This window comes from Roseateles chitinivorans (assembly GCF_050632235.1).
Classification (GTDB): Bacteria; Pseudomonadota; Gammaproteobacteria; order Burkholderiales; family Burkholderiaceae_C; genus Roseateles; species Roseateles chitinivorans_A.
The window spans coordinates 57672-115010 of sequence record NZ_CP192584.1 but is presented as its reverse complement, the minus strand read 5'-3'; the positions used below and the strand labels follow the sequence as shown (position 1 = coordinate 115010).

General features: G+C 69.4%; 45 protein-coding genes and 4 pseudogenes (2 of these 49 running past the window's edge). 23 read left to right on the top strand and 26 right to left on the bottom strand.

What is annotated here, in order from left to right:
* The 3 genes from ACQ859_RS00395 to rsmB all read right to left on the bottom strand — a co-directional run.
* A protein-coding gene (locus tag ACQ859_RS00395; protein WP_431264132.1) for an ATP-binding protein crosses the window boundary here: on the bottom strand, positions 1-404 show its beginning. 1849 nt of this gene lie to the left of the window's left edge; 404 of the gene's 2253 nt are visible here — the first part of the coding sequence; it begins with the start codon at positions 402-404; its stop codon lies beyond the left edge, outside the window.
* A gap of 104 nt (positions 405-508) precedes the next feature.
* Positions 509-1123: a DUF4390 domain-containing protein gene (locus ACQ859_RS00390; RefSeq protein WP_431264131.1), complete on the bottom strand. Its 615-nt coding sequence runs from the start codon at positions 1121-1123 to the stop codon at positions 509-511.
* A 29-nt stretch (positions 1124-1152) separates the two neighbouring features.
* The gene (gene rsmB, locus ACQ859_RS00385) at positions 1153-2544 is read right to left on the bottom strand and encodes a 16S rRNA (cytosine(967)-C(5))-methyltransferase RsmB (protein WP_431264130.1); all 1392 of its coding nucleotides are present in this window, start codon (positions 2542-2544) and stop codon (positions 1153-1155) included.
* 164 nt (positions 2545-2708) lie between these two features.
* Between rsmB and folE the strand changes: the two genes are divergently transcribed.
* Complete coding sequence (gene folE, locus ACQ859_RS00380; RefSeq protein WP_431264129.1) at positions 2709-3428, top strand: GTP cyclohydrolase I; 720 nt, start codon at positions 2709-2711, stop codon at positions 3426-3428.
* A gap of 54 nt (positions 3429-3482) precedes the next feature.
* Here the strand turns inward: folE and ACQ859_RS00375 are convergent, their stop codons facing one another.
* Together ACQ859_RS00375 and queC are read right to left on the bottom strand one after the other, a co-directional pair.
* The gene (locus ACQ859_RS00375) at positions 3483-4043 is read right to left on the bottom strand and encodes a LemA family protein (protein WP_431264128.1); all 561 of its coding nucleotides are present in this window, start codon (positions 4041-4043) and stop codon (positions 3483-3485) included.
* 22 nt (positions 4044-4065) lie between these two features.
* On the bottom strand, positions 4066-4830 hold the full coding sequence (gene queC, locus ACQ859_RS00370; protein WP_431264127.1) for a 7-cyano-7-deazaguanine synthase QueC: 765 nt from the start codon (positions 4828-4830) through the stop codon (positions 4066-4068).
* A gap of 101 nt (positions 4831-4931) precedes the next feature.
* Between queC and ACQ859_RS00365 the strand changes: the two genes are divergently transcribed.
* Positions 4932-6572, top strand: coding sequence for a DUF4139 domain-containing protein (locus tag ACQ859_RS00365; RefSeq protein WP_431264126.1), 1641 nt, complete (start codon positions 4932-4934; stop codon positions 6570-6572).
* A gap of 81 nt (positions 6573-6653) precedes the next feature.
* Here the strand turns inward: ACQ859_RS00365 and ACQ859_RS00360 are convergent, their stop codons facing one another.
* On the bottom strand, positions 6654-7928 hold the full coding sequence (locus ACQ859_RS00360) for a glutamate-5-semialdehyde dehydrogenase (RefSeq protein WP_431264125.1): 1275 nt from the start codon (positions 7926-7928) through the stop codon (positions 6654-6656).
* Between the two features lie 434 nt (positions 7929-8362).
* On the opposite strand from ACQ859_RS00360, the gene ACQ859_RS00355 reads away from it, so the two are divergent.
* The 3 genes from ACQ859_RS00355 to ACQ859_RS00345 are packed head-to-tail and all read left to right on the top strand — an operon-like array spanning position 8363 to position 10882.
* Positions 8363-8773: a BlaI/MecI/CopY family transcriptional regulator gene (locus ACQ859_RS00355; RefSeq protein ID WP_431264124.1), complete on the top strand. Its 411-nt coding sequence runs from the start codon at positions 8363-8365 to the stop codon at positions 8771-8773.
* Positions 8766-9155: a hypothetical protein gene (locus ACQ859_RS00350; RefSeq protein ID WP_431264123.1), complete on the top strand. Its 390-nt coding sequence runs from the start codon at positions 8766-8768 to the stop codon at positions 9153-9155. The genes ACQ859_RS00355 and ACQ859_RS00350 overlap by 8 nt, the downstream gene beginning before the upstream one ends.
* Positions 9155-10882, top strand: coding sequence for a M56 family metallopeptidase (locus ACQ859_RS00345; protein ID WP_431264122.1), 1728 nt, complete (start codon positions 9155-9157; stop codon positions 10880-10882). Before ACQ859_RS00350 ends, ACQ859_RS00345 begins: the two co-directional genes overlap by 1 nt.
* A 158-nt stretch (positions 10883-11040) precedes the next feature.
* Here ACQ859_RS00345 and ACQ859_RS00340 read toward each other — a convergent pair whose 3' ends face one another.
* From ACQ859_RS00340 to ACQ859_RS00315, 6 genes are all read right to left on the bottom strand, one after another.
* Complete coding sequence (locus ACQ859_RS00340; RefSeq protein WP_431264121.1) at positions 11041-13923, bottom strand: M16 family metallopeptidase; 2883 nt, start codon at positions 13921-13923, stop codon at positions 11041-11043.
* A 188-nt stretch (positions 13924-14111) separates the two neighbouring features.
* Positions 14112-14825: a GNAT family N-acetyltransferase gene (locus ACQ859_RS00335; RefSeq protein ID WP_431264120.1), complete on the bottom strand. Its 714-nt coding sequence runs from the start codon at positions 14823-14825 to the stop codon at positions 14112-14114.
* Positions 14826-15041: 216 nt separating this feature from the next.
* Entirely contained in the window at positions 15042-16013 is a 972-nt protein-coding gene (locus ACQ859_RS00330; protein WP_431264119.1) for an AEC family transporter, read from the bottom strand.
* Positions 16014-16190: 177 nt separating this feature from the next.
* Positions 16191-18020, bottom strand: coding sequence for an ATP-binding protein (locus tag ACQ859_RS00325; RefSeq protein WP_431264118.1), 1830 nt, complete (start codon positions 18018-18020; stop codon positions 16191-16193).
* 168 nt (positions 18021-18188) lie between these two features.
* A complete protein-coding gene (locus ACQ859_RS00320) occupies positions 18189-19133 on the bottom strand; it encodes a pyridoxamine 5'-phosphate oxidase family protein (protein ID WP_431264117.1) in 945 nt (314 codons plus the stop codon).
* A 9-nt stretch (positions 19134-19142) separates the two neighbouring features.
* Positions 19143-19772, bottom strand: a complete 630-nt coding sequence (locus ACQ859_RS00315) for a glutathione S-transferase family protein (protein ID WP_431264116.1) — start codon at positions 19770-19772, stop codon at positions 19143-19145.
* A gap of 142 nt (positions 19773-19914) precedes the next feature.
* Here ACQ859_RS00315 and ACQ859_RS00310 point away from each other — a divergent pair, with 142 nt between their 5' ends.
* Entirely contained in the window at positions 19915-20823 is a 909-nt protein-coding gene (locus tag ACQ859_RS00310) for a LysR family transcriptional regulator (protein WP_431264115.1), read from the top strand.
* Between the two features lie 93 nt (positions 20824-20916).
* Here the strand turns inward: ACQ859_RS00310 and ACQ859_RS00305 are convergent, their stop codons facing one another.
* The gene (locus ACQ859_RS00305) at positions 20917-23619 is read right to left on the bottom strand and encodes a DNA topoisomerase III (protein ID WP_431264114.1); all 2703 of its coding nucleotides are present in this window, start codon (positions 23617-23619) and stop codon (positions 20917-20919) included.
* 140 nt (positions 23620-23759) lie between these two features.
* On the opposite strand from ACQ859_RS00305, the gene ACQ859_RS00300 reads away from it, so the two are divergent.
* From ACQ859_RS00300 to ACQ859_RS00290, 3 genes are all read left to right on the top strand, one after another.
* The gene (locus tag ACQ859_RS00300) at positions 23760-24287 is read left to right on the top strand and encodes an SET domain-containing protein (RefSeq protein WP_431264113.1); all 528 of its coding nucleotides are present in this window, start codon (positions 23760-23762) and stop codon (positions 24285-24287) included.
* Positions 24288-24474: 187 nt separating this feature from the next.
* A complete protein-coding gene (locus ACQ859_RS00295) occupies positions 24475-25326 on the top strand; it encodes a biotin--[acetyl-CoA-carboxylase] ligase (RefSeq protein ID WP_431264112.1) in 852 nt (283 codons plus the stop codon).
* 6 nt (positions 25327-25332) lie between these two features.
* Complete coding sequence (locus ACQ859_RS00290) at positions 25333-26025, top strand: hypothetical protein (protein WP_431264111.1); 693 nt, start codon at positions 25333-25335, stop codon at positions 26023-26025.
* Positions 26026-26409: 384 nt separating this feature from the next.
* On the opposite strand, the gene ACQ859_RS00285 is transcribed toward ACQ859_RS00290, so the two are convergent.
* From ACQ859_RS00285 to tkt, 7 genes and pseudogenes are all read right to left on the bottom strand, one after another.
* Complete coding sequence (locus ACQ859_RS00285; RefSeq protein WP_431266697.1) at positions 26410-27021, bottom strand: S8 family serine peptidase; 612 nt, start codon at positions 27019-27021, stop codon at positions 26410-26412.
* A 79-nt stretch (positions 27022-27100) separates the two neighbouring features.
* Positions 27101-27892 (bottom strand): annotated as a pseudogene (locus ACQ859_RS00280) (S8 family serine peptidase); the annotation flags it as partial.
* A gap of 590 nt (positions 27893-28482) precedes the next feature.
* Positions 28483-29481 carry a type I glyceraldehyde-3-phosphate dehydrogenase gene (gap, locus tag ACQ859_RS00275; RefSeq protein WP_067281231.1) on the bottom strand — a complete coding sequence of 333 codons (999 nt, stop codon included), beginning with the start codon at positions 29479-29481 and terminating at the stop codon, positions 28483-28485.
* Positions 29482-29709: 228 nt separating this feature from the next.
* Positions 29710-30765, bottom strand: coding sequence for a hypothetical protein (locus tag ACQ859_RS00270; protein ID WP_431264110.1), 1056 nt, complete (start codon positions 30763-30765; stop codon positions 29710-29712).
* Between the two features lie 94 nt (positions 30766-30859).
* The gene (locus ACQ859_RS00265) at positions 30860-31057 is read right to left on the bottom strand and encodes a hypothetical protein (RefSeq protein ID WP_431264109.1); all 198 of its coding nucleotides are present in this window, start codon (positions 31055-31057) and stop codon (positions 30860-30862) included.
* 57 nt (positions 31058-31114) lie between these two features.
* A complete protein-coding gene (locus ACQ859_RS00260) occupies positions 31115-31579 on the bottom strand; it encodes a hypothetical protein (protein ID WP_431264108.1) in 465 nt (154 codons plus the stop codon).
* Between the two features lie 182 nt (positions 31580-31761).
* On the bottom strand, positions 31762-33819 hold the full coding sequence (tkt, locus tag ACQ859_RS00255) for a transketolase (RefSeq protein ID WP_431266696.1): 2058 nt from the start codon (positions 33817-33819) through the stop codon (positions 31762-31764).
* A gap of 153 nt (positions 33820-33972) precedes the next feature.
* On the opposite strand from tkt, the gene ACQ859_RS00250 reads away from it, so the two are divergent.
* Positions 33973-34665: a nucleotidyltransferase family protein gene (locus ACQ859_RS00250; RefSeq protein ID WP_431264107.1), complete on the top strand. Its 693-nt coding sequence runs from the start codon at positions 33973-33975 to the stop codon at positions 34663-34665.
* A 44-nt stretch (positions 34666-34709) separates the two neighbouring features.
* Here the strand turns inward: ACQ859_RS00250 and ACQ859_RS00245 are convergent, their stop codons facing one another.
* Positions 34710-35030, bottom strand: a complete 321-nt coding sequence (locus ACQ859_RS00245; RefSeq protein WP_431264106.1) for a hypothetical protein — start codon at positions 35028-35030, stop codon at positions 34710-34712.
* A 376-nt stretch (positions 35031-35406) separates the two neighbouring features.
* Here ACQ859_RS00245 and ACQ859_RS00240 point away from each other — a divergent pair, with 376 nt between their 5' ends.
* Positions 35407-36588 carry an ATP-binding protein gene (locus ACQ859_RS00240; protein ID WP_431264105.1) on the top strand — a complete coding sequence of 394 codons (1182 nt, stop codon included), beginning with the start codon at positions 35407-35409 and terminating at the stop codon, positions 36586-36588.
* A gap of 90 nt (positions 36589-36678) precedes the next feature.
* On the opposite strand, the gene ACQ859_RS00235 is transcribed toward ACQ859_RS00240, so the two are convergent.
* From ACQ859_RS00235 to ACQ859_RS00220, 4 genes are all read right to left on the bottom strand, one after another.
* Positions 36679-37815, bottom strand: coding sequence for a YbdK family carboxylate-amine ligase (locus ACQ859_RS00235; protein ID WP_431260279.1), 1137 nt, complete (start codon positions 37813-37815; stop codon positions 36679-36681).
* Positions 37812-39056, bottom strand: coding sequence for a cation:proton antiporter (locus ACQ859_RS00230; protein WP_431264104.1), 1245 nt, complete (start codon positions 39054-39056; stop codon positions 37812-37814). The genes ACQ859_RS00235 and ACQ859_RS00230 overlap by 4 nt, the downstream gene beginning before the upstream one ends.
* Before the next feature lie 262 nt (positions 39057-39318).
* Positions 39319-42810: a two-component regulator propeller domain-containing protein gene (locus ACQ859_RS00225; RefSeq protein WP_431264103.1), complete on the bottom strand. Its 3492-nt coding sequence runs from the start codon at positions 42808-42810 to the stop codon at positions 39319-39321.
* A 107-nt stretch (positions 42811-42917) separates the two neighbouring features.
* Positions 42918-43898, bottom strand: a complete 981-nt coding sequence (locus tag ACQ859_RS00220; protein WP_431264102.1) for a potassium channel beta subunit family protein — start codon at positions 43896-43898, stop codon at positions 42918-42920.
* A gap of 236 nt (positions 43899-44134) precedes the next feature.
* Here ACQ859_RS00220 and ACQ859_RS00215 point away from each other — a divergent pair, with 236 nt between their 5' ends.
* From ACQ859_RS00215 to ACQ859_RS00170, 10 genes and pseudogenes are all read left to right on the top strand, one after another.
* Positions 44135-45418: an FAD-dependent monooxygenase gene (locus tag ACQ859_RS00215; protein WP_431264101.1), complete on the top strand. Its 1284-nt coding sequence runs from the start codon at positions 44135-44137 to the stop codon at positions 45416-45418.
* 25 nt (positions 45419-45443) lie between these two features.
* Positions 45444-46688, top strand: a complete 1245-nt coding sequence (locus tag ACQ859_RS00210; RefSeq protein ID WP_431264100.1) for an MFS transporter — start codon at positions 45444-45446, stop codon at positions 46686-46688.
* Positions 46689-46760: 72 nt separating this feature from the next.
* A complete protein-coding gene (locus ACQ859_RS00205; RefSeq protein WP_431264099.1) occupies positions 46761-47753 on the top strand; it encodes a Fic family protein in 993 nt (330 codons plus the stop codon).
* A gap of 247 nt (positions 47754-48000) precedes the next feature.
* Positions 48001-49233 (top strand): ABC transporter substrate-binding protein, encoded by a 1233-nt coding sequence (locus ACQ859_RS00200; RefSeq protein WP_431264098.1) that lies wholly within the window; start codon positions 48001-48003, stop codon positions 49231-49233.
* Between the two features lie 119 nt (positions 49234-49352).
* Positions 49353-50228 (top strand): branched-chain amino acid ABC transporter permease, encoded by an 876-nt coding sequence (locus ACQ859_RS00195; RefSeq protein WP_297523856.1) that lies wholly within the window; start codon positions 49353-49355, stop codon positions 50226-50228.
* Between the two features lie 4 nt (positions 50229-50232).
* Positions 50233-51310: pseudogene (locus ACQ859_RS00190) on the top strand (branched-chain amino acid ABC transporter permease); the annotation flags it as partial.
* A 134-nt stretch (positions 51311-51444) separates the two neighbouring features.
* Positions 51445-51890: pseudogene (locus tag ACQ859_RS00185) on the top strand (ATP-binding cassette domain-containing protein); the annotation flags it as partial.
* Between the two features lie 93 nt (positions 51891-51983).
* The gene (locus ACQ859_RS00180) at positions 51984-52178 is read left to right on the top strand and encodes a hypothetical protein (RefSeq protein WP_431266695.1); all 195 of its coding nucleotides are present in this window, start codon (positions 51984-51986) and stop codon (positions 52176-52178) included.
* A gap of 27 nt (positions 52179-52205) precedes the next feature.
* Positions 52206-52922 (top strand): annotated as a pseudogene (locus ACQ859_RS00175) (ABC transporter ATP-binding protein); the annotation flags it as partial.
* 155 nt (positions 52923-53077) lie between these two features.
* Positions 53078-54142, top strand: coding sequence for a histidine kinase (locus tag ACQ859_RS00170; RefSeq protein WP_431264097.1), 1065 nt, complete (start codon positions 53078-53080; stop codon positions 54140-54142).
* Between the two features lie 56 nt (positions 54143-54198).
* Here ACQ859_RS00170 and ACQ859_RS00165 read toward each other — a convergent pair whose 3' ends face one another.
* Positions 54199-54945, bottom strand: coding sequence for an SDR family NAD(P)-dependent oxidoreductase (locus ACQ859_RS00165; RefSeq protein ID WP_431266694.1), 747 nt, complete (start codon positions 54943-54945; stop codon positions 54199-54201).
* Positions 54946-55074: 129 nt separating this feature from the next.
* On the opposite strand from ACQ859_RS00165, the gene ACQ859_RS00160 reads away from it, so the two are divergent.
* On the top strand, positions 55075-56163 hold the full coding sequence (locus ACQ859_RS00160; RefSeq protein WP_431264096.1) for a LysR family transcriptional regulator: 1089 nt from the start codon (positions 55075-55077) through the stop codon (positions 56161-56163).
* A gap of 32 nt (positions 56164-56195) precedes the next feature.
* Positions 56196-57339: the 5' portion of a GGDEF domain-containing protein gene (locus ACQ859_RS00155; protein ID WP_431264095.1), read on the top strand. It continues 470 nt past the right edge of the window; only the first 1144 of its 1614 coding nucleotides appear in the window; it begins with the start codon at positions 56196-56198; its stop codon lies beyond the right edge, outside the window.

Here is a 57339-nt window from a genome sequence, read left to right as displayed (position 1 = left end):
TCCAGCGTGTCCTGGCCCAGCGCCAGGCCGGCCTCCAGCGCGCTGGCGAGGCGCTGGTCGAACAGGCTCTCGATGCTCCGGTTCACGAACTGGAAGGACACCGTGTAGATCAGCAGGCCCGGCACCACGCCGACGATCGCGAAGATCCCGGCGAGCTTGAGCAGCAGCCGGCTGCCGAAGCGTCCGCGCTTCACCCGCAGCGCGAGCCGCGTCCCGGCGACGCCGATGACGATGATCAGCGCCGTGGCGACCGCCACGTTGACCCAGAACAGCCAGACGTAGTGGCGTTCCAGGAAGCCGCGCTGCGCGGTCGTGCTGATGGACAGCAGGAACACCAGCATGCCGATGGCGCCCGCGATCGCGGTCAGGGAGATCAACCACGCCAGGCGGGCCGACTTGGTCACGGGTCAGGGTCCTTGCTGGATCAGGGGGATGGGAGGAACGGCGGACAAGCGGCGGACGGGCGACGGAAGAGGGATGAAGGCCAGGTTCGCGAGTGTGCGCGTGTTCAAGGCTGCGGCCGGTTGGGAGGCGGCGTGGACGGCGCCTCCAGGGTCAGCGTCAGGTTGCGGTCGACGCCCAGGGTCCAGCCCTGGCTGCCGCCCAGGCCGATCTGCATCGGTCTCGGGAGTTGCGCGGTGTCCAGCTTGTAGCTGAACTCCAGGTAATAGCGGCCGTCGTCCTCGATGTCCTTGGTCTCGGCGACGCGCCATCCGGACACGCCGCGCAGTGAGGCGATCGCCTCGCCCAGCGTGTCGAAGCTCTGGTGCAGGCCGCCGGTGCTCACGCGGTACTGGCGCGTCAGCGGCTGCCAGGTCAGGCGCCAGGTCCGGCTGGCCTGCGCGACGCGGGCGTCGCGCCAGTACCAGCGGTTGCGCAAGACCTGGACCTCGGCGACGAAATAGACCGCCACGCCCTTGAGCAGGGCCTCCTCGGCCTGCCGGGGCAACTCGAAGCGGGTGCTGAAGCTGACGGCCAGTCCGTCCTCGACGCGCTCTGCGTTCAGGGCCTGCAGCGCCACGCCCTGGGCCAGCGCCCAGCCGTGCAGCGCCAGCAGCGCGCCGACCAGGGTCAGGCGCTGCCACCAGGAACGCAGCGGAACGGAACGGGACGGCGGGGACACGCGGGCGGATTCAGGGGGAAGTTCTCGGGTCAGGTCTTCTGCAGCAGCGCGTAATAGAAGCCGTCGGTGACGGCCGGCGCGCCGGATGCGGAGTCCTGCGGACCATTGTCCGCGAGCGGCAGCAGATGCCCGGCCCCCTGGTCGAACTGACGTGACCGCGCATCGCCATGGCGTTGCAAAAACGCGTCGATCTGGTCCTGGCCTTCCGCCTTGAAGACCGAGCAGGTCGCGTACAGCAGCCGGCCGCCGGGCTTGAGCAGCGGCCACAGGGCCTCCAGCAGCTCGGCCTGGATCCGTGCGAGCGACGGGATGTCGTCGGGCCGGCGCAGCCAGCGCACATCCGGATGCCGGCGCACGATCCCCGACGCGCTGCACGGCGCGTCCAGCAGGATGGCGTCGAAGGGACGGCCATCCCACCAGGCGGCGGTGTCGCGGGCGTCGGCGGCGCGCACGGCGCCCTCGAGCTTCAGCCGCTGCAGGTTCTGGCTCACCCGTTCCAGCCGCTTGGCATCGGCGTCCAATGCCAGCAGATCGAGGCGGTTGCCGGCAAGTTCCTGCAGGTGGGCGGTCTTCCCTCCGGGGGCGGCGCAGGCGTCGAGCACGCGCGCGCCCTCGCCGAGTTGCGGCCATGCCTCGCCCGGGGACAGATCTTGCGGCTGCCGGTGACCCAGCAGCAGCGGGGCGGCCAGCTGTGCCGACGCATCCTGGACCGACGCATGTCCGCCGTCGAAGCCGGGCAGGGCCTGGACCGGACGCGGCTCGTCGAGCACGACGGCCTGCGGGAACAGCGCGCCGGCCGGGTGCGCGGCGATGCCGGCCTCGCGCAGACGGGCGAGGTAGCCCGGCAGGTCGTCATGCGCCGGATTGACCCGCAGCGTCATCGGCGGCTTCTGCTGATTGGCTTGAAGCAGGCCTTGCCACTCGGCGGGCCAGTCGGTGCGCAGGCGGTCCTGCCACCAGCGCGGATGGTTGAAGCGGGCGACGGGATCCGCTTCGGCGGCGGCGACCAGCGCCTCCCGCTCACGCAGGAAGCGTCGCAGCACTGCGTTGACGAAGCCCGCGCTGTTGGGCGCGCGCTGGCGCACGGCATGCACGGCCTGATCGACCAAGGTGTGGTCGGTGTAGGCGGTCTCGCCCGGCCACAGCAGCGCCAGCGCGGTGATCAGCAGCGCGTCCACGCGGGGCGGCGGATTCTTGGGCGCGAGCGTGGCGCGCACCACCTGGGCGGCGCCGAGGCGGCGCAGCACGGTGAAGCTCAACGCCTGCACGCCGGGGCGGATATCGGCGGGGCTCCGTGCGAGCCACTCGGTCAGCGAGTGGCCGTCGCGCACGGCCTGGACCGCGTCGGCGGCACCGGTCAGGAGCCGATGAAGCGGCGGCGCACCGCCGGCGGAAGGATTCTTTGGGGAGGGGGCAGACACCGGTGGAGTTTAGTGGCGATGGCAGCGAGCGCTTGTGGGGCCGGAATGGTGCTGGGGGTTCGCGGACGCGATGCCCCCTGCACCGTGGAGTGCCCGCGCTTGGCAACTCGCACTGAAGCACCTAGCTTTCGCCATCCCATTCGGAAGCCGCGACAATCCTGCCCATGACGAGCACCCTGACCCTGAGCCCCGACGAGTTGGCCGCGCTGCCCACATCGGACCGCATCCGCTACCGGCTGGTGAAGGCTGGCAAGCGCCACCACGCCAACGACAACATCGCCGAGTTCATCGAGGCCGGCGAGCTGGACCAGCTGCAGGCCGAGGTGCAGGCGCGGATGCACGAGGTGCTGCAGTCGCTGGTGATCGACACCGTCAGCGATCACAACACGCAGGAGACGGCCAAGCGCGTCGCGAAGATGTTCGTGAAGGAGGTCTTCGCGGGCCGCTACGCGCCGCCGCCGCCGGTCACCGAGTTCCCCAACGCCGAGCGCCTGAACGAGCTGATGATCGTCGGCCCGATCACCGTGCGCAGCGCCTGCTCGCACCACCTGTGCCCGATCATCGGCAAGGTGTGGATCGGCCTGCTGCCGAGCGAGCATTCGAACCTGATCGGCCTGTCCAAGTACGTGCGCCTGACCGAGTGGATCATGAGCCGTCCGCAGATCCAGGAAGAGGCGGTCGTGATGCTGGCCAACGAGCTCCAGGACCGCGTCAAGCCGGATGGTCTCGCGATCGTGATGGATGCGGACCACTTCTGCATGCACTGGCGCGGCGTCAAGGACATGGACTCGACGATGACCAACAGCGTCATGCGCGGCTCCTTCCTGAAGGATGCGACGCTGCGCGCGGAGTTCCTGGCGCTGATGAAGAACAAGAAGGGCTGATCGCTCCCGCGACCGGTGGAAAGGGCCCGCCTGACGGGCCCTTGTCGTTGCCGCTCAGAGGCTGCGCGCTTCGCTGAAACCGACGAAGCTCATCAGCACGCGGGTCGGGAACTGCCGGATCGCCGCGTTGTAGGCGTCGACCGCCTGGTTGAAGACCTGACGCGAGAACGCGCGCTGGCGGTCGATCATCTTGAGTTCGTCGACGGCGCCGCCCAGGTCCGGATCGCTGCTCAGTTCCGCGTGGTGCTCGACCAGCGACACCATCCGCGTCAGCGCGGCGCCGTGCACGGCCGCGGCGATCGCCAGCTGCGCCACCGGATCGGCCGCGTACGGCCGGGTCCGCACCGCCTGCGTCGCGGCCTTCGCTTCCGCCTGCGCGGCGGCCAGCGCGTCGAGGCTGGCCTGCTCGCTCGGCAGCCGGTCGCGCAGGCGCTCCAGCAGCAGGTCACCGTGCGCGAAGCGGCGCGTCAGCGCGTCATCCAGCTGCGCGAAGGCCTTGCCGATCTCGTTGCGCAGCAGCATCACGCGGTTGTAGGCGCCGATGCTCCAGAACGCCAGCACGGCGGCCAGGCCCCACAGCCACCAGTTCAAGTGCCATCCGGTCACGTCGTTCATGGCGTCGTCCGCGGCACGGTGCTCAGGGCGCCACGACCGGGGTGGTCGACTGGCCGAGCTGGAACTCGTTCCAGCCCTTGGCGCGCAGCTCGCAGGCCGGGCAGTGGCCGCAGCCCCAGCCCCAGGCGTGCCGGGTCTTGCGCTCGCCGAGGTAGCAGGTGTGGGTGTGCTCGATGATCAGGTCGTTGAAGGCCTCGCCGCCGAGCGATGCCGTCAGCGCCCAGGTCTGCGCCTTGGTCAGGAACATCAGCGGCGTGTCCAGCGTCATCGGCGTGTCCAGCCCCAGGCTCAGCGCGACCTGCAGCGCCTTGAGCGTGTTGTCTCGGCAGTCCGGATAGCCGGAGAAGTCCGTCTCGCACATGCCGCCGACCAGCACCGAGGCCCCGCGCCGATAGGCCAGCGTCGCGGCGAAGGTCAGGAACAGCAGGTTGCGGCCGGGCACGAAGGTGTTCGGCAGGCCGTTGGCTTGCAGCTCGATCGCGCGCTCCTGCGTCAGCGCGGTGTCGGAGATCTGCCCGAGCAGGCTCAGGTCGAGCAGGTGGTCCTCGCCGAGCTTGGCCGCCCAGTGCGGGAACTGCGCGGCGATCTGCGCGCGCACGGTCTGGCGGCAGTCGAGCTCGATGCGGTGCCGCTGGCCGTAGTCGAAGCCCAGCGTCTCCACCTCCGCGAAGCGGTCCAGCGCCCAGGCCAGGCAGGCGGTGGAATCCTGGCCGCCGGAGAACAGCACCAGCGCCTTGCGGCGCGAGGCGTGGACGGCGGGGATCGGAGCGGTGGCGGCGTCGGACATGGGGAGATGGCGGGCAGGGGACCCGCGGTTGTCGGGGAAAGCGGCAGGCCGGAAGTGTGCCAGCACCGTGATAGCGTCACCGGCCTCAAGGAGGAAAAGCAATGCAACGAGTGTTCATGGCGGGCGCCATCGCCGCCGTCATCCCCGGCCTGGCCGCGTTCACCGCGCCGGCCGTCGCGGCGACAGGACCCGCCGCCGGATCGTCATCCCAGCCCGCGTCCGCGATCGCCCAGGTGCTGCTGTATCCGGGCGGCGCCCAGGTCGATCGCACGCTGCGCGTGCCGGCCGGGGCGACGCAGGCGCGCTTCGCCTGCCTGCCGGCCGGTCTGGAGCGCGATGCGCTGCAGGTGCAGGCACCGGCGGGCGTCAACCTCGGCGAACTCAAGATCGAGCGCGCCGCGCGCGACACGCTGCCCGAATGCCGCCAGCGCGATCCGCGCGTCCGCGAGATCGAACAGCAACGCACCGCCGTGGAGGCAGAGATCGCCGGCGTCGACCTCGCGCTCGGCTACCTGAAGGGCCTGTCGGACCGCGAGGCCCGGCCGGGACCCGCGCTGGCGGCGAGCCTCGACACGCTGCGCCGCAACGCGCAGGACCTGACGATGAGGAAGCAGGCGCTGAGGGAGCGCCTCGTCGACCTGGGCAACGAACTCACGGCTGCGAGGACGGAGGCGCCGACGGCCTCGGCGCAGGTGTCGGTCGTGACCTTGCGGCTGTCGACGGCACAGGGCGGCGACATCGGACTGTCCTACCGCGTGCCGAGCGCCGGCTGGCAGCCCCAGTACCGCGCGCGCCTGGACACGACGGCCACCGCCTTGTCGATCGAGCGCCTGGCGCAGATCGCGCAGACCAGCGGCGAGGACTGGATCGACGTGAAGCTGAAGCTGTCGACCGTGCCGCCGCGCCAGACCGTGTCGGTCGCGCCGCTCGACGCCTGGACGCTGGGCATGGCGGCGGAGCGCTATCAGGAGATGGCGGAGCGTGCCTCCCGGTCGCGCATCGTGATGGCGCCGAAGATGGCCATGGCACCCGTGCCGGCGCCCGTGGCGGATCTGAACACCGTCCAGATCACCGGGTCGTCGGTCGCGCCGCCGGTGCGCTTCGACCCGAGTGTCTTCGAGGGCGAGTTCGGCGCCGAGTACGAACTGCCGCAGCGCGTCACGCTGCGCGCCGACGGCGCGATGTCGACGGTCACGCTGGGCCGCATCGCGGCGGAGCCGCGGCTGCTGGCCCGCGTCCAGCCCAAGACCGTGGAAGCCGCCTACCTGATCGCCGAACTGCCGCGCCCGCAGGGCTCATGGCCGTCGGGGCCGGTGCAGCTCTTCCGCGACAACGCGTTGATCGGCGAGACGACGCTGCAGTTCGGCACCGAGACCACCTGGACGCTGCCCTTCGGTACCGATGAGCGCCTGCGCGTGCGCGTCGATCCGGACAAGCGCGACGGCGCCAACAGCGGCTTCATCGGCGCGCGCCGCGAGGTCGTGGTGACCCGGCAGTGGCAGGTCGAGAACCTGCGCGGCCGTCCGGTGACGCTCCAGGTCCTGGAGGCCGCGCCGGTGCCGGAGCACGAGGACATCCGCGTGCAGGCGCAGTTCACGCCGCCGGTGACGAAGGCCGGCTGGCGCGACCAGCCCGGCATCCAGATGTGGGAACTGCCGCTGGCGCCGAACCAGACGCAGCGTTTCCAGGCGGTCTACAAGATCAGCGTGCCGAAGGACGCCGCCGTCTCGGGCATGCCTTGAACGGTCACGGGCCCGCGAAGGGCCCGTGCAGCGTGCTGACGCTGGCGTTGGCGCGCAGCGACCTGGAAGGCTCGGGCGGGATCAGTGCCTGATCTCGCCCTGGCCGAGCACCACCCACTTCATCGACGTCAGTCCCTCCAGGCCCACCGGGCCGCGGGCGTGGAACTTGTCGGTGGAGATGCCGATCTCGGCGCCCAGGCCGTACTCGAAGCCGTCGGCGAAGCGCGTGCTCGCGTTGACCATCACGCTGGCCGAGTCGACCTCGCGCAGGAAGCGCATCGCGCTGACGTGGTTGGTCGTCAGGATCGCGTCGGTGTGGTGCGAACCATGCCGGTTGACGTGCGCGATGGCCTCGTCGAGCGAGTCCACCACCTTGATGCTGATGATGGGCGCGAGGTACTCGGTGTCCCAGTCCTCGGGCGTCGCGGGCCTGAGCAGGTCGCGCGGCACCGCTTCCAGCAGCGCCAGCGTGCGTTCGCAGCCGCGCATCTCCACGCCCTTGGCGGCGAACACCATGCCGATGCGGGGCAGGAAGTCCGCCGCCTGCTTCGCATGCACCAGCAGCGACTCGGTCGCGTTGCAGGGGCTGTACTTCTGCGTCTTCGCGTTGTCGACGACGGTCACCGCCAGGTCCAGGTCGACCTCGGCGTCGACATAGCTGTGGCAGTTCCCGTCCAGGTGCTTGATCACCGGCACGCGGGCCTCGCGGCTGATGCGCTCGATCAGGCCCTTGCCGCCGCGCGGGATGATGACGTCGACGTAGGCGGGCATCGCGATCAGCAGGCCCACCGCCGCGCGGTCGGTCGTGTTGATCAGCTGCACCGCGTCGCGCGGCAGCCCGGCTTCCTCGAGGCTGTCAGCCACCAGCGCCGCGAGCGCCAGGTTGCTGTGCAGCGCCTCGGAGCCGCCGCGCAGGATGCAGGCGTTGCCGCTCTTGATCGCCAGCGAGGCGGCCTCGATGGTGACGTTGGGGCGGCTCTCGTAGATCATGCCGAACACGCCCAGCGGCACGCGCATCTGGCCGACGCTGATGCCGGTCGGACGGCGCTTCATGCCGGTGATCTCGCCGATGGGGTCAGGCATGGCGGCGATCTGGTCGCAGCCTTCGGCGACCGTGGCCAGCACCTTCGCAGTGAGGCGCAGGCGGTCGACCATCGGCGCTTCCAGGCCGGCGGCGGTCGCGGCGGCGAGGTCACGTTCGTTTTCGGTCGCGAGCGCCGGGCCGGCCTCGCGCAGGCGGCGGGCGAGGGCCGTCAAGGCGAGGTTCCGGGCGGCGGTCGGGGCGGCGGCCATCAGCGTCGCGGCCGCGCGGGCCGCCTCGCCGACGCCGGTCATGTAGGCGCTGAGGTCGGTCATAGGTCTTGGATTCTGACCGATGCCCCGCCGCCGCCGCCGCGCCGGGGCCATCGAAAGCCGCAAGGACAGCCTTCGCGGTGTCACCCATCTCCTGGCACGGGTGTTACCCATGTCCTGGCACGCCCCTGTCACCCATGCTGTTCGTGGCAGAGGGAGCGGGTGGCGTACTGCCTCGGCTGCTGGCCCTCACCCCTCCCTCTCCCGCAAGCGGGAGAGGGTGAAAGAAGGGGGTTTCACGTGAGCGGGAGCAGCACAAGAAGGACGCCGGTCGGACTCCCTCTCCCGCTTGCGGGGAGGGCGGGGGTGAGGGCCAGCGGCCGAGGGAGTGCGGAAGCCCGGGTTCCGGGTTTGTCCCGAGAACCCGGCACTTGCGGCGTCCATGTCGGATCTTCTACAGTTGTAGTACGACAGGTGTAGAAATACAGGATCCGATGATGGACGAGTCGATCAACGACGACGGCAAGGGCGACGTGTCGCTCAGCGAGCTGCAGCTGGCGCTGATGCGCGTGCTGTGGGCGCGCGGGCAGGCCAGCACCGCCGAGGTGGCGGAAGCGCTGCGCGACCAGCAGCGCCCGCTCGCGCACACGACCGTGGCGACGCTGCTGTCGCGCCTGGAGAAGCGCGGCCTGATCGCCAGCGAGCGCGACGGCCGTGCGCTGGTCTACCGCGCCGCGGTCAGCGAGCCGGCGGTGCAGCGATCGATGGTGTCGGGGCTGCTGAGCACGCTCTTCGGCGGCCGGCCCGAGGCGTTGCTGAGCCATCTGGTCGAGGAGGGCGACCTCGGCGACGATGACCTCGCCAAGATGCGCGCCCTGCTGAAGAGCAAGGGAGGCCGCCATGATTGAAGCCCTCACCGGCTGGTTGTTGAACTACCTGCTGCACAGCACCGTGCTGCTCGGGGGTGTCTGGGCGCTGGAGCGCGCCGGCTGGCTGAAGCATCCCGCATGGCGCGAAGCCTTCTGGCGCGCGGCCTTCTTCGGCGCGGTGCTGACGGCGAGCGTGCAGCCGCTGACGCAGGCCACGCGGATTGCGCTCCCGGACGCGTGGATCTCGACGTCCGGCGCCGCCCTGGCGCCGGCAAGCGAGGCCCAGCCGCCGGCGGCCCTGTCCGCCGATGCGATGTCAGCCGATCCGATGCCCGCAGATGGGACGGCGGGCGACGCCGATCGTCCGCACGCGGTCGCCTCGGTCTCGGATCGCCCGGTGATCGTCGAGGACGACCCCTGATGCCGCGGCGCGCGGTGCTGCAGGACATGCTCGCGGCGCTGCTGCTCGCGTGGCCGCTCGTCGCGTTGCTGGGCCTGGGCCTCACCCTGGTCCGCTGGCTCGCGCTGCGGCGCGAGGTGCGCGCGTTGCCGCAGAGCGAGGACCACGAGCTCCGGCAGGCCGCCGCGGAACTGGCCCACCAGGCCGGCGTGCAGGTGCCGACGCTGCGTGTCAGCGCGACCTGGGCGAGCCCGCTGGTCGCGCCCGGCGGTCAGATCTGCCTGCCCGACGCGCTGATGCGCCGGCTGGAAGGTCAGCAGCGCGTGGCCGTGCTGGCCCATGAGATCGCGCACCTGCGCCGCCGCGATCTGGCCTGGCGACTGGCGGCGAGGTGGGTCTCGCAGCTGGGTTGGCTGCAACCGATGAACCGTCTCGCGATGCGCCGGCTGGACCTGCTGGCGGAACTCGCCTGCGACCGCTGGGCGGCCGTCGAGGCCGGCGCGATGCCGCTCGCCGAGAGTCTCTACGTCTGCGCGCGCGACAGTGCCCCGGCGGCCCGCGGGTCGCGTCCCATGCCGGTGCTGGCCAGCGCGATGGCCGCCACCCGATCCCCGCTGATGACGCGCATGCATGCGCTGCTGGAGGAGTCCCCGATGTCCGAATCCACCCCTGTCCGACGCCGGCTCGGTCGCCTGGCGCTGGCGTCCGGCCTGTGCGTGCTCGCCCTGGCGGTGCCCATGCTGGTCATCGGCAAGGCGCCGACCATCAACTTCGACCTGGGCAGCGTGGGAAGCGCCGTGTCGTCCGTGCTCGGCACCGGCAAGGTCACGCGCATCGTCAGCATCACCGATGACCACGACCGGCGCGTCCGTTTCGACGGCGACATCGTCTTCAATGCGGAGGAGACCGACATCGTGTCGCTGGACCGCAAGCTGGAGATCTCCGAGACACAGCACGGCGTGACGCGCCGCGCCGAGATCGTCAGCGACGGCAAGGGCGGGACCGTGCGCCGCTACTGGATCGACGACGATGCGCACGCGCTCGACGACGCCGGACAGGAATGGTTGAGCGGGCAGATCGCGCTGCTCGCCGAATCGACGCAGGGCAGCGATGCGCGGACCCGCCGGCTGCAGGCGCGGGGCGGGGTGGCCGCGGTGCTGGCGGACATCGAGAAGCCGTCCGATCCCTTCGTCCGCAAGAGCCGCCTCGATGCGCTGCTGGCGACAGGTCCGCAGGACGATGCGACGCTGTCGCGGCTGATCGCCATCGCCGGCCGCCTGGCCGACGGCTTCCAGCGCCGCTCCGCACTGCAGGCGATCGTCGAGCACCGGGCCTTGTCGCCGGCGCTGCAGCGCGAGGTGCTGGCCGCCGTCCACCAGGTCGACGGCGACTTCGAGCGTCGCCAGGTGCTGGAGGCGATCACGCCGCAGCTGGTTCGCGACGACGCGGTGCTGGGCGCCTGGCAGCAGGCGGTGAAGGAGATCGGCGGAGACTTCGAGCGGCGCTCGGTCATCGTTACGCTGATCGAGCAGCAGGACCGGGTCGACCGCGCGGTGGCCTTGAACGTGCTCGGCGCGATGGACGGGCTGGACGGCGATTTCGAGCGCGCACAGGTCCTGGTCGCGCTGGCCGAGCGGATGCCGGTCGACCCCGAGCTCATCGCCCGCTACCGGCAGGCCGCGCGCGGGCTCGGCACGCATGAGCGCGGCCGTGTCGAGCAGGCCCTCGATCATCTGACCCCGTCGTGATCCCGCCGCACGATGAGGGACACCGCGCCGCCGCCGCCGATTCGATGACCTGTTGAACAGGCTCGCCGGGCGGTCCGGCGGCACGACGGAAAACGGGCGCCGAGGCGCCCGTTTGCGTTGATCCCCGCGCGCTGTCAGCGCGGGCGGGGGTCAGGTCGTCACGGCTTCGCGGCCGAGGCCGGCGCAGACGGCGCGGTCACGTCGACCGGCGCGCCCTGCAGGTCGCGGATCTCCAGCGGCTTGCGACCGAAAGCCTCCAGCTGCGGCAGCACCTTCGTCTTGTCGCCGACGGCCACGACGATCAGCGCCGCGGGATCGACGTAGGTCTTCGTCGCCTTGTAGGCGCTGCTCGCGTTCACGGCGCCGTACTTGCGCGGCAGCGAGGTGATGCTGTCCGCCGGCGCGCCGACCGCCCACTCGCTGGCGTAGCTCGAGGCCACGACGCGGTTGGTGTCGAACAGCCCTGGCAGCGCCAGCAGCTGCGCGTTGCGCACGCGGTTCAGCTCGTCGGCGCCCATGGGCTTGGCGCGCATGCCGTCGATCTCCTTGAACATGTCGGTCAGCGCCGGGCCGGTGACGTCGGTGCGCACGCTGCCGCGGATGCCGAACAGGCCGCTGTCGCGGTTCATCGTGTAGGCCGAGTAGATGCCGTAGGTGTAGCCCTTGACCTCGCGCAGCTGCGTGTTGATGCGCGACGTGAAGAGACCGCCCATCGCGGCGTTCATCACCTTGATGTCCTCGGCGTCGGGCGTGCCCGCCTTCGGGCCCGGGGCGACGACGCTCAGCGCGGTCTGCGGCGCGTTCGGCTTGTCGACCAGGATCACACGCGCGGCGACCGGGTGCGGCGCGCCGGTGTCGACCGCGGCGGCGGCCGTCGCCGGACGCTGCCAGTTGCCGAACAGGCGCTCGGCCAGCGACTTCAGCTCGTCGGCCGAGATGTCGCCGGCGACCACCAGCGCGGCCTGGTCGGGCCGGTAGTGCGTCGACCAGAACTGGCGCAGCGCGGCGGCGTCGGTGGCCTTGATCGAGGCCTCGTCGCCGATGGCGGCCTTGGCCAGCGGATGGCCTTCGCCGTAGATCACGCGGTTGGCGACGACCGAGGCCACGGCCGGCGCCTGCTCGCGCTGCTGCTGCAGCGCGGCCAGGCGCTGGTTCTGCAGGCGGGCGATCTCGGCGGCGTCGAAGGCCGGATGCAGCGTCACGTCCGCCATCAGCGCCAGCGTCTGCGCGAAGTTGCGCTTCAGGCTGCTGGCCTCGATGCGGGCCTCGTCGCGGCCGGCGCCGGTGCTGATCGCCGCGCCCAGCGCGGCGGCCTCGTCGGCGATCTGCTGCGCGGTGCGCGTCTGCGTGCCCTGCTGCAGGATGCCGGCGGTGAAGCTCGACAACCCCGGACGGTCCGTCGGATTGGCCGTCTGACCGGCGCGCACGACCAGCGTCGCGCTCACCAGCGGCAGGCCGGGGTTCGGCACGTGGATCAGCGTCAGCCCGTTGGCCAGCGTCAGGCGCTTGCCTTCCGGCAGCACCGAGGCCTTGGCCTTGCCGCCCTTGGGCTGGGTCTTGCGCCAGGCGACGTCGGGGTTCATCGACTCGCGCTCGCCCTTGGCGGCCTTCTCGGGCATCGGCGGGGTCGGCACCTCCGGCGCCAGCTTCTGCTCGCCGGGTGTCGCCAGCACGACGACGCGGGCGTTCTTCTTCAGCTGCTGGGCGACGACGTCGCGGATCTTCTCCGGCGTGATCGACTGGTAGCGCGCCAGGTCCTTGCCGATGTAGTTGGGATCGCCGGCCTGCTGGTTGTAGTAGTTGATCTGGTCCGCCAGGGCCTGGACCTTCTCCAGGCGCGCCAGCGTGCTGGTCTCGATGGCGGCGCGGGCGCGTCCCATCTCCTCGGGCGTGGGCGGATTGACCGACAGCTCGGCGACGGCGTCGTCGACGATCTTCTGGATCTCGTCCAGCGACTTGCCGGGACGCGCGATCACCTCGACCGAGAACACCGAGCCCAGCGACAGCGAGTACTGCTGCACCTGCACCGACTGCGCCAGCTGCTTGTCGTAGACCAGCGTCTTGTAGAGGCGGCTGGACTTGCCGCCGCCCAGCACGTGCGAGGCCAGGTCCAGCTCGGCGTCGCCGGGCTGGAACACGGCCGGGGTGTGCCAGGCGATGTCCAGGCGCGGGAGCTCGATGCGGTCGGTGACCTCGACGCGCTTCTCCTCGGTCAGCTTCGGCTGCGGGACGTTGACCGGCGGCACCGGGTCACCGGCCTTCAGCGGGCCGAAGTACTTCTGCACCAGCTGCTTGGCCTGCGCGGGATCGAAGTCGCCGGCCAGCACGAGGGTCGCGTTGTTCGGGCGGTAGTAGCTGCGGGCGAAGGCCTTGACGTCGTTCAGCTTGATCGACTGGATGTCGGCGTGCGAGCCGATCACCGTCGCGCGGTACGGATGGCCTTCGGGGAACAGCGCCTGGTACAGCGCTTCCTCGACGATGCCGTACGGGCGGTTCTCGACGGACTGGCGGCGCTCGTTGCGCACGACGTCCTGCTGGTTGGCCAGCGAGACCGAATCGACCTCGTCGATCATGTAGCCCAGCATGTCCGACTTCAGCCACAGCCCCAGTTCGAGCTGGTTGGACGGCAGCGTGAAGAAGTAGTTCGTGCGGTCGAAGTCGGTCGAGCCGTTGGAGTCGGTGCCGCCGGCGGCGTCGATGATCTTGTCGGCCGAGCCGCGCGGGATGTGGCGGGTACCGGCGAACATCAGGTGTTCGAACAGATGCGCGAAGCCGGTCTGGCCCGGGGCCTCGTTGCGCGGCCCGGCGTGCACCCACAGGTTGAAGGCCACCAGCGGCAGGCGGTGGTCCTCGACCAGGATCACCTCGAAGCCGTTGGCCAGCTTCACCTTCTCCAGCTTCACGTTGAGCGTGCCGCCGACGGTGGAGACGGCGCTGGTGCCGGCCGCGGCCGGCGCCGCGAGGGCGCTGTTGTTGATGCCGCCGAGGGCGGTCAGGACGGCCAGGGTGATGGCGGCGGGTGCCGCGGGCTTGAATCGCATGGTGGGACGCTTCCCTTCTATGTTGGTGCGGGGCTTTTAACCAAAGCGGGCGCCCCTCACAAGTGCCGGAACTCTGAAAGATCAAGGTTCAGCGAGTTGGAACCGACCGGGAGGCCGGATCCACGTCAAGGCCCCATGAACGTCCCGTCAGGGCGAGACATCGTCAAGGCGCTTCGTCCGAGCCCGCGTCAAAGCGGGCGCAGCATCAGCTGCTGATGGAGCGGCAGCGGGTCGGCGCCGAGCGCGCGCAGCGCCGCACCGCCGAGGTCTTCGCGCTGCAACTGCGGCACGCGCAGACGACGCTCAGGGTACACGGCGGCGAGGGCCTGGATCAGCGCGCGGGCGTCGGCCTCTCGCGGGGCGATGAAGCTGTGGACCATGATGGTCTCGTCGGGGAGGCTGAAGACGATCTGGCTGTCGGCGGTCTGCCAGCCGTGGTAGTCGATGCCATGCCGGATCGTGGCCGCGGTGACCTGCAGCGGCAGGTCGGGGATGCGGTGCTCGGCGGCTTCCAGCCAGCCCAGCAGGTGCGGCATGTCGATCGCGTGGAGCGTGCCGCCCGTCGATGGCGCGATCGTGCCGGGCTCGGCCACGAAGCCGAAAAGGTCGTGCTGCTTCCGGAAGCCGCGTCCCTCATACAGGCGTCGCGCGCGCTCGTTCTGCGCGAAGACTTCGAGCTCCACGGCCCGCATGCCGGCAGCGGCTGCGCGGGCGATGACGTCGTCGAGCAGCGCGGGTGCCGCGCCGGTACCCCGCGCGGCGGGCAGGGCGCCCATGGTCGCGAGACGCCACCGGGTCGACACCGGCCGCGGGGCGACGAACGCGAACGCCAGCGGTGCGCCGCTCGCGTCGAGCGCGACGCGCGACAGCGGCAGGTCGACGCCCTGGCGCGCGAGGAACATCGGCCACTGCGCGAGCGGGATCTGGAACGGGCCGATCAGGTAATCGGCGAACGCACCGGTGAACGCGGCGTGGAGGATCTCCGGCGCGACTTCGTCGCCGCGGACGAAGGCGAAGGGGAGGCCGCGTGTGAAGGGATCATCGATGCCGTCATGTCGTCCTTGTGCTCGTCCTTGGGTTCGTTCCTGCGTCCGGAATCGGAGACCGGCAGCGGAGGCTCAGGTCAGCCACGCCGGGATCGCCAGCCAGATCGGCGCCGTGGCCGCGAACAGCAGCGTGCCCAGCACGATCGCGCCGGAGGCTTCGGCCTCCAGCGTCCGGTAGCGTTGCGCGAACATCATCGCGTTCGATCCCGGCGGCAGCGCGGCCATCATGACGATGACGGCGAGCGGCATGCCCGACAGCCCGAAGCCCCAGTGCGCGATGCCCAGCACCAGCGCGGGCAGCACCAGCAGCTTGAGCGCGGCCAGGCCGAGCAGCGTGCGCATCGCCCCGCGCGGCATGCCGTAATAGGACAGCGACATCCCGATCAGCACCAGGCACAGCGGCACCACCGCGCTGCCGAGCATCTGCAGCACCTCGTCGAGCACGGCCGGCAGCGGGATCCCGGTGGCGTGCCACGCGAAACCGCAGAGCACCGGCAGCACCACCGGATGGATGACGGTGTTGCGCATCGTCGTGAGGAGGGTGCGCTTCAGGCTCGCGCCGCCGCTCGTGTGGCGGGCGAGGTCCATCTCGACGAGGACGGTGGCGATGGTCAGCAGCGTCAGCGCATGCAGGCTGACCACGGTGATGTGGACCGCGAGGCCGCTCTCGCCGAACACGCCGGCGACCAGCGGCACGCCAACCTGCAGCGTGTTGCCGAAGCTGGCGGTGATGCTGCGCACGGCCGGGGCGGCGGGGCTCTCGGGATGGCGCTTGCGTTCGTACAGGTAGACGGCGACCAGCATCAGCACCACCGGCGCGAAGAACGCGGCCACGGTGAGCCAGGGCAGTGCCGAGATCTCCACGCGCGCGGTCGTGCGGAACATCAGCGCGGGGACGAACAGGTAGAACGCGATGTTCGAGAGGATCCGGGCCGGGTCGTTCTCGCCGCCGGCCTTGCCCAGCCAGCGCATGTGCCCGACGAACCAGCCCATGCCCGCGGCGATGAAGATCGCCAGCAGCTTGTAGAACAGGACGGCAGTCATGGCGAAGCAGTATGCCGCCCGGCGCGAGAGACCCGCGCGCCGCCCGCACAGCAGCCGCCGTTCCACATGAGGTCAACGATCGCCACTGGGGCCGGAATGGGGCTTGGGGTCCCTGGAGGGGCGCCCCATGCCCCGTGGAGAGCCCGCGCTTGGCGAAGCGAAGTCCGAGAGTCCGTCTCAGGACGCCAACGGCAGTTCCAGCGCGAAGCTGAACCGGCTGCCCTCATCCGGCGAGGTCTCGACCGTGATCTCTCCGCCCATGAGCCGCACCAGCTGCTGGCTGATCGCGAGTCCGAGCCCGGTGCCGCCGGTGCGGCGCGACTGGTCGGCGACCTGCTCGAACGGCTGGAACAGGCGGTCCATCTGCTCCGGCGCCATGCCGATGCCGGTGTCGGAGACGGTGAAGCGCAGCATCAGGCTGCTGGGTCCCTGCGCGACGATGTCGACGGCCAGGCCGACGCGGCCCTGGTCGGTGAACTTCACCGCGTTGGAGAGCAGGTTGAGCAGCACCTGCCGCAGCCGCTGCCCGTCCGCCCGCACGCGCGAGGGCAGTTGCGGGTCCAGCTGCACGGCGAAGGTCAGGCCCTTCTCGGCCGCGCGCGGCCGCATCGATTCGCTGCAGATCTCCAGCAGCGCCCGCAGGTCGAGCGGGCTCAGCTGCAGCGTCAGCTTGCCGGCCTCGATGCTGGCGACGTCCAGCAGGTCGGTGATCAGCACCAGCAGGTGTTCGCCCGATTCGCGCATCAGGCGGATGCGATGCTGCTGCGCTTCCGTGAGCGAGCGGTCCATCTGCAGCAGCTGCGCGAAGCCGAGGATCGCGTTCAGCGGCGTGCGGAACTCGTGGCTCATCGTGGCCAGGAAGCGGCTCTTGGCCTGGTTCGCGGCCTCCGCGCGCTGCTTGGCCTGGGACAGCTCGACGGTGCGCTCGGTGACCAGCTCCTCGAGATGGTCGCGATGCTGCGTCAGCTCCTGCTCCGCCTGGCGCCGCAGCGTGATGTCGCTGACCAGGCCCTCGATGCGCGGCGCGCCGTCGAGCACGAGGTGCAGGCTGAGTTCGACCCACAGGTCGCGGCCGTCGCGGGTCGTCACCAGCAGCGGCACCTGCTGCAGCAGCCGGTGCCGCTCCAGCGCGCGTGCCAGCCGGCGGTACTCGTGGCGCTCGATGCGCACCATGCGACGCAGGGTCACGCCTTGCGCGTCCTCGGGACGGCCCAGTCCCAGCATCTGCGCCAGCGCCTTGTTCACGCGCAGCAGCCGCCCGTGGCCGTCGGCCTGGAAGATGCCTTCGGCCGCGTTCTCGAACAGGCTGCGGTAGCGCTGCTCGCTGCTGCGCAGCCCTTCGGCGAAGTCGCGCAGCTTGCCGCTCATCGCGTTGAGCTGCTCGGTCAGGTCGCCGATCTCGTCGGCGTGTTCGGGCTCGATGTGCGCGCCGAGCTCGCCGCTCGCGACCCGCTGGGCCAGTCCGCGCAAGCGCGAGACCGGGCGCTCCACCAGCCGCCGCACCAGCACGTAGCTCGTGATCGCGATCGCCAGCAGCACCGTCGCCAGCAGGCTGGCCACCAGCCGGCGCGTCTCGCCCAGCGTCTGGTCGATGTAGCTGCGCGTGTACACCAGCGTCGCGCGGCCCAGCGCGCCCGCCGGGCCTTGCGTCCCGGCGCGGTGGCTGAGTTCGAACTCCAGCGTCAGGGGACGGACGGCCGGCGTCTGGCGCGTGCGCTGCAGCGTTTCCAGCCCGGGCGCGGCCAGCGTGATCGACTGGACCTCCGGATCCGCCATCACCGCGTCCAGCAGTTCCGACAGCGCGGCGCTGTCCAGGTTCCAGACCGGCTCCGCGAAGCCGCGCGCGACCAGCTGCGCCATGCGCTGCTGGCGCTCGACCAGCGCCGTGTTGAGTTCGTGCTCGTGGCGGTCGACCCAGTACAGGCCGATCAAGCCCACCAGCACCGTCGCGCTGAGGCTCAGCGCGGCGACCAGCCGCGTCTGGATGCTCAGCGTCGATCGACCCATGACCGCATGCCCTCTCCTGAATCGCAGAATTGTTTGCGGTCGAGTGTCGCGCAAATGCGAGGCGCGTCCGGGGATTGAGGCACGAACCGACCCCCCAGGATTTCACGGGTTGCGATTTGGGGGAGCGCGAAAGGTCCTCTGGCGCGCCCGCCTGCGCCGGACCGCGGACTAACGCGGTGCTGACGGCGGCGCGGCGGTGAACTGCGGCGCCAGCCGCGCCTCGCTCCAGCGCCAGGGGAGGGCGCCGCGGCGGCGCAGGCCGCCGGTGAGGCGCAGGGTCAGGCCTTTCACCTCGTCGTTCCAGGTGACGGCGGCGTCGGCGGCCAGGTGCAGCAGCTCGCCGCGGGCGTAGTCCGGGATCAGCAGTCCCGCGCGCGGGTGGCGCAGCAGGTTGCCCAGCGTCATGAAGAAGCGGTTGCCGGGGAACTCCGGCATCCAGAGCGCGATGCCGCCGTCCAGCCGGCGCTGGATCCGGAGGAACCCCGGCGGGCCGCCCCGGTGCGAGACGTCCACGCCGTCCGAGCGCCCGTCGCCGGGCACCGGCGCCGAGGCGCTGGCGATGAACAGGGTGTCCGCCGCCTCGATCAGCGCCAGCGCGCCGTCGTCGAGCGCCGCGTCCAGCGGCTGCGCCAGGTCGGGCGGGGTGTCGTCCCAGGCCAGGGGATCCCTCGCCTGGATGTACTTCGGGCAGTTGCCGAAGCTCTGCACCACGCCGACCGACAGGCTTTCGCTCGACAGCGAGATCAGGCGCCCGTTCATCCGGTTGCGCCGCCGCGTGTGCGGTTCGAGGCCGAGCAGCCCCACCGGCGCGCCCGGACCCCGCGCCCGCAATGCGGCGAGCGCGGGATCCTGTCCGTCGAGCGCCGTCGCCAGCGCCATCGTCCGGGCATCCGGCGTCGTGACGAAGCCGGGCGGCCCCGCCAGCATCGTCGCCCAGGGCTGGCCGGCGGCGTCGATCGCGCCGAGCAGCATCGTGGGCAGCTTGGCGAACAGCTCGCGGTGCTGGTCGGGCATGTGGTCACGGACGACCTGTGCACCGATCTCGGCCATGCGCTCGCGGACGCCGACCGCTTCCTGCAGGGCCTGTTCGCCGGGGTGCCAGGTCGTGTCCATGGCCCGGCCTCAGAACCTGTCGGGCAGCGGCTTGAAGCCGGGCAGCGCCTCGATGCGCGCCAGCCAGCCGCGCAGCCGCGGGTAGTCGCCCAGCGACACGCCGCCCAGGGGCGCCTGGGCCGTGTAGCCGTAAAAGGTCACGTCGGCCAGCGTCGGCCGGCCGGCGACGAGGAAGGCCGTGCGCGAGAGCTGCTCCTCGACCATCGCGAACAGCCGATGCCCCAGCGCCAGCGAGGCGGGGTCGACCTCAAGACCATTCAGCGCGCGGAAGCGCGGCGTCGCCGCGCCCGGTCCGAGCAGGCTCACCGACAGGCTGAACCAGCGCTGCTGCCAGGCCGCCTCGACCGCGTCGCGCGGCAGCCAGCCGGCCTCGGGCGCGTACCGCGTGGCGAGGTAGACCAGGATGGCGTTGCTTTCCGGCAGCACGAGGTCGCCGTCCTCCAGCACCGGCACCTGGCTCAGCGGATTCATCGCGACGAAGGCGGGCAGCCGCTGATCGCCATCGCGCAGGCTGATGTCGACCACCGTGTACGGCAGGTCGAGCAGGGAGAGCAGCAGCTCGACGCGATGGCAATGGCCGGACGCCGCCACGCGGTGCAGGCGGAACGGGGCGGACGGGCGGAGGACGGGGGCGTTCATCGGGGAGGGCTCCGGCGGAGAGGTCGTTGGAAGCCCGTACCGTATCTCTTGCAGTCGATGGTGAGAATCTGAATCGGAGATCATTCAGAATTGCAGCTGTCGAAATAATGAGGCGCCGCTTTCCTCAGCCGCGGCGTGGTCCATGGACCAGCTCGACCGCTTGCGCTGCTTCGTCGCCGTGGCCGACACGCAGAGCTTCGCCGCCGCCGCGCGCCGTCTCGGCTGCTCGGCGCCCGCGGCGACGCGCGCCATCGCGTCGCTGGAGCAACGCCTCGGCGTGCAGCTGTTCCAGCGCAGCACGCGCTCGGTCCGGCTGACGGAGGCCGGCGAGCGTTTCGTCATCGATTGCCGCCGCATCCTGGGCGATCTCGACGAGTCGGAGGCCGCGGCCGCCGGCGCGCAAACCGAGCCGACGGGGCTGCTGTCGCTGACGGCGCCGTCGATGTTCGGGCGCCGGCATGTCGCGCCGCTGGCGACCAGCTTCCTCCAGGCGCATGCGCGGATCCGGCTGAAATTGCTGCTCGTCGACCGCGTCGTGTCGCTGCTGGAAGAGGCGCAGGACCTGGCCGTGCGGATCGCCCACCTGCCGGATTCCGGCCTGACCGCCGTGCCTGTGGGCGCGATGCGGCGGGTGATCGTGGCGTCCCCGGACTACCTGGCGCGCGCCGGCGAGCCCCGCACGCCGCGGGAACTCGCCGACCATCGCATCGTGGCCAGCTACTTCGACGGCCAGAACATGACGCCCTGGCGCCTGCGCGACGGCGTGCTGGCGCTGACGCCGACGCTGATGGTCAACGACAACGCCGCGGGCATCGCGGCGGCGGTGGCCGGGGTGGGGCTGGTGCGCTGCCAGATCTACCAGGTCGTGGACGAGCTGCGCGACGGCCGGCTGCGCATCGTGCTGGCGGACCACGAACGGCCCGCCGCGCCGGTCCATCTCGTGCATGCCGCGGGACGGCGCGTCCCCGCGCCGCTGCGGCTGCTGATCGACCACATGGCCGCGGGGCTGCGGGCGCAGCCCGCGCTGGGCGGGGACGGCTTCCTGCGCTGACGCCGACAGGGGTGAACCCCGGTGCGATCACCCGGTGCGATCGCCATGAAAAGGCGCCCCGCGGGGCGCCTCGAGGACAGTCCGGAAAGGCGCTCAGCCCTTGGCCGTCGCCTTCTTCGCGGCGACCTTCTTGGCCGCCGGTTTTGCGGCGGTCTTGGCGGCGGTTTTAGCCGCTGTCTTCGCGGGAGCCTTGGCGGCCGGCTTCCCGGCCGTCTTCGCGCCCGGCTTGGCGGCGCGCGGCTCGAACTCGAACATCACCTTGCCTTCCTTCTTGTCGTAGGCGAGGAAGGCCTTGAACTTGCGGCGCGTCTTGTTGGAGACGAAGTTCTCCAGCAGGTCCGTCTTGCCGGTCGCCAGCAGCTTGGTCATCTGCTCGGCCTCGATCGGCTGCTGCAGGATGATCTTGCCGCTCTTGAAGTCGCAGGTGATCTTGTCGCCGACCGCGTGCTCGCAGACGTAGTTGCTGCCGAAGTCGAAGACGCGGCCGTTGCACTTCGGGCAATGCCCCAGCGCGGTGTGGCCGCTGAAGTCCACCGGCTCGCCGTTCTCCTCGGCCTTCTTGGCGTCCTCGCCGAAGTCGAACTCCAGCTTCCAGTTGTCGATCTCGGCGTCGAAGACCAGCGCCAGCTCGGCCGTGAAGGGCCAGCCTGCCTTGGAGCGGAAGCCCTCCAGCGGGCCGACCTTCTTGTCGCGCAGGAAGGTCTCCACCTCGGCCAGCTCGAAGCTGCGGCCGCCCGGGATCTTGGGGATGGAGAAGCCGCAGCCTTCCGCATTGCCGCTCTTGCCGGTGCAGGTGAAGCGGCGGTAGTTCTCCTTGACCACGCCGCCGCACTTCGGGCACGGCGTCTTCAGCGTCGCGTAGTCGCCGGGGATGGTGTCGCGGTCGTATTCCTTGGCCTTGCGCACGACCTTCTCGGTCATCGCGGCGATCTCGGCCATGAAGTCCTCGCGCTTGAGGCGGCCCTTCTCCATCTCGGACAGCTGGAACTCCCAGTTGCCGGTCAGCTCGGGCTTGGACAGCTCGTCGACGCCCAGGCCGCGCAGCAGCGTCATCAGCTGGAAGGCCTTGGCGGTCGGGATCATCTCCCGGCCTTCGCGCAGCATGTACTTCTCGGCCAGCAGGCCTTCGATGATCGCGGCGCGCGTGGCCGGCGTGCCCAGGCCCTTCTCGGCCATGGCCTCGCGCAGCTCGTCGTCGTCGACCAGCTTGCCCGCGCCTTCCATCGCCGACAGCAGCGTCGCTTCCGTGTAGCGCGCCGGCGGCTTGGTCACCAGCGCCTTCACGTCGGTGCTTTCGGTGCGCACGACCTCGCCGGCCTTCACCGGCACCAGCATCGCGCCGCTGGTGCCCGGTTCGGCGTTCTCGTCGGTGGCTTCCTTGCCGTAGACGGCCTGCCAGCCCGGCTTCACCAGCACCTTGCCGTTGGTCTGGAATGCATACGACTTCTCCGCGGTCTTCACCGTCGAGATCCGCGTCGTGACCTGGAACTCGGCCGGTGGGAAGAACACGGCCAGGAAGCGCTTGACGACCATGTCGTAGAGCTTGGCTTCGGCCTCGGTCAGGCTGCTGGGCGCCTGCAGCGTCGGGATGATCGCGAAGTGATCCGACACCTTGGCGTTGTCGAAGACCTTCTTCGTCGGCTTGATGTAGCCCTTGTCCAGTGCCGTGCGCGCGTGTTGCGCCAGCGGTTGCAACGGGCCGGGCATGGTCGCGCTGGCGATCATGCGCGCCGTGTCCTGGGCCACGATCAGGTAGTCCTCGGGCAGGTAGCGCGAGTCGGTCCGCGGGTAGGTCAGCACCTTGTGCTTCTCATACAGCGCCTGCGCCAGGCCCAGCGTCGTCTTGGCCGAGAAGCCGAAGCGCGAGTTGGCCTCGCGCTGCAGCGTCGTCAGGTCGTACAGGCCGGGGCTGGCCGTCGTGCTGGGCTTGGATTCCTCGGTCACCGTGGCGGGCTGGCCCAGCGCGGCGGCGGCGATCGCATCGGCCTCGGCCTGGGTCCACACGCGGTCGGCGCGCTGCTCCGGATCCTCGGCGTTCTTCTTGAACGCGGGATCGAACCACTTGCCCTCGTACTGGCCGGCCTCGGCGTCGAAGTTGCCGCGGATTTCCCAGTAGTCGCGGTACACGTGCTTGCGGATCTTCTCCTCGCGCTCGACCACGATGGACAGCGTCGGCGTCTGCACCCGGCCCACGGTGGTCAGGAAGAAACCGCCGTCGCGCGAGTTGAACGCGGTCATCGCCCGCGTGCCGTTGATGCCCACCAGCCAGTCGGCTTCCGAGCGGCAGCGCGCCGCATCGGCCAGCGGCAGCATCTGCTGATCGCTGCGCAGCTGCTCGAAGCCGTCGCGGATCGCCTGCGGCGTCATCGACTGCAGCCACAACCGGCTCACGGGCTTGGTCACCTGCGCCTTGGCCGTGCCGGCGTACTGGACGATCAGGCGGAAGATCAGCTCCCCTTCGCGTCCCGCGTCGCAGGCGTTGATCAGCGAGGTCACGTCCTTGCGCTTGATCAGCTTGACGAGCGCGTTGAGGCGCCCCTTGCTCTTGTCGATCGGGTTCAGATCGAAGTGGGGCGGGATCACCGGCAGGTGGGCGAAGCTCCACTTGCCGCGCTTGACGTCGAACTCCTCCGGCGCCTTGATCTCCACCAGGTGGCCCACGGCGGAGCTGACGACGTAGTCGTCGTTCTCGAAATACTCGTCGTGCTTCTCGAACTTGCCCGACAGCGCGGTCAGCGCCTTGACGATGTCCTGGGCCACCGACGGCTTTTCCGCGATCACCAATGCCTTGCTCATGCGCTTGCTTCTTTCCTCTTCGTTCAGGCGTCCAAGATGTTCATGAACGTCTGCCTACAATCCGGCCTCGCGCGCTCACGCGCCTACGTACGTGTGTACACGCGCGCGCACCCATGAATTCAATGTACCGGACTCGCTCCATGCCGCAACCGCGCCCCGCTCCGAGTGTTCCCGCCCCCGCCGACACCGCCGTCGCGCCGCCCGCCACGAAGCGCGGCGCCCGGATCCAGGTCCGGGCCTCCGGCGTGCACGGCCGCGGCGTGTACGCCCTGGTGCCGCTGCAGGCCGGCGAGAAACTGATCGAATACAAGGGCGAGCGCATCGACTGGGACGAGGCGCTGGAACGTCATCCGCACGATCCGTCGCAGCCGGACCATACCTTCTACTTTCACCTTGAGACCGGCGGGGTCATCGACGCGGCGGTCGACGGCAACCAGGCGCGCTGGATCAACCATGCCTGCAGCCCCAACTGCGAGGCGCGGGAGATCGACGGCCGGGTGTTCATCCATGCGTTGACGGACATTTCCCCTGGCGAGGAGCTGTTCTACGACTATGGTCTGGTGATCGACGAGCGCTATACGCCCAAGCTGAAGAAGCGGTTCGAATGCCGGTGCGGCACGCCGGGCTGCCGGGGCACGATGCTGGCGCCCAAGGACAGGAAGCGCTGAACGGCGGTCCGGGCGCGCCGGAGGGGTTGGCGGTCGCCGCGGGACCCTGTCAGGTCCTACAGCCACCGATTCATGGTGCGGGCCCCCGGGTGGGGGTCATCTCCCTCTAGACTCCGGCCATTCACGACCACCGGGCAGCTCGGCCCGGGAAGACCAAAGACGGGATCGCAGGATCACATTCGCGGCGATGCAAGAACATCAGAACTGGGGCGCAGAGGCCCTGTGGCAAGACCTGGAGCCGTTGCTGCCGGGGCTCAGCATCGAGGTGCTGGCGCGGGTCGAATCGACCAACGCCACGCTGATCGAGCGCGTGCGCCGCGACGAGGGCACCGTGGCGGCTGGCCGTGCCGGCGATCGTCCGTACGGGCGCCGCCAGCACGACCTGCACCCCTGCCTGCTGATCGCGGAGCACCAGACCCACGGCCGGGGCCGGCAGGGCCGCGCCTGGCACAGCACGGCCGGCGCGTCGCTGACCTTCTCGCTGTCGATGCCGGTGGAGGTCGCGGACTGGTCCGGGCTGTCGCTGGTCGTCGGCGCGGCGATCGCCGAGGCGCTCGACCCGGACGGCAGCCGCCTGGGCCTGAAGTGGCCCAACGACCTGTGGCTGGACGAGCGCAAGCTCGGCGGCATCCTGATCGAGACGGTGCCCGCCGGCAGTTCGCGCATGGCGGTCGTCGGCGTGGGCCTGAACGTGTCGGACCGCGCGAAAGTCGCGGAATCGCAGCTCAACACCGGTTTCGCCTGCCTGCAGGAACTGATCCCCGACGTCACGCCGCCGGAGGCGCTGGCGCGGCTGGCGCCGGTGCTGGTGAAGGCGCTGGCGGCGTTCCCGCAGAGCGGCTTCGGCGCCTGGCGCGAGCGCTTCTCGCGCCGCGACCTGCTGCAGGGCAAGGCGATCACCGCCGGGCTGCTGGAAGGGACGGGCGCGGGCGTCAACGATCGCGGTGAACTGCTGATCGACACCCCGCAGGGCCGCCAGACGGTGAGCGGCGGAGAAGTCAGCGTGCGGCTCGGCGGCGCCTCCGCCGGACAGGGGTAAGCCACGATGCTGCGCGCCGCGGTCGTCCTGCTCTTCGTCGTCAACGTGCTGGTGTTCGCGTGGAACAAGGGATGGGTCGCCGGCATGGCACCCGCCGCGCCGCGCCTGGACCAGCAGATCAATCCGGAGCGGCTGGCGCTGCTCAACCAGACGGCCGTCACGCAGCTCGCGGCGCGGTCCTGCCTGGAACTGGGCCCGCTGATCGGCGATGAGCTGCTCAAGCGCGCGAATGCGGCGCTGTCAGGGGCCGGGATCCCTGCGTCCTCGATCGAGACCACGGCCGTCAACAGCGGCGGCGTGTGGGCGCTGGCCACGATCAAGATGCCCAGCAAGGACTTCCGCGAACGCAAGGAAGAGACCTACCGCGGGGCCAAGATCGCCTTCGAGCCGCTGCAAGGCTTCCCCGACGAGCAGCCCACGCTGGTGCTCAGCAAGCACGACAGCGAAGCGGCCGCGTTGGCTGCACTCGACGGCATGACCAAGCGCAACTACAAGGGCCTGCGCGTGATGCGGCTGCAGGAGCCGCTGCAGCAGACGACGCTGCGACTGGCACGGCTGGACGGCACCCAGTCCGGGAAGCTGAATGCACTGGCCAATCCGCCGTGGGGCGAGAAGCGCAAGGACTGCGCGGTGCAGGCGCCCGCCGCGTCCGCCCCGGCAAGCGCCGCTAACGGATCAGGGTCGGGCGCGAGCCGCTGACGGCAAGGCCTGACCCTCTCTCGCTTTCAAACGAGAGCAACGCGCAGTGCTGGATGCAAGGTCTCCCTCTCCCGCTTGCGTGAGAGCAACCGTGTCAAACGCAGACAGCGGTGGAGGTTCTCCCTGGGAGAGGCAGCGGTGGAGGATGCTCCCTCTCCCGCTCGCGGGAGAGGGCAGGGGTGAGGGCCAGCGGCGGCGGAAGTACTGAAGCTTCTGGCCGTGTTCCCCACTTGCGGGAGAACGCCCACCTGACTTGTCCGGCGCGTTGGCCGCCGAGGCATGAGGCCCCAGCGGCAAGCGCTGAAACCTCACGCCTCACCGTCCCCCACCATTTCCGTACGGCCCCGGTTTTGCTACCGGGGACTTTGTGGGTCTTTGGCTCGTTTACTTCGAGCGGATCTTGGCCGGACGCGGCCTCGGCCAGCGCAGCGCCACGATCGCCAGGGCCAGCGCAGCCAGCCACAGACCGCTCATCGCGCCACCACCGCCACCACCCGACGACGTGTCGGTGGGCGTGGTCGGGGTTGTCGGAGTCGTCGGCGTAGTGGGTGTCGTCGGCGTGACCGCAACGACCGCCGCATTCGCATCCAGCATGCCCGCGCCGCAGGTGCTCGTCGTGCAGTTGCATTCGAGCTGCGGCTGCGTGCTGTTGCCGGCCACGCACTGCGCGACACCCGCGGCGGCCGGCGGGAAGGCCCGGGCCGACGACTGCAACGCGGCCTTGATCTTCGCCGGTGTCAGCGTCGGATCCACCTGCAGCATCAGCGCGATCGTGGCGCTGACCAGCGGCGTGGAGAAGCTCGTGCCGGTGCCGGTGTAGTTGAAGGCGTTGCTGGCCGCGACCGGGGTCGTCGAGCCACCATTGGTCGTGGACAGGATTGCGTACAAGCAGGGGCCGGTCAAGTTGATGCAGTTTCCGCCCGGCGCGCTGATCGTCACTTGAGGGCCGAGGTTGGAAAACCCGACCTTGGTGCCAGCGTGGCGCAAGCCGGCCACTGCGATGACGCCCGAGCAGTTGGCTGGCGTTCCAACAGCGACCCCCTTCTTTCGTCGGATCGTCGTTTTCAACACCGTTACCAGCAGCTGCAACTACCGTGGCGCCTACCGCAGCCGCTGCATTGATCGCCAACTGGTACTCCGAGTTGGAAGCGCAGGCACCGTCGCCGCCCAGGCTCAAGTTGATGACCTTTGCTGGCGTGCTGTTGGTCGGCAGGCCGGGCACCGAGACGCCTGCGGACCATCGAATTCCCGCAGCGATGTCCGACGCCCAGCCTCCGCACTTGCCGAGGACCCGCACGGGTTGGATCTTGGCGCCATAGGCCAGTCCGGCCATGCCCTGACCATTGTTGGCGACTGCAGCAATCAAACCCGACACGCGCGTCCCGTGCCAGGAGCTGGTGCCATTGCCGATGTCGTCGGCCGTGCAACTGGTGCCGAGGCGACCGCTGTCGATGTCGGCCTGACTCACCCAGTCGCCGGGATCGCTCGGATCGCTGTCGGGGCCGTCCCCGTCATTGGCAGCGGCCACCGAGGTGGCGTCGCTCTTGCTGCCGAAACCGATGATGTCGTAGCCGCCGACGAACTGGCCCGCCAGGTCCGGATGGTCCATGCGCACGCCGGTGTCGAGCACCGCGACCACGACGCCCGTGCCGGTCGCCTTGTCCCAGGCGGTCGGCGCGTTGATCGAGGACAGCACCGTCGAGTCCGGCGCCTTCAGGTACCACTGGCCGGCGGTGACGCCGTTCTGCGCGGCGGTCGCGTACAGCGGGTCGTTGGGCACGGAGAAATGCTTCCACCAGCGGTCGACCTCGACCGATTCCACGTCGCTGTCGGCCGCCAGCCGCTTGGCGAGTTCGGCCGAACTCATGCCGTTGGCGGTGTAGACGTGGGTGCGGCTGTCCAGGCTGCGGCGCGCCTGCAGCGTGGCGGCGTGCCGCAGGCCCAGCGTCGTGCCGCGCACCTGCGCGATGTCCTTCGCTTCGGCAGAGCTGGCCCGCATGGCGAGCGGTCTTGCCTTGACCGCATCCGCCTGCGCCTTGAAGCGCACGATCACCCGCGCGAAGTCGGGTTGCTGATCAGGTCTGAGGGCGGTCTTGGTGACCGCGCCGGCGGTGCCGATTCCGAACAACGCGAGTACGGCGAGGGCAGCGGCCAGACGCTTCGGCAAACACAGCACGGACATGCGGAAACTCCACAAAACTGAGCTGACCAGTTTAGGGGGAGGTCGCTAAGAAATTGCTAATGCCACGACACAGTTGCTGCCAGACGCCACCTCCAAAGGGGGATTCCTCACGCAAGGAGAGGCCGGCACGCTGGAAATTGGTGACCGATCGTATCCGCGCGGATTCCGGGCTGCCAGTCAGCGCATTCGGGGCGCCGAGGCGGAAACGAAAAAGCCCCGCCAGGGCGGGGCTTCGGGAAGGCGGCAGAGAGACCGCCCCGATCGCTGGGTTCGCCTTACTTGGCGACGACCTTGACCATCTCGAGCACCTTGTTCGAGTAGCCCCACTCGTTGTCGTACCAGGACACCAGCTTGACGAAGGTGCCGTCCAGGGCGATGCCGGCGTCGGCGTCGAAGATCGAGGTGCGCGGGTCGCCGCGGAAGTCGGTGGCAACGACCTTGTCCTCGGTGTAGCCCAGCACGCCCTTCAGGGCGCCTTCGCTCTGGGCCTTCATTTCGGCGCAGATCTCGGCGTAGGTGGCGTTGTTGTTGAGCTCGACGGTCAGGTCGACGACGGAGACGTCGGAGGTCGGCACGCGGAAGGACATGCCGGTCAGCTTCTTGTTCAGCTCGGGGATCACGACGCCCACGGCCTTGGCGGCACCGGTCGAGGACGGGATGATGTTCTCGAGGATGCCGCGGCCGCCGCGCCAGTCCTTGTTGGACGGGCCGTCGACGGTCTTCTGCGTGGCGGTGGTGGCGTGCACCGTGGTCATCAGGCCGCGCTTGATGCCCCACTTGTCGTTCAGCACCTTGGCCAGCGGGGCCAGGCAGTTGGTGGTGCAGCTGGCGTTGGAGATGATGGCCTGGCCGGCGTAGGTCTTGTCGTTGACGCCGTAGACGAACATCGGGGTGTCGTCCTTGGACGGGGCCGACATGATCACCTTCTTGGCGCCGGCGGTCAGATGCTTCTCGCCGGTTTCCTTGGTCAGGAACAGGCCGGTGGCTTCGACGACGATGTCGGCGCCGACTTCGTTCCACTTCAGCTCGGCGGGATCCTTGACCTGGGTCAGGCGGATGCGCTGGCCGTTGACGATCAGCGTGTTGCCGTCGACCGCCACGTCGCCGTCGAAGCGGCCGTGGACGCTGTCGTACTTGAGCATGTAGGCCAGGTAATCGGGCTCGAGCAGGTCGTTGATGGCGACGATCTGGATGTCCTTGAAGTTCGCCACGGCGGCGCGGAACACCATGCGGCCGATGCGACCGAACCCGTTGATACCGATCTTGATGGTCATGAGGAAAGTCTCCTGCGAGTGAAATGAATCGATGACGTCATGGGCGCGTCGCCCAGCCAGTGGACGTCGTGCCGCGGAGGTGTTCGGTCCGGCGTGCCGAGCAGGGCTGCGAGGCAGCGGGCTGGGTCGCCGGGAACCCTCGATTTGAACAGATAGTCGACGGCCGGCGTTCCGAACGGGTTACCGGGTTTCACCGCCGGCGACAGGGCGGTTACATGGCCGGGGCGGTCAGGGCGCGGCGGCGCCCGTCGTGGCGGCCGGCTGCAGCCGCAACGGACCGCAGCCGACGTTGATGCGCACCGTGCGGCCGAGCAGCCGTTCGAAGCGCTCCGGCTTGAGATCCATCTCCAGCCCCGCGAGCCAGGCGAGGAACTCGGTGCGGTTGCTGTCGTGTCCGCCGCCGATCTCGCCCACGCGATTGGGCATCGCCGGCTTGCCCAGGCTCCAGGCCACGGTGAAGGGGCAGTTCATCGTGTTGAAGTCGAAGTCCGCCTGCTGCTCCCGGATGCCCTTGATGTTGGACAGGAACTCGCCGAGGCTGACCTCGTCCTTGAAGGAGGACCTGCCCGCGTCGTTGACGCGCAGGACGAACTGCTGGATGAAGGTCACCGGCCGCGCGTCGGGGGCAAGGCAGGGCAGGCGGTACTCGCGGGCGCGTTCCAGGAAGGCGTCCTGCGTGTTGCCGCTGGTGGAGCCGTAGAGCACCTCGGTCTGCGGCGGCTGGTCCGGCGCGGTGAAGGTCAGCCGCACGAAGGTGTTGCTGACGGTCTTGCGGTCGAACTTCGACGTGTGGAGCTCCAGCTTGTCGGCCGGTGTGCGCAGGCAGCTGCGCATGGCCCGCTGGCGCGCGGGATCCTCGTCGCTGACGGGCAGGGACCAGGTGACGGGCCGGAGTTCGTGCGGGCGGAAGATGAAGGTCTGGACGGCGCGCAGCGGCGCCTGGCCGGCGACGTGGCAGGGCAGGCGATAGGCGGCGACGTAGGCGCGCACGGCGTTGACGATGCGTTCGTCGGCGAAGCGTGCGAGCACCTCGACGTCCGGCGCCCGGTCGGCGGCGCCGAAGCTCAAGCCGACGCGCACCGTGCCACCGAGTTCGAGCCGCCGCGACTCGGCGGGGTACTCGATCGGGGCGGCAGGCTGCTGCAGGCAGCGCAACGGGCTGGTCGCGGGGTCTTCCGGAAGCAGGCTGATGTCGTTCTGCTGGGCGTGGGCGGAGCCGCCCGCGAGCAAGGCGGTCAGCAGGCCGAGCGCGCCCGCCGCGGCGGCGAAGGAGAGCCGTGTCATCGTGTTCCTCTTGTTGATCTTGTCCCTGTTTCCGCCGCGCGGTCGTGCCGCCGGCGGGCGGGCGCAGTCTAGGCGCTGGGGCGTGAAGATCCAGTCAGGGAAACGGGGGACGAAGGGTCAGGCCTTGCCGGAGGCCGTCGGCGTGCGCCAACGAAAAAATAGGGTGCTGAGGCACCCCTTTGCTGACGTTCATCGAAGCGGTCGCGGTTTGCTTCAGGCGCGCCTTGCCCAGCACCACCTTGACGGTGTCGACGACGTTCTCCGGCGCGAAGCCGAAGTGCTTGAACAGCACGTTGGCCGGGGCCGATTCGCCGTATCGATTCTCAGAGGCGCGGTGCGAGAGGTCGCGTCAATCGCGGTGACGACCGAGCACGAAGCCCAGCAAGCCGATACCGATCACGCCGAGGCCAAGCCAGGGCAGGTTCTTCCGTCCCTCGGCGGCGCTGGACAGCGTCTGGCGACGCATGGCCACGACCTGGTCGTAGCGCAGGATCTCCTGCGAGCCCCTGTGCAGCTCGTACAGCAGGTTCTTGGCGGCGGGGTCGTAACCGACCTTGACGCTCTCGCCTTGCAGATCACGGAAGGCGTCGCCGGCCCAGTCCTTCGGAATGCTCACGATCACCCACCCTGACGACGTCTGGATCGTCAGTTCGACAAACGTCGAGACGGGGAGGTCGCCGCTGCGAGGCTTGCGGGTGAGCTCCCTCTGCTGCGCGGCCCTGCCTTGCGCGACAGTGAGGCCGGCCTGTGCCGGCACGTCAGGCGGCGGGGACCGGGTGCGATCGTAGATCGGGCCGGAGAACAGCAGCAACACGCCCGCAATGATGGCGGACAGGGACCAACCATGCTTCATGAGTCCTCCCGGTGATGGGCGGCGCAGGGAATGCGCGTGACGAGCCGGAAAGCCGGTGATGAAACGAAGAAGGGGTGCCGAAGCACCCCTTGCTGCGCCGCGCGGCGCGAGGCCGCCGCGGTGACGACCCGTGCCGGCGTCGATTACTTCAGGCGCGCCTTGCCCAGCACCACCTTGACGGTGTCGACGACGTTCTCGGGCGTGAAGCCGAAGTGCTTGAACAGCACGTTGGCCGGGGCCGATTCGCCGTAGGTGTCCAGGCCGACGACGGCGGACACGCCGTACTTCCACCACAGGTCGGTCACGCCGGCCTCGATGGCGACGCGCGGCAGGCCTTCCGGCAGCACGCTCTTCTTGTACTTGGCGTCCTGGCGGTCGAACAGGCTCGAGCAGGGCATCGAGACGACGCGCACCGGGATGCCGGCCACGGCCAGCTGCTGCTGGGCCGCGATGGCCAGCTGCACTTCCGAGCCGGTGGCGATCAGCACCGCTTGCGCCTTCTTCTTCAGGCCGACGTCGGCCGGCTCGCTCAGCACGTAGCCGCCGGTGGTGATGGCGTCGACGGCCTCGCCCGACTTCTTCAGGTAAGGCAGGTTCTGGCGGCTCAGCGCCAGCACGCTGGGGCGCTGGCTGTTGGCCAGGGCCAGCGTCCAGGCCACCGCCGTTTCAGCGGTGTCAGCGGGACGCCAGACGTCCAGGCCCGGGATCAGTCTCAGGCTGGAGACGTGCTCGACGGACTGGTGGGTCGGGCCGTCTTCGCCCAGGCCGATGGAGTCGTGCGTGAACACGTGGATGACGCGCTGCTTCATCAGCGCGGCCATGCGGATGGCGTTGCGGCTGTAGTCGCTGAAGGTCAGGAAGGTGCCGCCGTAGGGGATGAAACCGCCGTGCAGCGCGACGCCGTTCATGATCGCGGCCATGCCGAACTCACGCACGCCGTAGTTGATGTGGCGGCCGCCGTTGGAGCTGCCGTCCTCTTCCAGGCGGAAGGCGGGCGTGCTCTTGGTGTTGGTCAGGTTGGAGCCGGTCAGGTCGGCCGAGCCGCCCAGCAGCTCGGGCATCGCGGCGGTGAAGGCTTCCAGCGCGATCTGGCTGGCCTTGCGGGAGGCGACGGTCTCGGCCTTCTCGTGCGCGCCGATGACGGCCTGCGCGGCGATGTCGGCGAAGTTGGGCGGCAGCACGCCGGCGATGCGGCGCGAGAACTCGGCGGCCAGTTCCGGGAACTGCGTGGCGTAGGCGTCGAACTTCTCGTCCCAGGCCTTCTCGAAGCCGGTGCCGGCGTCCTTGCCGTCCCAGTCGGCGTAGACCTCGGCGGGCAGCACGAAGGGCTCGTGCGACCAGCCCAGCGCTTCGCGGGTCAGCTTGATTTCCTCGGCGCCCAGCGGCTCGCCGTGGGCCTTGGAGGTGTTGGCGCGGTTCGGGCTGCCCTTGCCGATGTGGGTCTTCGCGATGATCAGCGACGGCTTGTCCTTGCTGGTCTTGGCCAGCGCGATGGCGGCGTCGACGGCGTCGACGTCATGGCCGTCGACCGGGCCGACGACGTTCCAGCCGTAGGCGGCGAAGCGCTTGGCGGTGTCGTCGCCGAACCAGGGCCCGACCTGGCCGTCGATGGAGATGCCGTTGTCGTCGTAGATCGCGATCAGCTTGTTCAGCTTCCACGAGCCGGCCAGCGAGCAGGCTTCATGGCTGATGCCTTCCATCAGGCAGCCGTCGCCGAGGAAGGCGTAGGTGTGATGGTCGACGATGGTGTGGCCGTCGCGGTTGAATTCCTTGGCGAGCTGCTTTTCAGCCAGCGCGAAGCCGACGGCGTTGGTGATGCCCTGGCCGAGCGGGCCGGTGGTGGTCTCGACGCCGGGGGTGATGCCGACTTCCGGGTGGCCCGGGGTCTTGGAGTGCATCTGGCGGAAGGCCTTGAGCTCGGCGAGCGGCAGGTCGTAGCCGGTCAGGTGCAGCAGGGCGTAGATCAGCATCGAGCCGTGGCCGTTGGACAGCACGAAGCGGTCGCGGTCGGCCCACTGCGGGTTGGCCGGGTTGTGGCGCAGGTGGCGCTTCCACAGCGCGACGGCGATCTCGGCCATGCCCATGGGGGCGCCCGGGTGGCCGGAGTTGGCCTGCTGGACGGCGTCCATCGCCAGGGCACGGATGGCGTTGGCCATCTGGGTGGTGTTCGGGGTGACGACGGCAGCGCTGGTCTCGGCCATGGTGTTGGTCTCGGGCAGGGGTTGGGGCAAACCCGAGATTCTAGTGAAGGTGCCGGGGAGCGGCTTCCGGGTGTGCGCGGGGTGACGAAAAGTGGCCGAAAGCGTATCGCTGAGCGGGCTCTAAACTCGCGGCCTCAATTTCTGGACCCATCGATGCGAGCCATGATCCTCGCGGCCGGGCGCGGCGAGCGCATGCGGCCGCTGACCGACCACACGCCCAAGCCGCTGCTGAAGGTGCGCGGCAAGCCGCTGATCGAGTGGCACATCGAGGCTTTCGCGTGCGCGGGCATCCGGGACATCGTGATCAACACGGCGTGGCTGCACGAGCAGTTCGAGGCGACGCTGGGCGACGGCGCGCGATTCGGCGTGACGCTGCATTACAGCCACGAAGGCGAGCGCTACGGCCGCGCACTGGAGACCGGCGGCGGCATCGCGACGGCGCTGGACCTGCTGTGCGCGGACGGCGACGACGCGTTCTGGGCGGTGTCGGCGGACATCTTCATTCCCGACTTCGAGTTCGACGCGTCGAAGGCTGCAGCCTTCGCGGCGAGCCCGCTGCTGGCGCACCTGTGGTTCGTGCCGAAGCAGCCGCGGCATCCGACAGGCGACTTCGGCATCGACGCGGCAGGCTTCGCGACCATCGATGGCGACCTGGAGGTCTACAGCAACATCGGCCTGTACAAGCGCGCGTTCTTCGACGGCGTGACGCCGGGCGAGCACCAGCGCATCCGGTTCAGCCTGGACCGTGCGATCAAGGCGCGGGCGGTGACGGCGGAGCTGTACACCGGGCCGTGGGCGAATGTGGGTGCGCCGGAGCAACTGGAAGCGCTCAACGCGCAGGGCTGAAGGCGAGTCGCCCGTTTGAGATCGCCTGGCGATCTCAAAAATGCTCAGGCCAACAGCTTTCTGAGGCCGGTCTGGAAGGCGATGGTCAGCACGCCAATGATGAAGGCAGCCAGGAAGCTGGTGTCCAGGATGAACTTGAAGGCTACCAGCATCAGCAACGGCGCGACCAGCAACCCGCGCAGAGGTCCGAGCAGCATCACGCCAGCAATCACGACCAACACCGACACGACGCCCGCGGCCGCGCAGCGACCGACGCTCGCTTCATTCGCACCGACGATCTTTGCGGCGAACCAGATGCAGCCAAAGCTGGCGATGGTCGAGACGACCATGGAAAGCAGGCTGAAGGTGGCGAAAAGGGTACTCATGACGGGCGTGCTCTGACAGTGCGGAATTCGAAGCGCGCGAGTCTAGATGCGGCGCGTGTGCCCGCAAGACACTCCGAAGAGGGATGCGGCAGCGAAAACTTGAGTGGATCGTTGCGGCTTTCCTCTTGATGACGGAATCGCCGAAGTGCCTTGACCTCTATCGGGCGCTCGCTTCAAGTTGGTGCAAGCCTGAATGACAAGACCTGACCCTCTTCCCACCTAGGAAGGAACTGCGAGAAGTCTTTGATTTAAATCAGAGGTCCATCAGGTCGATGCGCAGAGCATGCGTACTCGTGATTCCGATTGCGGCTCGACAAAGGAGAGCGGCGGTTGAGATCTCGTTCAGCCTCGTTGAATCGATCTGGAGAAGTAACCCGTGCCCATCTTCCATCGCACCGCGCTGGCCCAAGAGCTGGCGACCCACATCCTGGACGACGACCTTGCACCTGCACGGTCCGGCCTGTTTCTCGGCGCCCGTCGTCGCACCGGCAAGTCGACGTTCCTGCAGCAGGACCTCTGCCCCGAGCTGAAGCGCCGCGGCGCTATCGTCATCTACGCTGACCTCTGGGAGGAGCGCGACCAGGATCCCGGTGACGTCATCGTTGAAGCCATCCGCGAAGAGCTCGCTCGGCATGAAAGCGTCGTCATGCGCTTTGCGCGTTCGGCCGGCATGGAGCGAGTGAACATGGGTGGGGTCGCCTTCACCATGGATCGGGTCGGCCTCGGAAAGCAGGTGTCGTTGGCGAAGGCATTGGCCATGCTCTCAGATGAATGCCAACGAATGATCGTGCTCATCGTCGATGAGGCGCAGCATGCGATCACGACGGACAAGGGAAGCAACGCGCTCTATGCGTTGAAGGCCGCTCGGGACAAGCTGAACATGGGGCCGCACCACGGCCTTCGGATCGTGGCCACCGGATCGAATCGCGACAAGCTGGCCATGCTGGTGGAATGGAAGGATCAGGCATTCTTCTGCGCTCCGATGAAGGAGTTTCCGCCGCTCGGAGTCGACTACCTGAACTGGATTTGCGAGCGTGCACCGGCCTCCGCGGCGTTGAAGGCGGGAGCGTTGTCCGCGCTCTTCGAGCGCTCGGGCTACCGTCCTGAATGGATGCAGATCGGCCTGAACGCACTTGCTTTGCGAGACAACTGGACCCCGGAAGAGGCTGCAGCGGTGTTTGCCGAGGCCATCGAGTCACGGGCCGATTCGCGCATTCAGAACCTGCTGGCGTTGATCGGACTGCTCAGCCCGCTTCAGTCGGCGGTACTCCGCGTGCTGGCCGCACAGGGCCGGCGTTTCGTACCGTTCTGGAACCGTACTTTGGAGACCTTCCGGTTGGTGATTGAGCAGGACGACGGCAATGATGTCGACGAACCGATCAACGTCGAGACCGTTCAACAGGCCCTGGATGCGCTCAAGGACAAGGGATTTCTCTGGCGCTCCGTCCACGGCGTCTATGCCCTGGAGGAGTTCGGCATTCGTGAGGCGCTGGAGGAGGGGCGCCTGCTGACGGAGTCGACACAGCGTGTCACGCTGATGGGGCGCCAAGCTGCCTGAAGCGGCACGCAGGCAGAATGCCGCGCTTCCAGCCCTCGAGTAGCAACTCTGCGGCGACCTTCTACGCGAAGGTCGCCGCGGTCGGGTCGATCACCTCGCCGTCCCCACCGGCCTTCCCGCCCAGCGCTCGCATTGCTGCCGCACCAGCTCGTTCAGCAGCTGTTCCTTCTCCACGACCCCGCGCGCCCATGTCGCGTCGTTGCCCTGCCAGCGCATCTCCTCGCGGACATACCGCAGCGCCGGTTCCGCCTTCAGCGCGACCGCGTGCGGCTCCAGCGCGTGCAGCGTGACGTTCAGGTCCTCGCGCAAGCTGCGGTGCTCACCGCTCTTCGGATCGACGAAGGTCCCGTCGAGCCCGAACCGGCATGCCTGGAACCGGTTGAACGTGTAGGGCAGGTAATCGTCCTCGTGCAGCTCGAACGGCTTGTCGTGCGAGATCCACCGCGCCAGGCACTGGATCAGCGCCGCCAGCGCCGAGGCCTTCTCGATCGTCAGCGGCGTGTCGAGCACCCGCACCTCGATCGTCCCGAATTCGGGCTTGGGCCGGATGTCCCAGTAGAAGTCCTTCATGCTCTTGACGACGCCCGTGTGGGTCATCTTCTCGAAGAACACCAGGAAGTCGTCCCAGGTCAGCACGAAGGGCGCGCGTCCCGACAGCGGGAACGCGAACACCGAGTTCAAGCGCGCCGAATGGAAGCCCGTGTCATTGCCCTGCACGTACGGCGAGGACGCCGACAGCGCGATCAGATGCGGGATGAAGCGCGACAGGCCGTGCAGCAGCCGCAGCGCATGGTCCGGACCTTCGCAGCCGATGTGCACGTGCTGCCCGAACACCGTGAACTGCTTGCTCAGGTAGCCGTACAGCGACGAGATCTCCTGGAAGCGCGGCTTGTCGAAGATCCGCTGCTTGCTCCAGTGCTGGTACGGGTGCGTGCCGCCGCCCGACAGGCCGAGGTTGAGCCGGTCGGCGCTGCGCACCAGCGCATCGCGCGTGGTGGTCAGCTGCTCCAGCACCTGCTCGTAGTTCGTGCAGACGTTGGTGCAGAGCTCGATCATGCTGTCCGTGATCTCGGGCGTGACATCGCCCGGCACGGTCTCGCCCTTCATCACCCGCAGCAGGTCCTTGGACCCCGGCATCAGGTCGTAATCGTGGCGGTTGACGATCTGGAGTTCGAGCTCCACCCCCATCGTCAGGGGTTTGGAGATGGCAAATGGTTCGAGGCTCATCGCTTCGCAGCCTCCTTGACTACAGGCGTTTCAGGGTGATGCTCGCCGGCGAGGCGCAGGCCCCACTGCACGGCGATCGGTCCGACCAGCTCCATCAAGGCGATTGTCGAAAGGATGACGGGCGCGAGCAGCGCCGCAGTCTGTGGATGGTGCAGCTGCACTTCGCTGAAGAGCACCAGCATCGTGCCGGACACCGGGCTCAGGCACACGGCCAGCGCGATGCCCTGGCGGGCGTCGATGCCGCTCAGTCGCGCCATGCCGGTCAGCGCCAGCGCCTTGGCCACCAGACGCAGCAGCAGCAGCGCCAGGGCCAGCACCGCGCCCATGGCCAGCGCCTGCAGCGTCCACGCGGAACCGACCGCGACGAACAGCATCAGCACCAGCACCCCGCCCGCCGTGCCGAAGTGGCGCGGCCAGACCCAGGGCCGTTCGGTCGTGTTGCGCAGGATCATGCCGGCCAGCAGCGGCACCAGCAGCGTCGACAGGTTCAGCACCCGGGCCACGCTCAGCGCCACCAGCACCAGGCCCAGCAGCATCAGCACCGAGTTCTCGTTGCGCAGGTCCAGCCGCCGCATCAGGTTGGCGGTGAGGCGTGCCAGCAGCGCGGCCACGATGATCGAGCCGATGAAGGCATACAGCGGCTGCGCGACGGCCTCCAGCCAGTCGCCCTTCTGGTCCAGCGCCAGCCAGCCCAGCAGCAGCTTGTGCGCGAGCACGCCGTAGATCGTGTTCAGCGAGGTCAACGCGAGCATGCGCTCGCTCACCTGACCGGCCGCGCGCAGCTCCGCGCCGACCCGGCCGACGACCGCGGCGCTCGAGGCCATGGTCAGCACCGCGCAGCTGAACGCCACCAGCGGGCTGACGCCCAGCAGCATCAGGCCGATGCCGACGACGACGAAGGACGCGAGCGCCTCCGCCGCGCTGGCCCCGAGCAGCGCCTTGTTGTTGCGCAGCCAGCGCAGGTTCACGCGCGAGCCCATCTCGAACAGCAGCAGCGCCAGCGCGAGATCGACGACGAGCCGCAGCCGCGCGTCCAGCGCGCCGTTGGCGAAGATGCCGTGGCCCAGCGCCGCCAGCACCATGCCGACGACGCTGTAGCCGACGACGCGGGGCAGGCCGAGGCGGCGGTTCACGAATTCGCCGAGCACCCCGGCGGCCACCATGGTCAGCGAGGCCCAGAACAGCCAGTCGGGTTTGGGCGGCCAACTGCTGAACTGCAGGAAGTTCGCAAGGTCGTTCATCAAGACGAAGGTTCTCCTCGAGTCGTGGACGGCGGCCAGTGCCGGACTCCGGTGGGCCGTGGGAGCCCCCGATCATCGGGCCAATCCGGTCGCCATGGCGGCGTTGCCGGACAGGCGCTGGCAGCCTTTACTTGTCGGCTTTACCGATTGCCGGTCATCGACAACCGGGCGGGAGCGTCATTTGCCGTCACCGCGCCGTTCTCGTCGCCCTTGTGGCAATCGGCGGACCGGGCGGTGATCCGGACGGGCCGTGCCGCGAGGGTCAGGACTTGCCGGCGTCGATCGACCGCGCGCTGGCGGATCCGGGATCGGCCGGCGGCGAAGAGCGGACGACCGTCAGGTCGCCGCTCACCAGCCAGTCTGCCATCGATTCGCGGGAGCGCTGGCGCAATGCGCCCTCGACGTCGGCCGGACCGTCGGCCGCACTGTCTGCCGGCGGAACGCCGATGACGCCCTCCCACCCGTTGCGGCCGCCGCGCTTGACCGCATACAGCGCCTCGTCGGCGAGCGCGATCGTCGCGGCCCAGTCCAGCGCGCGCGGGAACGCCGGCGCGAGCGGGAAGGCCGCGAAGCCCACCGAGCAGGTCACGTCCACGCTCCGGCCCTCGCCGAGGTCGAACGGCGCGCTGCTGACCTGCCGGCGCGCGCGTTCGGCGAGGTCGGCCGCATGCGCCCGCGAGGTGTCCCGCGCGACGATGAGGAACTCCTCGCCGCCCCAGCGCACGAGGTAGTCCGCCTCGCGGAACACGGCCATGAGCCGCTCGCGCATCTGCTGCAGCACCGCGTCGCCGGCCGCGTGGCCGAGGCGGTCGTTCAGCGCCTTGAAGTGGTCCAGGTCGAGCAGGAAGAAGATCAGGTCGCCGTCGTCCGGTGGCACGCCGCCTTCGCCGCGCGCCTGCTCGTGCCGGCGCACCGCGAGCGCCACGTCCGCGTCGACATGCTGCGTCAGGAAGCGGCGGTTGCGCAGCCCGGTCAGCGGATCGGACAGGCTGGATTCCTCCAGCGCCACCGTCTTCGCCTGCAGGTCGAGCGAGAGCCGCTCCAGCTCGGCGGTCCGCGCCCGCACCTTGATCTCCAGCGCCAGCTGCGACCGCCGCAGGTAGGAGGTCCGCAGCGCCACCAGCAGGTAGACCAGCAGGATCAGCGTCGCGCCGCCGAGCGTGCGCGCCCACCAGGTCTGCCACCAGTCGGGCAGCACGCGCACGGGGATGTCGAGCTCCAGCGGACTCCACACGCCGTTGCGGTTGGTGCCGCGCACGCGCAGCCGGTACCTGCCCGGATCGAGGTTGGTGTAGACGGCCACGCGCAGGTCCGCGCCGGTGCTGATCCACTCCGGATCGAAGCCCTCCAGCTGGTAGGCGTAGCGGTTGCGTTCGGGCTCGCTGAAGTCGAGCGCGGCGAACTCCACGCTGAAGCTGCGGTTGTCGGCGCCGATCGTGAGCCCCTGTTCCGGCAGCTTGCCGGCCGCCAGGCGCTGGCCGTCCACGCGCAGCTCGGTCGTGACCAGCGCGGGCTGGTAAGCCCAGGCCTCGAAGCGCTCGGGCGTCACCACCAGCACGCCTTTGCTGCCGCCGAACAGCAGCCGGCCGTCGCGCGTCTTCAGGTAGGCGCGGAACCAGCCGGTGCCGATGTCGACGCCGTCGGCGTTGGTCAGTTCGTAGTAGTTGTCCTTGACCGGGTCGTAGACGAAGTTCTGCGACCAGATGCGGCCCTCGCCGTCCTCGAGGAGGTTGGCGCCGAAGGCGCGGCCGATCACGCCGTGCTTCTCGCTGATGCGGTCGAATTCGGCCTCGCGGCCATCCCAGCGGGTCAGCAGGTGCAGGCCTGCGGCGGTGTCGACCCACAGGCGCTGCTTCGAGTCGACCAGCAGACCGACGATCGAGTGGTGGCTCATGTCGCGGCCCGGCCGGGCACGCGCGACGATCAGCTCCGTGCCGCCCGGGTTGAGGCGGTACAGGCCCTTCTCGGTGCCGACCCAGAGGCCGCCGTCCTCGGTCTCGGACAGCGCGTTCACGTCGCCGGTCAGCGGCTGTCCACCTTCCTGCCGGAGCCGCACCGGCGTCGACGCGGTGCCAGGCGCGGCACCCGGGGCGGAGCCGGACGCCGTGCGTGATGCGGGACTTGGTGCGGAACCCGGTGAGGCGCTCGGTACGGCGCCAGGTGGGGCGACGCCGGGCGGCAGCCGGTAGAGGCCGTCCTGCGTGCCGATCCAGAGCGTGCCGTCGCGCCCGGCGAGCAGCCGTCGCGCCCGGCCGGTGCCGGCCTGGATGACGCGCAGCAGCTGCCGATCGCGGGTGTACTGGTGCAGGCCGCCGTCGCTGCCGAGCCAGACCGTGCCGTCCTTCATCTGCACGAGGCTGGAGATGCGCCCGCCCGACAGGCCGCCGCGCTGTCCGGGCGCGGGCCGCAGGGTGGCGGTCGAGCGCAGCTGCTCGTCGAGCACGGTCACGCCGCTCTCGTTGCTGCCGAGCCAGATCTCGCCGGTGTCGAGCTGCATCATCGCGCGCGTGCTCGGATCGATCAGTTGCGCGTGCTTGCCCGCGTCCCGGCCACGCACCCAGGTGCTGGTGTTCGACGGGTTGTGGCGCTGCAGGCCGCCGCCGTAGCCGCCGGTCCAGATCCAGCCGGCGCGGTCGCGCATCAGCGCGCGGACCTCGTTGCCGCCGAGACTGCCGCGGTTCAGCGGATCGTGCTTCATGACGCGCAGCAGCTCGCCGCCGGCGACCGCGCGCAGCTCCAGCCCGCCGTTGCGCCCCAGCCAGAGATGCCGGTCGTCCAGGGCGACGAAGGCGTTGACCGAGCCGTTCACCGCCTCCTCGGCCCGCTCGAGGAGCGTGCCCTCGCCGGTCTTCGGATCGATGAGGGCGAGGTCGCCCTGCTGCGTGCCCGCCCAGACGCGGCCGTCGGGCGCGACGAACAGGCTGAGCACGATCTTGCCGGCCAGGCCCGGCCTGCCCGGTGTCGAGAACACCGGCTCGAAGCGGTCGGACCCGGCGCGCTTGCGCGCCAGGCCTTTCCAGGTGCCGACCCACAGCGACCCTTCGCCGTCGACCGCCAGCGACTGGACGCGGTCGTCGGGCAGGCCGCCTTGCGCGCGGTCGGCCTGGCGGAAATGCTGGAAACGGCCCTCGACCGGGTCGTAGCGGTCCAGGCCGTGGCCGATGGTGCCGATCCAGAGCTGGCCGTCGCGGTCCTCGGCCAGGGCGCGGATCGTGCCGGCGGAGACCGCGCTGCGCGGCAGCTGCGGGTTGGCGTCGGAACGGAACAGCGACAGCTTCTCGCTCTGCGGGTCGTAGGCGGCCAGGCCGTCGGCCTCGGTGCCGATCCACAGCCGGCCGTCGCGCGCGACCAGCAGGGCGCGGATGAAGCCCAGGCTGCGGGCCGAGCGCACGCCGTTCTCGATCGGGGCGCCGGGTTGGCGGAAGTGGTAGCCGTCGAAGCGCACCAGCCCGGCGCCGGTGCCGATCCACAGGAAGCCGGCACGGTCCTGGGCCACGGCGGAAATGATGTTCAGCGGGACCGGGGCGTCGATGCCGACGGTCTCGAAGCGCGGCTCGGCGAGCAGGGAGACTTCGGGGGCGGCCGATGCCGATGCCGATGTAGGTGCAGTCGAGGATGCGGCGGGCTGCTGGGCGCGGCCTTCGTCCGGCAACGCCGCGACGCCGCGCGGCGCGATCGCCATGGCAGCAGCCAGGACCAGCACGACGGCGGCGCACAGACTCGGCAGCAGGGGAACGGCACGTCGTCGCAGCATCGCGCGGGATGCTAGCCGTCCTCCTGCCGGGAATGCGGCACCGGCGCGACAACCCGGCCCCGTCAATGAGGGGCTCGGCGGGCGGTCTGCGGACAAACCCCGAGGGCTTACTTCGCCAGCGGCAGCGTGATCGCGTCGATGCGGGCCAGGATCTCGGGCGTCAGCTTCGGCGTGACCGCCAGCGCGCCCAGGTTGTCCTGCAGCTGCGAGAGCTTGCTCGCGCCCAGGATCACCGTCGACACGCGCGGGTTGCGGTTGATCCACGCGATGGCCAGCTGCGCCAGCGTGCAGCCCAGTTCATCTGCGATCTTGCCCAGCTCGGCGACCGCGGTGTTGCGCTGCGGTTCCTGCAACTGCTCGCGCAGCCGGGACATGCTCTCCAGCGCGCCGCGGCTGCCCTCGGGGATGCCGTTGCGGTACTTGCCGGTCAGCAGGCCGGAGGCCAGCGGGCTCCACGTCGTCAGCCCCAGGCCGATGTCCTCGTAGAGCCGCGCGTAGTCCTTCTCCACGCGCTGGCGATGGAACAGGTGGTACTGCGGCTGCTCCATCACCGGCTTGTGCAGGTGGTGGCGCTCGGCGATCTCCCAGGCGGCGCGGATCTCGTCGGCGCTCCACTCGCTGGTGCCCCAGTAGTGGGCCTTGCCCTGCGTGATCATGTCGCTCATCGCACGCACGGTCTCCTCGATCGGCGTGTGCGGATCGGGACGGTGGCAATAGACGAGGTCGATCTCGTCCAGCCCGAAGCGCTGGAGCGAGCCGTCGATGGCCTGCATCAGGTACTTGCGGTTCAGCGTGTCCTTGTAGTTGACCGTGGTGCCCGACTTGTCGATGCCCCAGTAGAACTTCGTCGACACGACGTAGGTGTGGCGGCCCCAGCCCAGCTGCCTGAAGACCTGGCCCATGATCTCCTCGCTCTTGCCGAGCGCGTAGGCCTCGGCGTTGTCGAAGAAGTTGATGCCGGCGTCGCGGGCGGCGGCCATCAGCTCGACGGCCGAGCCGGTGTCGACCTGGTTGTGATACGTCACCCAGGAGCCCAGGGACAGTTCGGACACCTGCAGGCCGCTGCGGCCGAGTCGACGGTATTGCATGCTTCTCTCCATGGTTGCTGTTCTCAGAGGCGCGCAAGCGTAGCCGAGGCCGCAAAGGCTGTCAGACGGCAGGCTGAATGTCCTGCCGCCGCCGTCCCGCCCCGTCGGGGCCCCTGTGCGGCCTGCGCGGCTCGCGCGCGGTGGGCGCTGTCCGAGCCGCGCCGCGGGAGGGCGGCGATATAGTGATCCGCCACCGGTCGCCTGACGTGACCGGAGCCGTTTCACGGGTCGATGCCATGCCCCAGTCTTCTGACTCCGCCGTTCATGACGGCGCCGCCTCCGCGGCCGCCGACGCCTTCGATGCCTCCTTCGACGGCAACGCGCCGCCGCTGCGCCTCGCGGTGATCGGCGCGGGCCCGGCGGGCCTGGCGCTGGCGCTGCTCGCGGCGCGTTATCTGCCGCAGGCGCAGGTGAGCCTCTTCGACGCCCGGCCGCTGGAACGCGACGTCTCCGGCGATCCGCGCACGATCGCGTTGTCGCTGGGCAGCGTGCAGCTGCTGCAGCGCCTGCGCGTGTGGCCCGCGGCGCAGGCGCAGGCGATCCGCGAAGTCCACGTGAGCCAGGCGCCGCCGACGCTCTCCAGCCCGTGGTTCGGCCCATCGGGCGAGCCCGAGGTGAACCTGTCCGCGGCGGAGCAGTCGGTGCCGCAGCTGGGCGCGGTGCTGCCTTACGGGCAACTCGTGGCCCCGCTGCAGGCCGCGTGGCAGCGGATGAGCGCGCTGGAGCCCCGGCGCCTGATCAGCCGGTTCGGCCAGGCGGTCGACGGCATCAAGCAGGACCGCCCCGACGAGGTCGAGATCGATGCCGGCATCGCCGAGCGCTTCGACCTGGCGGTGGTCGCCGAAGGCGGCGTGTTCTCCGATCAGGCGCGCAAGGCGCTCGCGCACGACTACAAGCAGAACGCCTGGGTGGGCACGGTGACCTTGTCGCCGGACAGCCCGGCGGGCGTGGCCTACGAGCGCTTCACGCGGCGCGGTCCGCTGGCGCTGCTGCCGCTGCCGGACCGCGACGGCCAACGTCGCGCCGCGCTGATCTGGTGCCAGCCGCACGACGAAGACGAGGTCGCCGGCCTGACCGACGCACAGCGGCTGATGGTGATCCAGCAGCAACTGCCGGACCGCGTCGGCCGTCTGCAAGGCATCGGTCCGCTGAAGTGTTTCCCGCTGGGACTGAACGCCGAGCGCACGCTGGTCGAGGGCCGCCGGATCCGCATCGGCAATGCCGCGCAGACGCTGCATCCGGTGGCGGGGCAGGGCCTGAACCTCGGCCTGCGCGACGCCTTCGCGCTGGTCGAGTCCTTGCGGCGCGATCCCCAGGTCGACACCGCGCTGCGCCGCGTCGAATGGCAGCGCGCGCCCGACCGCTGGGCAACGATCCTCACCACCGATTTCCTGGCCCGCAGCTTCGCCTGGCGCTGGCCGGGTCTGCCCGCGGCGCGCGGCCTGGGCCTCGCCGCGCTGCAGGCGCTGCCGCCGCTCAAGCGCGCGCTGGCCGGGCAGATGATGTTCGGCCGACGATGAGCCGCCTCCGACCGCGACCCTTCCCATGAGCAGTCCCCCGGGCGCGGCGAGCGGCGCCGACGCCGCCTCCCTCCACGACTACGCCGAACCCGGCACCACCGCCTACCGGCGCATCGCCTTCGCGCTGTTCCTGGCGGGCTTCACGACCTTCTCGCTGCTCTACAGCGTGCAGCCGCTGCTGCCGCTGTTCGCGGCGGAGTTCCATGTCGGTGCCGCGGCCAGCGCCTTGTCGCTGTCGCTGGCGACGGGCGCGCTGGCGTTCGCGATCCTGTGCGCGGGCGCGCTGTCGGAGAGCATGGATCGCAAGCGGCTGATGTTCGCGTCGATGGCGATGGCCGCGGTGCTGAACCTCATCGCCTCGGTGGTGCCCAGCTGGCACGCGATGCTGGTCGCCCGGGCGATCGAAGGGCTGGTGCTGGGCGGCGTGCCGGCGGTGGCGATGGCCTACCTGGCGGAGGAGATCCACCCGAAGGGCCTGGGTCGCGCGATGGGGCAGTACGTCGGCGGCACGGCCTTCGGCGGCATGATGGGCCGGGTCGGCGTGAGCGTGCTGAGCGACGCCTTCGGCTGGCGGCCGGCGCTGTTCGTCGTCAGCGTGCTGGGTCTGGCGGCGGCGATCGGTTTCTGGTTCCTGCTGCCGCCGTCCAAGCACTTCGTGCGCCGGACCGGCGTCAAGCTCTCGGAGCACGTGGCCGCGTGGCGCGGGCACCTGACGCATCCGATGCTGCCGCTGCTGTTCGCGATGGGCTTCCTGATGATGGGCATGTTCGTCGCGGTCTACAACTACGCCGGCTTCCGGCTGATGCGCGCGCCGTTCTCGCTCAGCCAGAGCGCGATCGGGCTGATCTTCTGCGCCTATCTCTTCGGCATCGCCGCGTCGGCGGCGGCGGGCGGCCTGTCCGACCGCTTCGGCCGCGCGCCGGCGCTGCTGTCGGGCATCGCGCTGGCGATCACCGGCGTGCTGCTCACGCTGACGACCTGGCTGCCGGCGGTGATCCTGGGCATCGTGCTGCTGACGATCGGCTTCTTCGTCGCGCACTCGGTCAGCAGCGCCTGGGTCGGCGCGCTGGGCGGCCGCAGCAAGGGGCATGCAGCGTCGCTCTACCTGCTCGCGTACTACATCGGCTCCAGCACGCTGGGCGCGATGGGCGGGTGGTTCTGGGACCACAGCGGGTGGGGCGCGCTGGTGGGGTATGCGCTGGTCGTGTTGCTCGCTGCCGCGATCGCGGCATGGACGCTGCGGATCCGCCAACGCGCGCTTGTTCAATGAGGCAGCTTTAGGTCATTTCCCGCCGCACCTGATTCCGAAGAATCCAGCCTCTCATGATCTCCGAGAGGCTCCATGCAGAACGACGCTGTCCTTGCCCGCTCCACGCCGGCGACTCCCCGATTCCCCGAAGAAGACCTCCACTTCTCGCTCCCCGCGGACGCTCGACCGGCCGCGCCCTTCCGCGAGGAGTTCCTCGATCCCGAGCCCGGACTCTCGCCGATGCGGGCCGGTCGATGCGCCTTCATCCAGGCGCTGGCGCGCCCACTGGATCGCCAGTTCCTCTCCGAGTTCCTCGTCGACTTCACCTGGGCGTCGTCCTTGCTGGAAGGCAGCAGCTACTCGGTTCTCGACACGGCCGCCTTGCTCGAGTGCGGGGAGCGCAATCCGTCCAAGCCGATGGACGAGGCCGTGCTCGCGCTCAACCACCAGCGCGTCGCGGAGCACCTCTGGTCCCATCGCGAATGGAGCGTCGACAACGTCTGCAGGATGCATGCGCTGCTGACCGACGACCATGGTCTGGCGGAGGTCTGCGACTCCGATCACTTCCTGCCGATCGAACAGCGCGGCAAGCCTCGCGAGTTCCAGGACATCCGCCTCCGTCAGTCGGCTTATCTGCCGCCCTTCCGGCCGGGAACGGGCCACGCGACCTCGTTGCTGGGCCAGGTGATGGCCATCGCCCGCACCCTGCATCCGGTGCAGGCGTCGTTCTACCTGCTGACGCGCGTGGCCTACATCCAGTCCTTCGCCAACGGCAACAAGCGGACGGCGCGCATCGCCGCCAATCTGCCGCTGCTGGAGTCGGGGATGCTGCCGCTGTCCTACGTCGACGTCGACAAGGCCGAATACCTTCGCGGCATGGTGGCGTTCTATGAGCTCGGCAGCGCCCGGGTCATCGAACGGACCTTCATCCGCGCCTATGCGAAGTCGGTCGTGCGGGCGAGCCGGGTGCCCGACGACATGCGCTCGGAAGGCTTCGACGCTGACCAGGTCAGCGAGCATCTGGCCGAGTACATCACCTCGGGCCGGCGCCCTGCCGACAGGCATTCGGCAGCCTTCCTCGCCTGAGCGGCAAGGGGGCCTCGATGCACCGTCCTGGCGCGCCGTGTCCACACGTCCACCTAGCTGACACGAGGCTGAACACCCCGATCGGGGTTTCCGAGTAAGTAGTGGCATGCGTGCAATTCGACACGCTTGATGCACCATGTGCCGAGAAGGCTGACGCCCAACGACGGGCCGTTTGTTGTCTGACGGCTTCCTCGTTGGAGGGTTGGCATTCCGACCCCTCATGCACAAAGACCATTCGGAGACAAACATGAAGTTCAGCGCGCGTTGGATCACCGCTACCGCACTGGCCGCCGCCAGCTTCGCCGCGACCGCGGCCGACCCGATCAAGATCGGTGTCTCGGGACCCTTCACCGGCGGCTCGTCGTCGATGGGCGTCAGCATGCGCGACGGTGTGCGATTGGCGGCCCAGGAAATCAACAAGAACGGCGGGGTCTTGGGTCGGCAAATCCTGCTCGTCGAACGCGACGACGAAGCCAAGAACGAACGCGGCGTCCAGATCGCCCAGGAGCTGATCAACCGCGAGAAGGTCGCCGCCACCGTCGGCTTCATCAACACCGGCGTGGCCCTGGCCGCGCAGCGCTTCTACCAGGACGCCAAGATCCCGGTGATGAACAACGTGGCCACCGGCTCCGTCATCACCCAGCAGTTCAAGGACGCGCCGGACAACTACGTCTTCCGCAATGCGGCCCACGACAGCATCCAGGCGCCGATGATCGTCGAGGAAGCCGTCACCCGCCGCGGCTTCAAGAAGGTCGCCATCCTGGCCGACTCGACCAACTACGGCCAGCTCGGCCGCGCCGACCTGGAGAAGGCGCTGGAGCTCAAGGGCATCAAGCCGGTCGCCGTCGAGAAGTTCAACATCAAGGACGTCGACATGACGGCCCAGCTGCTCAAGGCCAAGGAGGCCGGCGCCGAGGCGATCCTGACCTACGGCATCGGGCCTGAGCTGGCGCAGATCGCCAACGGCATGACCAAGCTCGGCTGGAAGGTGCCGATGGTCGGCAGCTGGACGCTGTCGATGGCCAACTACATCGACAACGCCGGCCCCGGCGGCGAAGGCGCGCGCATGCCGCAGACCTTCATCCAGGAACCGACCACGCCCAAGCGCCAGTCCTTCATCGTCAACTACCTGAAGACGTTCAACCCGAAGAACAGCCGCATCGATTCGCCGGTGTCGGCCGCGCAGGGCTATGACTCGATCTACCTGCTGGCCGCCGCGATCAAGCAGGCCGGCGGCACGGAGGGGCCCAAGGTCAAGGCCGCGCTGGAAGACCTGAGGACCCCCGTCGAAGGCGTCGTGACGACCTACAACAAGCCGTTCACCAAGACCGACCACGAGGCCATCACCGCCAACATCCCGGTGTTCGGCGAGGTGAAGGGCCAGCGCGTCGTGTATGCCTACGAGGCCGACTTCAAGGCGGCCTCCGAGGTCAAGGTCAAGGACGTCAACGCCAAGGGCGCGATGCCGCAGAAGAAGTGATCCCCGGACGGCCGCCTCGCGCGGCCGTCCTCTTTTCCGGCCGCCGTCCCGGGCCGTGATCCCAGGGCGCCGTCGTTCGCGACGGCGTCTCCGTTCCCTCCAGCAGTTCCGGACTCCGTATGCAGATCCTGACCCAACTGGTGTTCAGCGGCATCGCGCTCGGCATGATCTACGCGGTCATCGCCTTCGGCTACCAGCTGACCTTCTCGACTTCCGACACCCTCAACTTCGGCCAGGGCGACGCGCTGATGCTGGGCGCGCTGGTCGGCCTGACCCTCGTCGGCCACGGCGTCAACTACTGGCTCATGATCCCCATCGTGTGCCTGTTCGGCGCGCTGCAGGGCGCCTTCGTCGAACGCATCGGCGTGCGGCCCGCCATCAAGATCAAGTCGGAGTTCGGCTGGATCATGTCCACCATCGCGCTGGGCATCATCTTCAAGAACGTGGCCGAGAACGTCTGGGGCCGCGACGACCTGAAGTTCCCCTCGCCGCTGCCGGAAGCGCCGATCCAGTTCCTCGGCGCCAACGTGCTGCCGATGGAGATCCTCGTCGTGGGCGGCGCGCTGGCGATGATGCTGGCCGTCGAGCTCTTCAACCGGCGCTCGATCTACGGCCGCGCCGTGGTCGCGACCTTCAACGACCGCGATGCCGCCAAGCTGATGGGCATCAACACGGGACTGGTGATCACCTTCTCGTATGCACTGTCGTCGCTGACGGCGGCCTTCGCCGGCGTGCTGATCGCGCCGCTGACGCTGACCGGCGCCACGATGGGCGCGGTGCTCGGCCTGAAGGCCTTCGCCGTGGCCATCATCGGCGGGCTGACCTCGGGCATGGGCATCATCGTCGGCGGGATCATCCTCGGCATCGCCGAAACGACCACCGGCTTCTACCTCTCCACCGGCTACAAGGACGTGCCGGGCCTCGTGCTGCTGCTGATCGTGCTGGCGTTCAAGCCGGCCGGCCTGTTCGGCAAGACCGCGATCAAGAAGGTCTGAGTCCATGAGCGCCACTGCCAAGATCAATCCGAAAAAACTGGTCGCCGGCGCGATCGCGCTGGTCGCGCTGATCGCCTTCCCGCTGGTGTCCGGCAATCCGTACTACATCCACCTGGTCGAGACGATCCTGATCTACGCGATCGTCCTGTTCGGGCTGGACATCGTCGTGGGCTACACCGGGCAGGTGTCGCTCGGCCACGCGGGGCTGTTCGGCGTCGGCGCCTACACCGCCGGCGTGCTGGTCATGAAGTTCGGCCTGCCGATCTACCTGACGCTGCCCGCGGCGATCGCGGTGACGGCGGGCTTCGGCGCGCTGCTGGCGCTGCCCGCGCTGCGCGTGACCGGCCCGTATCTCGCGATGGTGACGCTGGCCTTCGGCACCATCATCCAGATCCTCATCAACGAGATGGACTTCCTGACGAACGGGCCCATGGGCATCACGCTCACCAAGCCCCAGCTGATGGGCCACACGATGACGGAGGACGAGTACTACTGGCTCGTCGTGGTGATGCTGATCGCGTCGCTGGTGTTCGTGCACCGCGTGCTGCGCTCCCACCTCGGACGTGCGTTCGAGGCGCTGCGGGGCAGCCCGGTGGCGTCGGACTGCATGGGCGTCTCGGTCTACCGCTACAAGGTCTACGCCTTCGTGATCAGCGCCGGCCTGGCTGGTCTGGCGGGCGCGCTCTACGCCTACTCCGAGCAGTACATCTCGCCCAACACCTACAACTTCGAGCTGACGGTCTTCTTCCTGCTGGCCATCATCATGGGCGGCCGCAAGACCCGCACCGGCGCGCTGCTGGGCGCGGCGATCGTGGTGGTACTGCCCAAGCTGCTCGACGACCTGGAGCTGTTCCGCTACGTGTCGGTGATCTTCGCGGTCCTGGTCACCGCCGTCACCGTGGTGGCCTACCGCCGCGGCAAGGTCGACCTGAAGCAGGCGGCCATCCCGGTGGTCGGCAGCATCGCGCTGGCGGCGCTGTCCTTCGTGCTGCAGTCGATGACCGACTGGCGGCTGTCGATCTTCGGCCTGATCACGCTGTTCGTCGTGTACTACCTGCAGGACGGCATCGTCGGCTTCGTGCGCAACGCGCTGCACATCAAGGCCAAGCCGGTGGGCGAGGGCGGTCCGGTCGGCGAGAAGCCGTCCGACGCCATCTCCCGGGCCGCGGGCGCGGGAGCAGGCGACGAGGTCCTCATCGACGCGCGCGGCGTGCTGATGCAGTTCGGCGGCCTGAAGGCGCTGAACAACGTCGACCTGCAGGTGCGGCGCGGCACCATCCACGGCCTGATCGGGCCGAACGGCTCGGGCAAGAGCACGATGATGAACGTGCTCACCGGCATCTACGTGCCGACGGCGGGCGAGTTGAAGTTCGTCGACCGCTCGCTGGTCGGGCGGACCTCTGCGGACATCGCGCTGTCGGGCATCGCGCGGACCTTCCAGAACGTGCAGCTGTTCGGCGAGATGAGCGCGTTGCACAACGTGATGGTGGCGCTGCATCACAGCTTCGGCAGCAACCTGGTGCAAGTGGCGCTGCACTCGTCGCGCTACACCGAGGAGGATGCCAAGCGCGCGCGCGCGCCCTGAGCCTGCTGGAGTTCGTCGGCCTGGCGGACCTGGCGTTCGAGGAAGCGCGCAACCTGCCGTACGGCAAGCAGCGGCTGCTGGAGATCGCCCGCGCGCTGGCGCTGGATCCGCGCCTGCTGCTGCTGGACGAGCCGGCGGCGGGGCTGACCGCGCCCGACATCAAGGAGCTGATGCGCATCATCGGCAAGATCCGCGACCACGGCATCACGGTGATCCTGATCGAGCACCACATGGACGTGGTGATGGGCATCTGCGACGTGGTGTCGGTGCTGGACTTCGGCCAGAAGATCGCCGAGGGCAAGCCGGCGCAGGTGCAGGCCGATCCGAAGGTGATCGAGGCCTACCTCGGCGGCCAGGCGGCCTGAGCGCGGAATGCAACGGAACGAACTGACATGCTGAAGATCGAACAATTGCATGCCGGCTACGGCAAGGTCGAGGTGCTGCACGGCATCTCGGTGGAGGTGCCCAAGGGCAAGGTGGTGACGCTGATCGGCTCGAACGGCGCCGGCAAGACGACGACGATGCGCGCGGTGTCCGGGATGATCGCGCCGAGCTCGGGGCAGATCACGCTCAACGGCAAGCGCATCGACGGGCTGGAGTCGTACCACATCGCCCGGCTGGGTCTGGCGCATTCGCCGGAAGGGCGCCGCGTCTTCGCGACGATGAGCGTCACCGACAACCTGCGGCTGGGCGCGTTCCCGCGCTACACGGGCGCGCGGCCGAAGGGCGACGTGGAGGCCGACCTCGAGAAGGCGATGGAGCTGTTCCCGCGCCTGAAGGAGCGGCGTCAGCAGCTCGCGGGCACGCTGTCCGGCGGCGAGCAGCAGATGCTCGCGATGGCGCGGGCGACGATGCTCAATCCCGAGGTCGTGCTGCTGGACGAGCCGTCGATGGGGCTGGCGCCCATCCTCGTCGACGAGGTGTTCCGCATCATCGCGCGGCTGAAGTCCGAAGGCGTGACGATGCTGCTGGTGGAGCAGTTCGCGGCGGCGGCGCTGGCGGTGGCCGACTACGGCTACGTGCTGGAGAACGGCCGCATCTCGCTGCACGGGCCCGCGGAGAAGCTGCGCACCGATCCGGCGGTGAAGGCGGCGTATCTGGGCGGGGGCACTGACGGGAGCCATGCGACAAATCCGGCATCGTCCTACTTGAACGGGTCGGAATCCCGACGACGTCGACCGCGAATGGGCAGGTGTCATCGGCGCCTCGACTGCCTAGAGTGATTGCATCGCCCAGCCGGGCTTCAAGCAGTCGAGGTGGACGTATGACGACGTCTCAACGTGAACCGGATCTGCCGCCTGTCGAGGCCTGGAAGCGCCAAGGCCTCTATCCGTTTTCCCGCGATCCGGAGACACCGGTCGAGCTGCTGGAACGACAACTGTTCGACCAGGTCGCCTGGCATTTGTCGCGCTTCCATCCCGTGTTCCGCACCCTGGCGCCGGAGGCGATCGCACTCCAGTTCCGCATGTTGAGGCAGGCGGTCGAATGCGGTCCGGAAGAGCTCCAGGTCCTGTTGACGGAGGTGCTGGATCTGCCGATCGAGGAGCGCCAGATGCTGGCCGAGCTGCTCAAGGACGTCTCGCTGTCGTCGGTGATTCGAGAGGCCCATGTGGTCACTCAGCGACTTCTGCTGCTCGACGGATTGGAGACCCTGCTCTTCGACGAAACGCTTCAGCCGCATGTCAAGGAGCGCGGGGAGCTGCATCGCATCGTGTCCCGGAACCCCTGGCTGTTCGGTGACGAGTTCGCGTTGTCGGTCGACAACCGTTCGTTGACGGAGGTGCTGCGCAAGCACCGCGAACTGCTGGGCCATGAGATCGCGATCGATGAACCGCTCCAGATGCCGGGCGAGAAGCGCTCGGTCATCGATCTCATGTTCTCCCGCGCGACGAGGCGACACCAGCCATCGACGCTGGAGCACCTCGTGGTGGAGTTGAAGGCACCGCACGTCGCGATCGGGCGCAAGGAGATCAACCAGATCTCCGGCTATGCGCTGGACGTCACGGGCGACGAGCGCTTCCTGTCGGTGAAGGTCCGGTGGTCGTTCTGGCTGGTAGGGCGGGACATCCAGGAAGGCTCGCGGAATCTGGCGAGGCTTCAGGAGGAACTGCATTTGCGCAGCCCGTTCAACTATTCCGTCCACGTCGTGACCTGGGCGCAGGTGATCGACGAGAACCGGGCACGACTCCAGTTCCTGCAGGAGAGCCTGGACTATCAGGCCAGCCGGCAGGCGGGACTGAAGCATCTGCAGCGCCGCTATCCCGACTGCCTGGGCGAGGTCGTCCAGCGCGCGCAGGAGCCGCAGGCAAGGTATGCGCGAGCCGGATGATCCGAGGCGAAGGGGCGGCTCGGCCGCCGCCCTCGCCCGTCGTCAGGGCTGGTCGGTCAGACGAACATCCCGCCCGACGCCTCCACGCGCTGCGCGTTGATCCAGCCGCTGTCGTCGGACAGCAGCGAGGCGACGACCGGGCCGATGTCGTCCGGCAGGCCGGCACGGCCGAGCGCCGTGACCGACGCGATGAAGCCGTTCACTTCCTTGCTGTCGCGCACCGCGCCGCCGCCGAAGTCGGTCTCGATCGCGCCGGGTGCCAGCGTGTTCACACGGATGCCCCGGGCGCCGAACTCCTTGGCCATGTAGCGCGTCATCACCTCGACGCCGCCCTTCATCGTCGCGTACGCGCCGTAGCCGGGCACCGTGAAGCGCGCCAGGCCGCTCGACACGTTCAGCACGCTGCCGCCGTCGTTGATCAGCGGCAGCAGCGTCTGCGTCAGGAAGAACGGGCCCTTCAGGTGCACGCGCATCAGTTCGTCGAACTGGGCCTCGGTCGTGTCGGCGACCGGCGTGTGGACGCCCATGCCGGCGTTGTTGACCAGGTGGTGGAAGCGCTCACGCTGCCAGTGCTGCTTCAGCGTCTGCTTCAGCGCCTCGGCGAAGGCGGGGAAGGAACCGCTGTCGCCGACGTCCAGCTGCAGCGCCGCCGCCTGGCCGCCGAGCGCGCGGATCTCGTCGACGACCGCCTGCGCTTCGCCCTGCTGGCTGCGGTAGGTCACGATGCTGTCGATGCCGCGGCGCGCCAGGTGCACCGCCGCGTTGCGGCCCAGGCCGCGGCTGCCGCCGGTGATCAGGGCGATCTTGGGGGGATGAAGTCGTCATGGGGAGCTCCTGTGGGGGCGTGTTGATCGGATGCAGGAACTTTATTGATCGACGAATGGCGTATAAACCGCCTAAGTCTGATTTGACCGTTCGTCCAAGGTGAACAAATGAGCGACGACACCACCCTGTCCCCGTCCTCTGCCTCGTCCTCGTCCTCGTCCTCGTCCGCACCGATGCCGGCGGCGACCGATGCCGGGAAAGCCGATGCCGCGAAGACCGCCGCACCGGTCGCCGCCGCGGTGGGCGGGACGGCGTCTCCCCCGCCATCGATCGACACGCTCCAGGTCTTCGTCCGCGTCGCGGAGCTGGCCAGCTTCACGCAGGCGGCGCAGAGCCTCGGGCTGCCGAAGGCGAGCGCCTCCACCGCGGTCCAGCGGCTGGAAGCCAGCCTGGGCACCCGTCTGTTCCATCGCACGACGCGGCGCGTGCAGCTGACGCAGGACGGCCAGGCCTGCTACGAGCGCTGCAAGGACCTGCTCGCCGACCTCGACGACATGCAGACGATGTTCCAGCCGGCGGCCAGCGGGCTGCGCGGCCGGCTGCGGGTCGACATGCCGATGCGGGTGGCGCACGACATCGTCGTGCCGCGGCTGCCGGAATTCCTCGCGGCGCATCCCGGGCTGGAGCTCGAGCTCAGCAGCACGGACCGGCGCGTGGACCTGGTCCGCGAAGGCTTCGACTGCGTGCTGCGGGTCGGGCCGCTCAGCGACTCCAGCCTGGTCGCGCGACCGCTCGGCGTGATGGAGATGGCGAACCTGGCGAGCGCCGGGTACCTCGCGGCGTTCGGGACGCCGCAGACGCTGGAGGATCTCGCGCAGCATCGGCTCATCCAGTACGCCACGACGCTCGGTCAGCGCTGCCCCGGCTTCGAGTGGTGCGATGCGTCGGGCGCGACGCGCTTCGAGCCCATGGCGGGGGCGCTGACGGTGAGCGACTCCGGCTCGTACACGGCGGCCTGCCTCGCGGGCCTGGGCATCGTCCAGGTGCCGCGCCACGGGTTCGAGGCGGAAGTGCTCGATGCCCGCCTGATCGAAGTGCTTCCGCAATTCCGGCCCGCGCCGATGCAGGTCCACCTGCTCTATGCGCACCGCCGGCAACTCCCCCGGCGCGTCCAGGCCTTCATGCAGTGGCTGGCGGACCTCATGGCGGCACGTCTGTTGCCGCTATCCTCTGCATCCTCGGCCCCCGCCTCCTGAACTCCTCCGCTCAATTGCGTTCCGACCCCCTCTTGGATCCGCATTCCGCCCTTGCCCGGCAAGCCCGCGCGGCACTGCAGGGCGGAGACGCCGTCGCTGCGCAGTCGCCCGGCGAGGAGTGGCTGCTGCTGGCGCTGGAAGAGGGGGACGACGCGCAGCGTGCGCAGGCGCTGCTGCATCTGGCCCGATGCGATCGGGTGCTGCACCGGCCCGGCGAGGCCCGCGTGCGCAGCGAGCTCGCGGCGCGTCTGTTCCGGCAGCAGGGCGACACGGTCGGCGAGGCCGGCGCGCTGTCGGTGCTGGCGCACAGCGCATCGACGGCCGGGCATCACGAGGAAGCGATCGAGGCGGCGTTGCTCGGCCTGCGGCTGGCGCAATCACGTGGCGATGGCGCCGCGCTGGTGGTGGCGCTGCAAGACCTGGGCGCGTGCCATGTGTGGGCGCGCAATTTCGACAAGGCGGCGGAAGTGCTGCGGCAGGCCGTCGACGCCGCCAATGCGAGCAAGCCGCGGATCAGTCCGCTGATCGCCTGCCTGTGGCTGGCGCTGGGCTCGCTGCTGGCCTATGCGGGCGAACGCGAGCAGCGCGGCCAGTTGCCGCCGTTGGGACCGCTCGAAGGACATCTGATCACCGCGCGGCATCTGCTGTCCGAAGGGGACGCCGAGTCGCACTGCTGGTGGACGCTGATGCAGACGATGGCGCAGATCTGGAAGGGCGCCACGGCGTACGCGCAGCCGGAGCTGCAGCAGACGCTCGCGCAATTGCCGGAGCAGGAGCGCCATTGGCTGGTCGCGCTGGCGGGCTGGGTGCAGGCGGAACTCGCGTGGGCGCGTCGCTTGTGGCCGCAGGCGCGGCGCGCGGCGGCGCAGACGGTGACGGCGGCGGACGCCGTGCAGCACGAGCCGCTGGCGCAGCTCGGCGAGCTGATCGCCAGCCAGATCGAGGAACAGCAAGGGCAGCCGCAACGCGCGCTGCAGCGGATGCGCGCGCTGCGCGAGCGCGAGGCGCGCGTGCGCATCGCCAGCCTCGCGAGCCGCGAGGCGACGGTGCAGTGGCAGCTCGACGCGCGCCGCAGCGAGCGCGACCGTGCGCAGCTCGCGGACGAGGCGCTGCGGCTGGAGAAGCTGTCGATGGAGGATCCGCTGACGGAGCTCGCGAATCGCCGCAGCTTCGAGG

What these genes read in the sequence shown, in the direction of transcription:
- ACQ859_RS00220 (WP_431264102.1), bottom strand. Translation starts at nt 43,898, where the DNA reads ATGCAATACCGTCGACTCGGCCGCAGCGGCCTGCAGGTGTCCGAACTG.
- ACQ859_RS00210 (WP_431264100.1), top strand. Translation starts at nt 45,444, where the DNA reads ATGAGCAGTCCCCCGGGCGCGGCGAGCGGCGCCGACGCCGCCTCCCTC.
- ACQ859_RS00340 (WP_431264121.1), bottom strand. Translation starts at nt 13,923, where the DNA reads ATGCGATTCAAGCCCGCGGCACCCGCCGCCATCACCCTGGCCGTCCTG.
- ACQ859_RS00170 (WP_431264097.1), top strand. Translation starts at nt 53,078, where the DNA reads ATGACGACGTCTCAACGTGAACCGGATCTGCCGCCTGTCGAGGCCTGG.
- ACQ859_RS00355 (WP_431264124.1), top strand. Translation starts at nt 8,363, where the DNA reads ATGGACGAGTCGATCAACGACGACGGCAAGGGCGACGTGTCGCTCAGC.
- ACQ859_RS00205 (WP_431264099.1), top strand. Translation starts at nt 46,761, where the DNA reads ATGCAGAACGACGCTGTCCTTGCCCGCTCCACGCCGGCGACTCCCCGA.
- ACQ859_RS00335 (WP_431264120.1), bottom strand. Translation starts at nt 14,825, where the DNA reads ATGTTCCTCGCGCGCCAGGGCGTCGACCTGCCGCTGTCGCGCGTCGCG.
- ACQ859_RS00330 (WP_431264119.1), bottom strand. Translation starts at nt 16,013, where the DNA reads ATGACTGCCGTCCTGTTCTACAAGCTGCTGGCGATCTTCATCGCCGCG.
- ACQ859_RS00200 (WP_431264098.1), top strand. Translation starts at nt 48,001, where the DNA reads ATGAAGTTCAGCGCGCGTTGGATCACCGCTACCGCACTGGCCGCCGCC.
- ACQ859_RS00365 (WP_431264126.1), top strand. Translation starts at nt 4,932, where the DNA reads ATGCAACGAGTGTTCATGGCGGGCGCCATCGCCGCCGTCATCCCCGGC.
- ACQ859_RS00245 (WP_431264106.1), bottom strand. Translation starts at nt 35,030, where the DNA reads ATGAGTACCCTTTTCGCCACCTTCAGCCTGCTTTCCATGGTCGTCTCG.
- ACQ859_RS00215 (WP_431264101.1), top strand. Translation starts at nt 44,135, where the DNA reads ATGCCCCAGTCTTCTGACTCCGCCGTTCATGACGGCGCCGCCTCCGCG.
- ACQ859_RS00270 (WP_431264110.1), bottom strand. Translation starts at nt 30,765, where the DNA reads ATGACACGGCTCTCCTTCGCCGCCGCGGCGGGCGCGCTCGGCCTGCTG.
- ACQ859_RS00360 (WP_431264125.1), bottom strand. Translation starts at nt 7,928, where the DNA reads ATGACCGACCTCAGCGCCTACATGACCGGCGTCGGCGAGGCGGCCCGC.
- ACQ859_RS00250 (WP_431264107.1), top strand. Translation starts at nt 33,973, where the DNA reads ATGCGAGCCATGATCCTCGCGGCCGGGCGCGGCGAGCGCATGCGGCCG.
- tkt (WP_431266696.1), bottom strand. Translation starts at nt 33,819, where the DNA reads ATGGCCGAGACCAGCGCTGCCGTCGTCACCCCGAACACCACCCAGATG.
- ACQ859_RS00315 (WP_431264116.1), bottom strand. Translation starts at nt 19,772, where the DNA reads ATGAACGCCCCCGTCCTCCGCCCGTCCGCCCCGTTCCGCCTGCACCGC.
- ACQ859_RS00235 (WP_431260279.1), bottom strand. Translation starts at nt 37,815, where the DNA reads ATGAGCCTCGAACCATTTGCCATCTCCAAACCCCTGACGATGGGGGTG.
- gap (WP_067281231.1), bottom strand. Translation starts at nt 29,481, where the DNA reads ATGACCATCAAGATCGGTATCAACGGGTTCGGTCGCATCGGCCGCATG.
- ACQ859_RS00345 (WP_431264122.1), top strand. Translation starts at nt 9,155, where the DNA reads ATGCCGCGGCGCGCGGTGCTGCAGGACATGCTCGCGGCGCTGCTGCTC.
- ACQ859_RS00225 (WP_431264103.1), bottom strand. Translation starts at nt 42,810, where the DNA reads ATGCTGCGACGACGTGCCGTTCCCCTGCTGCCGAGTCTGTGCGCCGCC.
- ACQ859_RS00325 (WP_431264118.1), bottom strand. Translation starts at nt 18,020, where the DNA reads ATGGGTCGATCGACGCTGAGCATCCAGACGCGGCTGGTCGCCGCGCTG.
- ACQ859_RS00350 (WP_431264123.1), top strand. Translation starts at nt 8,766, where the DNA reads ATGATTGAAGCCCTCACCGGCTGGTTGTTGAACTACCTGCTGCACAGC.
- ACQ859_RS00320 (WP_431264117.1), bottom strand. Translation starts at nt 19,133, where the DNA reads ATGGACACGACCTGGCACCCCGGCGAACAGGCCCTGCAGGAAGCGGTC.
- ACQ859_RS00195 (WP_297523856.1), top strand. Translation starts at nt 49,353, where the DNA reads ATGCAGATCCTGACCCAACTGGTGTTCAGCGGCATCGCGCTCGGCATG.
- ACQ859_RS00180 (WP_431266695.1), top strand. Translation starts at nt 51,984, where the DNA reads ATGCGCATCATCGGCAAGATCCGCGACCACGGCATCACGGTGATCCTG.
- ACQ859_RS00375 (WP_431264128.1), bottom strand. Translation starts at nt 4,043, where the DNA reads ATGAACGACGTGACCGGATGGCACTTGAACTGGTGGCTGTGGGGCCTG.
- folE (WP_431264129.1), top strand. Translation starts at nt 2,709, where the DNA reads ATGACGAGCACCCTGACCCTGAGCCCCGACGAGTTGGCCGCGCTGCCC.
- ACQ859_RS00300 (WP_431264113.1), top strand. Translation starts at nt 23,760, where the DNA reads ATGCCGCAACCGCGCCCCGCTCCGAGTGTTCCCGCCCCCGCCGACACC.
- ACQ859_RS00290 (WP_431264111.1), top strand. Translation starts at nt 25,333, where the DNA reads ATGCTGCGCGCCGCGGTCGTCCTGCTCTTCGTCGTCAACGTGCTGGTG.
- ACQ859_RS00295 (WP_431264112.1), top strand. Translation starts at nt 24,475, where the DNA reads ATGCAAGAACATCAGAACTGGGGCGCAGAGGCCCTGTGGCAAGACCTG.
- ACQ859_RS00160 (WP_431264096.1), top strand. Translation starts at nt 55,075, where the DNA reads ATGAGCGACGACACCACCCTGTCCCCGTCCTCTGCCTCGTCCTCGTCC.
- ACQ859_RS00310 (WP_431264115.1), top strand. Translation starts at nt 19,915, where the DNA reads ATGGACCAGCTCGACCGCTTGCGCTGCTTCGTCGCCGTGGCCGACACG.
- queC (WP_431264127.1), bottom strand. Translation starts at nt 4,830, where the DNA reads ATGTCCGACGCCGCCACCGCTCCGATCCCCGCCGTCCACGCCTCGCGC.
- ACQ859_RS00230 (WP_431264104.1), bottom strand. Translation starts at nt 39,056, where the DNA reads ATGAACGACCTTGCGAACTTCCTGCAGTTCAGCAGTTGGCCGCCCAAA.
- ACQ859_RS00305 (WP_431264114.1), bottom strand. Translation starts at nt 23,619, where the DNA reads ATGAGCAAGGCATTGGTGATCGCGGAAAAGCCGTCGGTGGCCCAGGAC.